Raw genomic sequence first — 52,389 nt, 5'->3', positions numbered from 1 at the left:
CAAGATCGTCGGGGCTGCTCCGCAGCCCTTTCGCGACACAAGGCCGCTCCTACAGCGCCAGGCTTCAGCCACAAAAAAGCCCCGCACAAGGCGGGGCTTCAGGCGCTACAGGCGAGTGGTCAGTTACCCTTGACCGCCTTGCCATCAACCGTGCCGTCCTGCAGCACGATTACATACTCTTTGCCGTCAGTCTCAACCTGACGCAGCTGCACCAGCAGGTAATCCCAATCCTTGGCGAACCAAAGCTCGGTCACGCGCTTGCTCTGGCTAGGATCGCGCACGCGCTCCACCTTGATGGCTTCGACCTGGCCGGTCTTGGTCGCAACTTTTTCGGTGCCCAGCACGCGGAAGTCGTAGGTATCGATCTCGTCGCCATCGACCACCTGGTAGCTCATGCTCTTCTTGCCCGCCGCTACATCATGCTGCAGCGCCAACTGATAAGAGGACTTGTCCAGCACGCCACGGTTCAGCGGCAGGTTCACCGCATCGCCGCGGTCGCTGCCGGTGATCTTCTTGCTGGTCCAGTCGAAGTCCAGGTCAACTTTCTTGGCCTTGCCCAGCCCGCCGCGTTCGAAGTGGTACTTCTGCGGCAGCAGCGTGTCCTTGTCCATGCGCACGCTGCTTTGCTCGGTCAGGCTGGCGATCATCATCGAAGCCTTGAAGTTGAGCTCCCAGCTGCCATTGGCGTTTTCCACCAGGCTGCGCTCGGCGGTGCCGCTCATGGGCAACTGTTTCCAGTCTGCGGTGTAGCTGGCCTTGAAAGGCTTCAGATCGGCTGCCTGGAGCGGCAGGGCGAGCACGGCGAGAGCCATCAGCAGGGCACGACGCATAGTTTCTCCTAGGATCGAATCAAGTGACCACTGGCCGCCAGCGGTTCGCCATCCAGTAACGCACCCTGATCAGCAAGGCGCAAGCGACCTTCAGCAAACCAGCGCACGGCCAGCGGGTAGATCTGGTGTTCCTGCAGGTGCACCCGCTGGGCGAGTGTCTGCGCGGTGTCATCGGTAGCAACCGGAACTACAGCCTGTACGACCAGAGGCCCGCCATCGAGTTCCTCGGTGACGAAGTGCACGCTGCAGCCGTGCTCGCTATCGCCTGCCTCCAGCGCCCGTTGATGGGTGTGCAGGCCCTTGTACTTGGGCAGCAATGACGGGTGGATGTTGAGCAGACGCCCCTGGTAGTGGCGCACGAAGCCGCCACTTAGGATACGCATGAACCCCGCCAGTACCACCAGGTCCGGGCTGAAGCCGTCGATCAGCGCCATCAGCGCTGCATCGAAGGCTTCACGGCCGGCAAAGCCTGCGTGTTCGAGCACCGCGGTGTCGATGCCGGCAGCTTTTGCGCGTTGCAGGCCGTAGGCATCGGCGCGGTTGGAAACCACCGCGCGGATGCGCACCGGGCTGTCACCTGCGCTGGCGCTGTCGATCAGCGCCTGCAGGTTGCTGCCGGAACCCGACAGCAGCACCACCACGTTACAGGTATTGCCAGGCATCAGTGCGCCTTGAGGTTTTGCAGCTCGACCTGGGCGGCGCCTTCGGCGGCAACGCCGATGCTGCCGATGACCCAAGGCTGCTCGCCGGCGGCGCGCAGGACGTTCAGGGCGTTGTCGACCTGGTCCTGGGCAACGCAGATGACCATGCCGACGCCGCAGTTCAGGACGCGGTGCATTTCGTGCTCGTCGACGTTGCCTTTTTGCTGCAGGAAGTCGAACACTGCCGGGCGCTGCCAGCTGGCCACGTCAACCACGGCCTGGGCGCCTTTTGGCAGCACGCGCGGGATGTTGTCGAGCAGGCCACCACCGGTGATGTGGGCCATGGCCTTGACTGCGCCGGTCTGCTTGATCAGTTGCAGCAGTGGCTTGACGTAGATGCGGGTTGGCGCCATCAGCAGGTCGGCCAGCGGCTGGCCGTCGAGTTGGGTGTTCTCGATATCGGTGCCGGACACTTCGAGGATCTTGCGGATCAGCGAGTAGCCGTTGGAATGCGGGCCGGAGGAGGGCAGGGCGATCAGGGCGTCGCCGGCGGCTACTTTGGAGCCGTCGATGATTTCCGACTTTTCCACCACGCCGACGCAGAAGCCGGCCAGGTCGTAGTCTTCGCCTTCGTACATGCCAGGCATTTCGGCGGTTTCACCACCGACCAGCGAGCAGCCGGCCAGTTCGCAACCGGCGCCAATGCCGGTTACAACAGTGGCGGCCACGTCGACGTTGAGCTTGCCGGTGGCGTAGTAGTCGAGGAAGAACAGCGGCTCGGCGCCGCACACCACCAGGTCGTTGACGCACATGGCGACCAGGTCCTGGCCGATGCTGTCGTGCTTGTTCAGGTTCAGCGCCAGGCGCAGCTTGGTGCCAACGCCGTCGGTGCCGGAAACCAGGACCGGTTGCTTGTAGCCGGCCGGGATCTCGCAGAGGGCGCCGAAGCCGCCCAGGCCACCCATGACTTCAGGGCGTGCGGTGCGCTTGGCGACGCCCTTGATGCGTTCGACCAGTGCTTCGCCGGCGTCGATGTCTACACCGGCGTCTTTGTAGCTCAGGGAGGGTTGCTTGCTCATTGATCCAGGCCTTTAAGAGGGAGGGATTCAGAAAAACGACCGTGACGGCCAATGCCGGCTGTGTAAGCGGCGGCTGCCTGTACGTCACTGGTCTGCGAAGGCGCGCGATTTTATCAGGGTTACCCCAAGGCGGCCATCCTCAGGCCGACGGGCAGGGTGCAAATCTGCTGAAAAAAGCGCTTTCACCTTGCGCGACTGGTTGCCGCGCCAGTGCCTGTATAAGGTATAGGCATGGCAACCCGCACAAACACCGGCTGTGGCGCAGCATTCAGCCCGGCGGTGTGGTCACAGCCCACAGTGCAAGTGTGTTGCCCCCGGTTATCTGGACAGGAATTCCCCATGCGTCTGCTCAATCATTTCGCCGCCGGTTGCCTGGCACTGGTCTGCATCAGCGCCCAGGCCGAAACCGTCTCAGGCCTGTATCAGGTGCGCGAGCCGCTTGCCGGCCAAGGCAGCGAAGCCCGTGCCGAAGCCACCAGCAAAGCCTTCGATACCCTGGTGCTGCGCCTGACCGGCGACCCCAAGGCGCCGCAAAGCCAGGCGCTGGCCGGCCTGCGCAAAGACCCGCAGCAAATCGTCAACCAGGTGGGCAGCGAGGCCGGGCCGCCCGAGTCGGTACTGGTCGAGTTCGACCCTGGCAGTACCGAGCGCGCCCTGCGCAAGGCGGGCCTGGCGCTGTGGGGCAGCAACCGCCCGGCAATCATTGGCTGGTGGTTGAACGACGGCATCGAGGGCAGCAACCTGGTCGGTGATGGCCAAAGCGCTGCCGAGCCGCTGCACCGCGCGGCCCAGCACCGTGGCCTGCCGCTGCGTTTGCCACTGGCCGACCTGCAGGAACAACTGGTGGCTGACGCCAAGCACATCGAAGGCAAAGACCCGACCGCGCTGCGCGAAGCCTCCGAGCGCTATGGCGCGGATGCGTTGCTGGCCGTGCACGCCCGTGAGGCCGACGGCAAGTGGCAGGGCAAATGGCAGCTGTGGCTGGGCGATGACCGCGAGCAAGGCACCGCCGAAGGCGCCGACCAGGCTGCTTTGGCCGATGCCGTGCTGCTGGCGGTGAGCAACCGCCTGGCGCCGCGTTATGTCACCCGGCCGGGGGCTAGCAGCGAACTGCTGGTGCAGGTCGAGGGCATGAACCTTGCGCACTATGCCGAACTCAGCCGGGTGCTTGAGCCTTACGGCGCCCGCTTGCAGATGGCCGAAGGCAGTACCCTGACCTACGCCGTCAGCGGTAACCGTGAGCAATTGCGCGCGCAATTGGCACTGGCTCGCCTGCAAGAGGTGCCGGCCGAGCCCGCGGCGCCTGCCCAGGCCGCTCAAGCCGAACCCACTGCAAGCCCCCAGCCTGCTGCCCCCAAGCAGTTCGACGGCATGCGTTTTCGTTGGTAAGGAAGCTTTGCTATGACTGACTTGCGTCGCTGGATCTGGCTTGGCGCAGCACTGCTGATTGCCCTGCTGCTGTACTTGCTGCACAACATTCTGTCGCCGTTCCTGGTGGGTATCCTGCTGGCTTACCTGGCCGACCCGCTGGTCGATCGCCTTGAGCGCATGGGGCTGTCGCGCACCTGGGGCGTGGTGGTGGTGTTCAGCCTGTTCACGTTGATCTTCCTCGCGCTGTTGCTGGTGCTGATCCCGATGCTGGCCAAGCAGCTGGTGCGCCTGTACGAACTGGCGCCGCAGATGCTCGACTGGCTGCAGCACGTTGCGCTGCCGTGGGTGCAAAGCCGCCTGGGCCTGGCCGACGGCTTCTGGAAGTTCGACAAGATCAAGGCCGCCATCGGCGAGCACATGGGCCAGACCACCGACATCGTCGGCGTGGTGCTGTCCCAGGCCACGGCTTCAGGCCTGGCGCTGATCGGCTGGGTGGCCAACCTGGTGTTGATCCCGGTGGTAGGCTTCTACCTGCTGCGCGACTGGGACCTGATGATGGCCAAGCTGCGCAGCCTGCTGCCGCGTCAGCACGAGCCGCAGGTGGTGGCGCTGGCCGGGGAGTGCCACGAAGTGCTGGGCGCCTTCGTGCGTGGCCAGTTGCTGGTGATGCTCGCCCTCGGCGTCATCTATTCATCCGGGCTGATGCTGGTGGGGCTGGAGTTGGGGCTGCTGATCGGCATGCTGGCCGGGCTTGCGGCGATTGTCCCGTACATGGGCTTCATTATTGGTATCGGCGCGGCAATCATTGCCGGGTTGTTCCAGTTCGGTGGCGAGCCTTACCCGATGCTGGCCATCGTCGCGGTCTTCATGGTCGGCCAGGCCCTTGAGGGCATGGTGCTGACGCCGCTGTTGGTGGGTGACCGTATCGGCCTGCATCCGGTTGCGGTGATTTTCGCCATCCTTGCCGGCGGCGAGTTGTTCGGCTTTACCGGGGTGTTGCTGGCCCTGCCGGTGGCGGCAGTGATCATGGTGCTGCTGCGCCATGTGCACAGCCTGTATAAAGAGTCGGACATGTATGCCGGGGAAATCGACCCCGATCTCTGACCTGGCCAAGCAGTTGCGCTGCTTTTGCAGCGCAACTGCTTGATTTTGTTCGTGCTCCGGCGTTGGCCGATTGTGCCGCCCGCGCTGCGGGTATAGACTTTGCACACTCTTCACCATAGGGCCTCTGTGGTCGCTGCGACCACCCGCGAGCATGAAACCGATCCAGTTGCCCCTGGGTGTGCGTCTGCGTGATGACGCCACCTTCATCAACTACTACCCAGGCGCCAATGCAGCTGCATTGGGCTATGTCGAGCGTTTGTGCGAAGCCGACGCGGGTTGGACCGAAAGCCTCATCTACCTGTGGGGCAAGCAGGGTGTGGGCCGCACCCACCTGCTGCAGGCCGCGACCCAACGTTTCCAGCAGCTCGGCGAACCCGCCGTGTATTTGCCGTTGGCCCAGCTGCTCGACCGTGGCGTCGAGCTGCTCGACCACCTCGAACAATACGAACTGGTGTGCATCGACGACCTCCATGTAATCGCTGGCAAGGCGGATTGGGAAGAGGCGATGTTCCACCTGTTCAACCGCCTGCGCGACAGCGGCAGGCGCCTGTTGCTGGCGGCCTCCAGCTCCCCGCGTGAGCTGCCTATCAAGCTTGCCGACCTCAAGTCGCGGCTAACCCTGGCGCTGATTTTCCAGATGCGCGCCATGTCCGATGAAGAAAAGCTCCGTGCCCTGCAATTGCGCGCCTCGCGCCGTGGCCTGCACCTGACCGACGAGGTCGGCCACTTCATCCTGACCCGCGGCACGCGCAGCATGAGCGCACTGTTCGACCTGCTCGAACGTCTCGACCAAGCTTCCCTGCAAGCCCAGCGCAAGCTGACCATCCCCTTCCTCAAGGAAACCCTTGGCTGGTAAGCCCCTGAAAACACGGCGCCAGAGCGGAAAAACGTAAAAGTCACACATTTATCGATAATATTTGCAAATGGTTCCGATAGAGGGCATAGTTTCCTCCTTCTAAAGGACTACAGACACGGTCGTGCCCATGCTGAAGCGCTTCGCACCCCTCGTGCCACTTGCACTTGCCACGGTATTGTTCGGTTGCGCCACCACTGGCCCAACCACCCCTTCGCAGCCGCAGCGCCCGGTTTCCGAGCAATCGGTTCAAGCCAAGCCATCCACCTCTTCCGTATTCACCGAAGAAGAGCTGGCCAGCGAAGAAGACCTCAACACCTTCTCCAGCAGCAAGCCTTACCAGATGCCAGTGCTGGCAGACAGCATTCTTGAGCGTGGTATGTCGCTGATCGGCACCCGCTACCAGTTTGGCGGTACTTCGGCCAAGTCGGGCTTCGATTGCAGCGGTTTCATTGGCTATCTGTTCCGCGAAGAAGCCGGCATGAACCTGCCACGCTCTACCCGCGAAATGATCAACGTCAATGCCCCGAAGGTTGCGCGCAACAAGCTCAAGCCGGGCGACTTGCTGTTCTTCAGCACCAATGGCCGTGGCCGCGTGAGCCACGCCGGCATCTACCTGGGTGACAACCAGTTCATCCACTCCAGCAGCCGCCGCAGCGGTGGCGTACGTATCGACAGCCTTGGCGATCGCTACTGGAGCAAGACGTTCATCGAAGCCAAACGCGCCCTGGCCATGGCCCCGAGCACCACGCTCTCGCGCAATTGATTTGATATCAAAATGATGTAATCTGCCACGGCGGCGCAGCTGAAAAGCTCGCCGCCGTGCGCGTTTACAGAAAACGTCTAATCTAATTTCTCAACTCTTTTAATCTTCGGCTACGGCCGGAGCCTCCCTGACAGGAAGTTCCTCTCATGGCGATGTTGGCGCGTTTCGCATTGCTCTCGGCGGTGGCCCTGCTCGCGGCCTGTTCCAGCCGTGCTCCGGCCCCGGCGCCGGTCTACCCAACCGTTACCTTCAATCAGCAGCCTGCTTCGCCGGCCGCCGAAGATGTGTTGTTCCGCGCCATCGGCCTGGTTGGCACGCCGTACCGCTGGGGTGGCAACACGCCGGACTCAGGTTTTGATTGCAGCGGCCTGATCGGTTATGTGTACCGCGATGCAGCCGGTATCAGCCTGCCGCGGACCACCCGCGACATGATCGTCATGCGTGCCCCCAATGTCGACATCAATGCCCTGCAGTCGGGCGACCTGGTGTTCTTTGCCACCAATGGCGGGGCGCAGGTCAGCCATGCGGGTATCTATGTGGGGGAGGGGCGCTTTGTGCATGCCCCGTCCACCGGTGGCACGGTGCGCCTGGACTACCTGTCCAACAGCTACTGGGCCAAGGCCTACCTGCAGGCCAAGCGGGTATTGGCCCCAGGCCATCTGGCGCAGAATCCCTAGCGGCTTTATCTACCGCACATCCAGCTGCTATCAGCCGACCATGGGCGCTTCTTCAATAGAGAGGCGGCCCCATGGACTCCATCGAACAAACCTTGCAGCACAATCTGGCAGTGCTCGGCACCGGCCGTGAACTTACGCGTATGGCGCAGCGCCTGCTGCACGCCTACCCAGACCCCGGCCAGCTAGCAATCAGCGAGGCTGCGCGCATTCTGCGCAAGCACACCGGCAAGGACCTCGACCCGCAATCGGTCTGGTGGCACCAGTTCAGCGGAGCTAGCAGCAGTGGCCGCAGCTTCACCGGTTGGGCGCACAACCAGGCGCCGACACGCTCCATGCGCTTTCCTGAGCTGATGATCGAACGCTTCGAGCCTGCATTTCAGGAGGCGTCCGATGAGCTGAGCGTCTACAGCGGCTTCTATCGGCAAGGCCCCCACGCCAGCCGCTTTGACGAACTTAATGAAGTGGCGGTGCTGCCGCGCGATGTACAGGCCGACTTCTGGGCGCTGAACTTTGCCCAGGCGTATCGCCAGCAGGTCGACGCCTTTTGGGCCGAGCAAGCGGACCACTTTGCAGTGCTGGCCAAGGTCAACTTGCTAGGCCAGTGCGTGGTTGCCCAGCGCGAAGGGCGTATCAGCCCTGAAGATACGCAGCAGTTGCGCACCTGGTTGGGCTTGAGTGATGCGCAACTTACCCTTGCGCAGTTGCGTGAGCAGGCCGTGGCGGACGGCGCGTTAGCCGAAGCCTACGAGCTGGGAGCGGTCTCAGGTGCCTGCCTTTATGTATTGCAGGGCGCTGGCAGTGGTGTCTTGCTGTACTTGCCGTGGGCCGAGCAGCCCTTGCAGGCTTTTGCTTCCCTGCAGGCAGTGGCGCAGTGGCTACGGGAACAGTTGGCAAACACTGAGCAGGTGGCGCGGTTCAAGCGCGGCCTGGTAGCCGACCCCCATGACGCGGCTTCGCTGCAAGCGGTGGGCGATGCGTTGGCGGCGCTAGGTGCCAGTGACAGCGACGAAGCTGCACTGGTTTTGCTGGAAGGTGCCCGCAAGCCGGTTGGCCCCTCATTCTTTGCTTTCGTTACCGAGCAGGCGCGTAACCAGATGCAGAGCAATGCCGCACGCATGACTGACAACAGTCAGTTGCGCAAGGCCATGTGGCGCGGCTATCTCGGCGCTTTCCTGCAGGTCTTTGGTGGCTTTGTGCCGATGGGCTGGCCAGTGTCGCTGGGGTTGCTCGGCGTGACCCTTGCAAAGCTTGGCCTGGATATCGATGCTGCCGTGCATGCGGGCAGCGCCCAGCAACGCCAGGCGGCAATGCGTGCGGCGATTCTGGATTCAGTGTTCGCCGCACTGAGCATGGTCGATGTGGGCGCAGGCAGTAGCATGGCGCTGCTTTCGTACCAGACGCCTTTTCACGAACTGCAAACCTCGCTGGCCGATTGGGAGGTGCTTGAGGCGCCCTCGGCCGGTCTCGATGGCATCGAGGCCAATGACGTGCTGGATGCAAAGCCGCTAGGGCAGGGCCGCTTGGAAGGGGTGCGCATGGGCACCGACGGCAGTTGCTGGATCGAGCTGGAAGGTGTTCCCTATCGCGTGCGCTATAGCCCGGAGACATCGAGCTGGCTGATCGTGCCTGCCGACAATCCGTTTGCGTTCGGGCCCCTGCGCCCGGTGCGGCTCAATGCTGAGGGGGAGTGGGAGTTGCTGGCACCGCCACGTCTGGCCGGTGGCGCGCCAACCGGCAACCTGGCCAGCGAGCCTTCAGCGTTCTGGGACGAGTACATGCGCCCGGATGCGCTGCGCGAGCGCACCCTCTCGGACAACGCCCGGGCGCGGCAGGAGGCGTTGCTGGGCGACCAGGATATCCCTGAACTCGATGATGAAGACGACCCGCAAGTGGACGACAACGGTTTCGATTATGTCGATGACGGCGGCACGCCGGCCTACACCTATCAGCAGGACGGCCGCTACAAGAATCACCTGATCCTGATGTACACCGAGGAAGATTCGCAGATCAACCGCTTCCTGCGCGAAGGCGTGCGCGATTTCCCCTACGGCGATGAAGTGGACTACGTGACCAAGCTCGCTGATGATCTGGAGCGTCTGCCGAAAAACAGCGATGTGCCGCTATATCGCGGCGGCCATGGCCTGCGCAGCACCAGCGGTACGCACTTCCGTAACGGGCAGTTCAATGTGGGCGATGTGCTGGTCAATACCGACCTGACCTCGTTTACCGAAAACCCGTATGTGGTGCGCCAGTTCGCCGCCGACAACAACCTCAAGACTGCCAGCGGCGTTGAGGGCGTTTTCGATGACACCTCCGTGGTATTCGAGTTGCCAGCAGGCAGCTATCGCAATGGCACGCCGGTCAGCGCGTTTTCAGGCCATGCCAACGAGGCCGAAACGCTGTTCGTGCCGGGCTCGTACTTTCGCATCGATTCGCTGCGCGAGATCCGCGGCGCCGAGTACCACTTCGTCAATGTGCGGTTAAGTGAGGTGGCCGCCCCCGCGTCCGGGCCGGTTTATGACCTGCGCACCGGCCAGCTGTTCGACCGCGCCGCCTACGCAGCGCGCCTGAATGATGCAGGCTTGGTCGAGCGCTTCTTCGGCTGACCCGGTCACGCCTGCTTGAGCAGCAACGCCACCCCGGGAAAGTACTGCCCCAGCTCGTTGTGCAGCTTGCGATAGGCATACGGGAAGTACCACGCCACCGCGCAGGCGGTGTGCTTTTGCAGATCGTCCACCAGGTCCTGCAGTTCCTCGGGGCTTGCGTGCTGGCCGGCCTTCCATGGCGTGACGAACAGGGCGCCGGCCTTGAGCTGGCTGGGGTAGGCGATGCATTTGGCCTGCACGGCGGTTTCCAGCAGCGCCGCGGTCATGTCCAAACGCGCAATGCGCGGCCAGCGCTGGCTGGCATGCAAGTACACGGATGCTTCGGCGCTACTGATCGACAGGTCGCAGCGGGCGTCACGCTCGCCTTCGTCGCGCTGCTTCTTGCTGACGGTCTGCTCCAATGCGGCCAGCTCGCTCTGCCAGGCGGCAGCGGCCAGCAGGCCGACATTGGCTGCTGTGCCATGCCAGTAGGGCGCCTCGTTGTCGCCATGGAACTGGTTGCAACGGTCGATGCAGTCGATCCAGCGCTCCAGTGCCGGGCGCAGGAACTCCAGATGCTGATTATTGATGGTCAGGCCTTGCATGCTGCGCTCTCCTTGTAATTGTATTGAGGTCAGCTGGGTGCTGGCTAAGTGATATCACTGTACTCAGTGTGGCACAAGCTGGCAGATCGGCCATTGATCCAGGCCATTGCGGCCTTCGTTCATTGACGCTCAGGGTGCAACCCTCTAACCTTCGCGCGTGTTTCAGGTGCCCTGCGAGCCAAGCCTTGGCGGGGTGAAACTGGGAAGCCGGTGGGTGCCAGCATGGCGCGATTCCGGCGCTGCCCCCGCAACGGTAGGTGAGTCGACGCCGCGCACGGCCACTGGGTGCTCTCACCCGGGAAGGCGCGCAGGCCGGGGCCTTTGCCCCACTCACAAGCCCGGAGACCGGCCTGTAACTGCCAACGGCATCACGGAGGGTGATGCGCGGTGCACTGTGGCTAATGCCGCAGCTCCTGCGCGTTCTCCGTATGCCCGCCTTTTACCTGCCGCCACCGCGCGGCAGTTTGCGGAGACCCCTGATGAGCGAATCCCCCGAACGCGACGAACGCCACCTGGCGCGCATGCAGCGCAAGAAGGCGCTCATCGACGAGCGCATCGCCAACTCCCCCAACGAATGCGGCCTGCTGCTGGTGCTCAGCGGCAACGGCAAGGGCAAAAGCAGCTCGGCCTTCGGCATGCTTGCACGCGCCTTGGGCCATGGCATGCAGTGCGGCGTGGTGCAGTTCATCAAGGGCCGCAACAGCACCGGCGAAGAGTTGTTCTTCCGCCGTTTCCCGGACGAGGTGCGCTACCACGTGATGGGCGAGGGCTTTACCTGGGAAACCCAGGACCGCCAGCGCGACATCGCTGCAGCCGAGGCCGCCTGGGCGGTATCGCGGCAACTGCTGCAAGACCCCGCGGTGCAGTTCGTGGTGCTCGATGAGCTGAACATTGCCCTCAAGCACGGCTATCTCGACCTCGACCAGGTGCTGACCGACATCCAGGCGCGCCCGCCGATGCAGCACGTGATCGTCACGGGCCGTGGGGCCAAGCCTGAAATGATTGAAATGGCCGACACCGTCACCGAAATGGGCATGCTCAAGCATGCGTTCCAGGCCGGCATTCGTGCGCAGAAAGGCGTCGAACTGTGAGCCAACCCCGGCACTGCCCGGCCGTGCTGATTGCCGCCCCGGCTTCGGGGCAGGGCAAGACCACGGTCACTGCGGCCCTGGCACGCCTGCACCGTAACCAGGGGCGCAAGGTGCGGGTGTTCAAGTGCGGCCCGGACTTTCTCGACCCGATGATTCTCGAGCGGGCCAGCGGCGCGCCGGTGTACCAGCTCGACCTGTGGATGATCGGCGCCGACGAAAGCCGTCGCCTGCTGTGGGAGGCGGCGGCCGACGCTGACCTGATCCTCATCGAAGGGGTGATGGGGCTGTTCGATGGCACCCCGTCCAGTGCCGACCTTGCCCGCCACTTCGGCGTGCCGGTGCTGGCGGTGATCGACGGCACCGCCATGGCCCAGACCTTCGGCGCCCTGGCCCTGGGCCTTGCGCGCTATCAGCCCGATTTGCCATTCGCTGGCGTACTGGCCAATCGGGTCGGCAGCCTGCGCCATGCGCAACTGCTCGAAGGTAGCCTGACCGAAGGCCTGCGCTGGTATGGCGGGCTGTCCCGCGAGCGGGGTATCGAGTTGCCCAGCCGCCACCTAGGCCTGGTGCAGGCCAGCGAGCTGAACGACCTCGACGCCCGCCTGGATGCCGCCGCCGAAGCACTCGGCGCCAGTTGCGATGCGGCCTTGCCGCCGCCGGTCAGCTTTGCCGCGCCGCTGCTGCAGCAACCCGCCGCTACGCTGGCCGGGGTGCGCATTGGCGTGGCCCGCGACGAAGCCTTTGCCTTCCTGTATGGCGCCAATCTTGAGCTGCTGCGCAATCTGGGCGCCCACCTTGAGTTCTTCTCGCCGCTGCACGACCGTGAGCTGCCGGCGGTAGACAGCCTGTACTTGCCCGGCGGCTATCCGGAGCTGCACCACCACGCGCTGGCGGCCAATGCGCCGATGCTCGAGGCGATCCGTGCCCACCACGCCCAGGGCAAGCCGCTGCTGGCCGAATGTGGCGGCATGCTTTACCTGCTCGATGCGCTGACCGATGTGGCGGGCGAGCGCGCCGCGCTGCTGGGGTTGCTGAGCGGCGAGGCAACCATGCAGAAGCGCCTGGCTGCGCTGGCGCTACAGGCGGTCGAGCTGCCTGAAGGCACTTTGCGTGGGCACACGTATCACCATTCGCTGACCAGCACCGAGCTTGAGCCCATCGCTCGCGGCCTGAGCCCCAATGGCGGGCGCGGTAACGAAGCGGTGTACCGCACCGGCCGGCTGACGGCTTCATACGTACACTTCTATTTCCCTTCCAACCCCGATGCGGCGGCGGCATTGTTGCGACCATGAATGAACACGCTTACAGCGACGCAGAACGCGCGGCTATCTACCGGGCCATCGGTGAGCGCCGCGACATGCGCCACTTCATCGGTGGCGAGGTGGCGCCTGAGCTGCTCGGGCGCCTGCTGAGCGCCGCGCACCAGGCGCCCAGCGTCGGCCTCATGCAGCCATGGCGGTTTATCCGCATCAGCCAGCGTGCGTTGCGCGAGCGTATCCAGGCGTTGGTCGAGCAGGAGCGCCTGCGCACCGCTGAGGCACTGGGCGAGCGCTCCGATGCGTTCATGCAGCTCAAGGTCGAGGGTATCGGCGACTGCGCCGAGGTGTTGGTCGCGGCATTGATGGACAACCGCGAGCCGCATATTTTTGGCCGCCGCACCCTGCCGGAGATGGACCTGGCATCGCTTGCCTGCGCTATCCAGAACCTGTGGCTGGCCGCGCGTGCCGAAGGCCTTGGCATGGGCTGGGTGTCGCTGTTCGACCCGCAGGCGCTGGGCGAGCTGCTGGGCATGCCGGCCGGCGCAAAAGCGGTGGCGGTGTTGTGCCTGGGGCCGGTTGCTGCGTTTTACCCGGCGCCGATGCTGGTCATGGAAAACTGGGCCGAGGAGCGTCCGTTGCACGACATGCTGTTTGAGAACCACTGGGGAGAACGCCCATGAGCGTGGCGTTACTGACCGTCGCAGGCGTTGCGTTGGACGCCTTGTTTGGCGAGCCGCAGCGGCGCCACCCGCTGGTGGGCTTCGGCAACCTGGCGAGCAACCTGGAAAAGCGCCTGAACGCCGGTGGCCGGGGCTGGCGCAGCCATGGTGTGAGCGCCTGGTTTATCGCCGTGGTACCGCTGACGCTGCTGGCGCTGATTCTGTCATGGCTGCCCTACATCGGTTGGCTGGTGGACGTACTGGCGTTGTACTGCGCGCTGGGCTTGCGCAGCCTTGGCGAGCATGTGCTGCCGGTGGCCCAGGCCCTGCGCCAGGGGGACCTTGAGCAGGCGCGTACCCGCGTCGGTTATCTGGTCAGCCGTGAAACCCGCGAGCTGGACGAGCCGGCCGTGGCCCGCGCTGCCACCGAATCGGTGCTGGAGAACGGCAGCGATGCGGTGTTCGCCGCGCTGTTCTGGTTTGTCGTGGCCGGTGCGCCGGGTGTGGTGTTGTACCGCCTGAGCAATACCCTGGATGCCATGTGGGGCTATCGTAATGAACGTTTCGAGCGCTTTGGCTGGTGCGCCGCGCGCATCGACGATGTGCTCAACTATGTTCCGGCCCGGCTGGTGGCGCTGACCTATGCGCTGCTCGGCAAGACCCGCCTGGCACTGCGTTGCTGGCGCCAGCAGGGGCGTTTGTGGGACAGCCCCAACGCAGGCCCGGTAATGGCGGCTGGTGCCGGTGCGCTGGCGGTCGAGCTGGGCGGCCCGGCGGTGTACCACGGCGAGCTGCATGAGCGCCCACGCCTTGGGGAAGGGCCGATGGCCGACGCCGATGCCATCGAGCGTGGCTGGAACCTGGTGCAGCGCGGGGTGTGGCTGTGGTTGCTGGTGATTGCCTTGGGGGGGTATTTCTATGCTTGAACATGGTGGCCGCTTGGCGCGCGCCGTACAGCAGTACGGTATTGCTCGCCAGCACTGGCTTGACCTGTCCAGCGGCATCGCGCCCTGGCCGTACCCGGTCCCGACCATTGACAAAGAAGCCTGGGCACGCCTGCCAGAGACCGAAGACGGCCTCGAACAGGCGGCGCGCGCCTATTACAACGCCACAGTGCTGCTGCCGGTGGCAGGTTCCCAGGCGGCGATCCAGGCCTTGCCGCAGTTGCGCAGCACTGGCCGGGTTGGGGTGTTGTCGCCGTGCTACGCTGAACACGGCCACGCCTGGCGCAAGGCGGGGCACACGCTGGTGGAGCTTGCCGACGATGAGGTCGACGGTCAGCTCGACAGCCTCGATGTGCTGCTGCTGGTTAACCCGAACAACCCCACCGGCCGCTTGGTGCCACGCGAGCGCCTGCTGGCCTGGCATGCGCGGCTGGCTGCACGCGGCGGCTGGCTGGTGGTCGATGAAGCGTTCATCGACAACACCGCGATGCTCAGCCTGTGCGCCCTGGCTACGCAACCAGGGCTGATCGTGCTGCGCTCGTTTGGCAAGTTCTTCGGCCTTGCCGGCGTGCGCCTGGGCTTTGTCATGGCCGAACCTTGCGTGCTCGATGCGCTGGCCGAAACCCTTGGGCCGTGGACCATCAGTGGCCCGACCCGTGCCCTGGGCAAAGCGTGCCTGGTCGATGAGCTGGCGCATCTGATGCAGATCCAGCGCTGCGCCAGGTTCAGCCGCCGGCTGGTAGCCGTGTTGAGCAGCAGCGGGCTTGCGCCCAGTGGCGGTTGCGACCTGTTCCAGTACGTCGTGTGCGAGCAGGCCGTGCAGTTGCATGACTTTCTTGCCCAGCGCGGCATCCTGGTGCGCCTGTTCGAGCAGCCTGCGGCCTTGCGCTTCGGCCTGCCTGCCGACGAATTCCAGATGCAGCGCCTGAGCCATGCGCTGCTTGAGTACCAACGGGTATCCGCATGACCACACTCATGGTGCAAGGCACCACGTCCGATGCCGGCAAAAGCACGCTGGTCACCGCCTTGTGCCGCTGGTTGTTGCGCCAGGGCGTCGAGGTGGTGCCGTTCAAGCCGCAGAACATGGCGCTCAACAGCGCGGTGACGGCCGATGGCGGCGAGATTGGCCGCGCCCAGGCGGTGCAGGCCCAGGCCTGCCGGCTGGCACCGCACACCGACATGAACCCGGTGCTGCTCAAACCCAACAGCGACACCGGCGCCCAGGTGATCATCCACGGCCGCGCGGTAGCCAGCATGAACGCCGTCGCCTATCACGACTACAAAGCCATCGCCATGCAGGCGGTGCTGGCGTCCCATGAGCGCCTGCGCAGTGGTTACAGTGTGGTGATGGTCGAAGGAGCCGGCTCCCCAGCGGAGATCAACCTGCGTGCCGGCGACATCGCCAACATGGGTTTTGCCGAGGCGGTGGACTGCCCGGTGATTCTGGTCGCCGACATCAACCGTGGCGGGGTCTTCGCCCACCTGGTCGGTACGCTGGAGCTGCTTTCGCCGAGCGAGCAGGCGCGGGTCAAAGGGTTTGTCATCAATCGCTTTCGCGGCGACATCGCCTTGCTGCAACCGGGCCTGGACTGGCTGCAGCAGCGCACCGGCAAACCGGTGCTGGGCGTATTGCCGTTCGTCACCGACCTGCACCTGGAAGCCGAGGACGGCATCGACCGGCGCCAGGGCCAGAAGGGCGAACGGGTGCTCAAGGTGATCGTCCCGGTGTTGCCACGCATCAGCAACCACACCGATTTCGACCCGCTGCGCCTGCACCCGCAGGTCGACCTGCAATTTATCGGCGCCGGCGAGCCCATCCCGCCCGCCGACCTGATCATCCTGCCGGGCTCGAAAAGCGTGCGCGCCGACCTTGCCCACCTGCGCGCCCGTGGCTGGGATACGGCCATCGACCGGCACCTGCGCTATGGCGGCAAGCTGATCGGCATCTGTGGCGGCCTGCAGATGCTCGGCAGCCAAGTGCACGACCCGTTGGGCCTGGAAGGGCCTGCCGGCTCCAGCGCAGGCCTTGGCTTGCTCGACTACACCACCGTGCTTGAAGCCGACAAGCAACTGCGCAATGTCGCCGGCACCCTGACGCTTGCGCAAGCGCAGGTGAGCGGGTATGAAATTCACGCTGGCGTTACCTGCGGCGCGGCCCTTGAATGCCCCGCCGTGCAGCTGGCTGATGGCCGCTGCGATGGGGCCATCAGCGCCGACGGGCAGATCCTTGCCACTTACTTGCATGGCCTGTTCGAAGGCACCGCATCCTGCGCCGCGCTGCTGCGCTGGGCCGGGCTCGAAGACGTGCAAATGGTCGACTACGAGGCGCTGCGCGAGCGCGATATCGAACGCCTGGCCGACCTTGTCGAGCAGCATCTGGACACCGACCAACTGCGCGCGCTATGTGGTATTGCCCATGCGTAACCTGATTCTTGGCGGCGCCCGTTCAGGCAAGAGCCACCTCGCCGAACAACTGGCGAAGGACAGCGGCCTTGCCGTCACCTATATCGCCACCAGCGAGCCGCTGGATGGCGAAATGAACGAGCGAGTGCGCCTGCACCGTGAACGCCGCCCCGCCGACTGGGCGCTGATCGAAGAACCCCTGGCGCTGGCAGCCGTGTTGCGAGCCCAGGCCAGTGTCGAGCGTTGCCTGCTGGTGGACTGCCTGACGTTATGGCTGACCAACCTGTTGCTGCTCGACGACCCGCAGCGGCTGGTCGAGGAGCGCGATGCGCTGCTCGATTGCCTGCGCACCTTGCCCGGCATGATCATTCTGGTCAGTAACGAAACCGGCCTGGGCGTGGTGCCCATGGGCGAGCTGACCCGCCGTTATGTCGATGCCGCAGGCCTGCTGCACCAGGCCGCCGCCGCGCGTTGCGAGCGGGTGGTGCTGACCGTTGCCGGCCTTCCTCTCATGCTTAAAGGACCTGCTCTATGACCCAGATGTGGTGGCGTGATGCCTGCCAAGCCCCCGACACCGCCGCAATGGACCAGGCCCGCGCCCGCCAGCAGCAGCTGACCAAACCGGCCGGCTCACTCGGCCAGCTCGAAGGCCTGGCGGTTCGTCTGGCCGGCCTGCAAGGCTGCGAGCGGCCAAGGCTTACCCAGGTGGCGATCAGCATTTTTGCAGGCGACCATGGCGTGGTCGAGGAGGGCATCTCAGCCTACCCGCAAGCGGTCACCGGGCAGATGTTGCGCAACTTCGTTGGCGGCGGTGCTGCAATCAGCGTGCTGGCCCGCGAGCTTGGCGCCAGCCTTGAAGTGGTCGACCTTGGCACCATTGACCCCGCGCTGGAGCTGCCAGGTGTGCACCATCTGCGCCTGGGCGCGGGCACTGCCAACTTTGCCCGCCAGCCGGCCATGACCGATGCGCAACTGGCGGCGGCCCTGCAAGCGGGCCGCGACAGCGCACTGCGCGCGGTGCATGCCGGGGCGCAGCTGTTCATCGGCGGCGAAATGGGCATCGGCAACACCACGGCTGCCGCTGCCGTCGCCAGCGTCTTGCTGGGCTGCCCGGCGCAGGAACTGACCGGGCCCGGCACCGGCCTGGACCCTGCCGGTGTGCGGCACAAGGCTGAGGTGATCGAGCGCGCCCTGGTGCTGCACGCCTTGCGCGCCGATGCGCCGTTGCAGGCGCTGGGGTGTGTTGGCGGGTTTGAAATCGCCGCGCTGGCCGGCGCGTACCTGGCCTGCGCCCAGCATGGCGTGGCGGTGCTGGTAGATGGCTTTATCTGCAGCGTTGCGGCGCTGGTCGCGGCGCACTTGAACCCGCAGTGCCGCGCCTGGTTGCTGTTCGCCCACCAGGGCGCCGAGCCTGGGCACAAGGCCCTGCTGGCGGCCCTGCAGGCCGAGCCGCTGCTGGCGTTGGGCTTGCGCCTGGGCGAGGGCAGTGGCGCCGCCTTGGCCGTGCCGTTGCTGCGCCTGGCCTGTGCCCTGCACGGGCAGATGGCGACTTTTGCTGAAGCTGCCGTGGCGGACCGCCCGGCATGATCCTCGACCTGCTGCGCCATGGTGAGACCGAGCTGGGTGGCGGCCTGCGCGGCAGCCTCGACGATGCCCTGACCGAGACCGGCTGGGCGCAGATGCGCGACGCGGTGGCCAGCGCTGGTCCGTGGGACGTGCTGGTCAGCTCGCCGCTACAGCGGTGCGCATTGTTCGCTGACGAACTGGGTGCGCAGCTGGGTTTGCCGGTGCACCGCGAGGCTGGGGTGCGTGAGCTGCATTTCGGCGATTGGGAAGGGCGCAGCGCTGCGCAGATCATGCAGACCCAGGCCGACGCGCTTGGCCAGTTCTGGAACGACCCCTATGGCTATACCCCGCCTGGCGGCGAGCCGGTGCTCGAGTTTGCCCAGCGGGTGCTTGGCAGTATCGAAACCCTGGCCCGCGAGTATGCCGGCCAGCGCGTGCTGCTGGTGACCCATGGCGGGGTGATGCGTTTGCTGCTGGCGCGCGCCCGTGGCCTGCCACGCGAGCAGCTGTTGCAGGTGGAGGTCGGGCACGGCGCGCTGATGCGTGTGCACGTGCGGGGCGGCCAGTTGCACGAGGGCGTCTAGATGCTGGCGTTGTGGATCGCCTTGCAGTTTCTCAGCAGCTTGCCGGTGACCCTGCCGGGCATGCCGGCGCCACGCGAAATGGGCCGCTCGTTGCTGTTCTACCCCGTGGTCGGTGCCTTGTTCGGCCTGCTGCTGTGGCTGGCCAGCGCTCTGCTGCAAGGCGTTGCGGCGCCGTTGCATGCGGCACTGCTGCTGGCCTTGTGGGTGTTGCTCAGTGGCGCGTTGCATCTGGATGGCCTGGCTGACAGCAGCGATGCCTGGCTGGGGGGCTTTGGCGACCGTGAGCGCACCTTGGAAATCATGAAAGACCCGCGCAGCGGGCCGATTGCGGTGGTCACGCTGGTGCTGGTGTTGCTGCTGAAATTCTGCGCGCTGTGGGTGCTGGTGGAGCGTGGTGCGGGCGCGGTGCTGCTGCTGGCCCCGGTGATTGGGCGGGCAGCGATGCTCGGGCTGTTTTTGTGCACGCCGTATGTGCGCAAGGGCGGCTTGGGCGCGGCGCTGGCCGAACACCTGCCGCGCCAGGCGGCTGCGTGGGTGCTGGCGGGCAGTGCGCTGGCCTGTGTGGTGCTGGCGGGTGCCACGGCTGTGTGGATTCTGCTGTTGGCGTTGGCGGTGTTCGTCAGCTTGCGGCGGTTGATGTGCAAGCGCCTGGGCGGCACCACCGGCGATACCGCCGGGGCATTGCTGGAACTGCTGGAGCTGGCGGTGGTAGTGGGGTTGGCAGTGCTTCCAGCAGCGTAACCTGTAAAACGGAAACCTCCCACGCGCAATGCGGAAATGGCTCAGAGTGATCCGTTTTATCGTGAGGGGCCTTCCATTACTGGGGTTGCTCCGATGCGCCACTGGATATCGTTTTGCCTGCTTGCCCTGATGTGCCAAGCCTCCCACGCCGCCGACCTGATCGACTTCTGGGACGCCCCGCGCCACGGCGGCAACAGCTTCAACCGCTTGCCGCCCGATCAGGCCTACTTCGATGCACTGCAAGGCTACGGCGCTAATTGGGTACGCCTGTCCTACGACAAGTGGAAGCCCGCCAGGCGCGACTTCCTGCTGGGCGATGCCGACGATTACACAGGTCTCGCCGAGGCCGACTTGCAGCAGCTCATGGCGGTACTCGACCGTGCCCATATTGCCGGGCTCAAGGTAGTCGTCGCACCGCTCTCGCTGCCCGGCATGCGCTGGGCGCAGAACAACCAGGGCCAGTTCGACGACAGGCTCTGGCAAGACAAGCGCTACTGGCAGCAGGCCGCACGCTTCTGGCGTGACCTGGCCACTGCGCTCAAGGACCACCCGGCGGTTGCCGCCTACAACTTGATCAACGAGCCGGCCCCTGAGTTCAAGGGCGGGTTGGCCGAGCACGCGAGCGCTGCGCAGATGCAGGCCTGGTATGCCCAGCAGCAGGGCAGTGCCCGCGACCTGCCGGCGTTGTATCGGCAAGTCATCGCAGCTATCCGCGAAGTCGATGGCACCACCCCGGTAATGGTCGATGCTGGCTGGTACGCCGCTGCCGATGCCTTCAGCTACTGGCCGGCGGCGCTGGAGGATGAGCGGGTGCTGTACAGCGTGCACATGTACGAGCCCTACGCGGCCACCAGCGCACCGAACCTTACCCGCGACAAACCCATCCCCTATCCTGGCCCGGCCCCCTTCGGCGGGCAAAGCGTGCAGTGGAATGGCCAGCGCGTGGCCGAGTACCTGCAACAGCCACTGGGCTGGGCGCAGCGGGTGCAACTACCGCGCAAGCGGCTGGTGGTGGGTGAGTTCGGTTGCATGCGCCGCCTGGCAGGGTGTCAGCAATATCTTGAGGATGTACTGAGCGTGCTCGACCGCGAGCAGCTGCATTGGGCGTTCTACAGCTTTCGCGAAGACAGCTGGGATGGCATGGACTATGAATTGGGTACAGGCAAGGTGCCGGGTGTGTACTGGCAGGCGATTGAGGACGGCACACCGGACCCGGTCGCACGCCAGGCGACCCGTGCATTCAAGCCGATTCTCAAGCGTTTGCAGCCCGGAACGTAAATAGAGAGTACCTGTCCTCCGGAAAACTCTTGCAACAGGTCGCTGCCGGTGTCCATCATTTCATCGCCGCCTTAAGCTGCGGCCTGATTTGCACGAGCGGGACGATACCTGCAAACACCTTGCGAGCTGCCGGAGACAACAATAATGAATTCGTTATGGCGTACCAGCGGTTGGGTATTACTGGGCGCCGCGCTGATCCTTGCGCTATCGCTGGGAGTGCGCCACGGTTTCGGCCTGTTCCTGGCGCCGATGAGCGCCGATTTTGGTTGGGGCCGCGGCGTCTTTGCCTTCGCCATTGCCCTGCAAAACCTGATCTGGGGCCTGGCCCAGCCGTTCGCCGGGGCGTTGGCTGACCGCTTGGGGGCGGCAAAAGTGGTCATCATCGGCGGCATTCTCTATACCGCAGGCCTGGTGCTGATGAGCATGGCCGACTCGCCTTGGTCGCTCTCGCTGAGCGCCGGCTTGTTGATTGGTATCGGCCTTTCCGGCACTTCGTTCTCGGTAATCCTTGGCGTAGTCGGCCGCGCCGTGCCGCCCGAGAAGCGCAGCATGGCCATGGGCATCGCCAGCGCTGCAGGCTCGTTCGGCCAGTTCGCTATGCTGCCCGGCAGCCAGGGCTTGATCCAGTGGCTTGGCTGGTCGGCGGCGTTGCTGGTGCTGGGTATGCTGGTGGCGCTGATTGTGCCCTTTGTGGGGCTGTTGCGGGACAAGCCGATGGTGGTCAAAGGCCCTGACCAGACACTCGGCCAGGCGCTGCGCGAGGCCTGTACCCATTCAGGTTTCTGGCTGCTGGCACTGGGCTTTTTCGTCTGCGGCTTCCAGGTGGTGTTCATCGGGGTGCATCTACCGGCGTATCTGGTCGATCAGCATTTGCCGGCGACCACCGGCACCACGGTGCTGGCGCTGGTCGGGTTGTTCAACATTGTCGGTACCTATACCGCCGGCTGGCTGGGCGGGCGCATGTCCAAGCCGCGCCTGCTTACCGGGCTGTATCTGCTGCGCGGGGTGGTGATCATCCTCTTCCTGTGGGCACCGGTCACGCAGTACAGCGCGTATCTGTTTGGTATCGCCATGGGCCTGCTGTGGCTATCGACGGTGCCGCTGACCAACGGCACCGTGGCTACGCTGTTCGGCGTGCGCAACCTGTCGATGCTGGGCGGGATCGTGTTCCTGTTCCATCAACTGGGCGCTTTCCTGGGTGGCTGGCTGGGCGGCGTGGTGTATGACCAAACCGGTAACTACGACCTTGTCTGGCAGTTGTCGATCCTGCTTAGCGTGATGGCCGCCGCGCTGAATTGGCCGGTGCGTGAACGCCCGGTGGCACGCTTGCAGGCGCAAGCGGCATGAGCCTGGCCTGGCGTGCTGCGCTGGTTATCGCCGCCACAGGGGTGCTGGCGCTGGTGTGGTGGGGCTGGCAAAAGGGCGGCCTGGCGTTGATGCTGTTGGGCATGAGCATCTGTTAGGCGCTACCCTGCAGGTTCATGGAAACCTTTGCAGGAGAACCCGACAATGCATGCTCGCTGGCTGATGATCCCGGTACTGGCTTTGGCTGCCAGTACTTCTAGCTGGGCTGCAGACTGCCCGGCCCTGTTGCAGGGCAGTTTGCCGGAGCTGCGTGGCAAGCAAACCATAGACCTCTGCCAGCGTTACGCCGGCAAGCCGCTGGTGATAATCAATACCGCCAGCTATTGCGGTTTTGCCCCGCAGTTCGAAGGGCTTGAGGCCACTTACAAGCACTATCACGAGCAGGGGCTGGAAATGCTCGGCGTGCCGTCCAACGACTTCAAGCAGGAAGACGACAACGCCGAGAAAACAGCCAAGGTGTGTTACGCCAACTATGGCGTCACCTTCACCATGGCCAAGGCGCAAGCGGTGCGCGGCAAGGATGCGGTGCCGCTGTTCGCCGAACTTGCCCGGCAGAGCAGCGCGCCAAAGTGGAACTTCTACAAGTACGTGGTAGACCGCAAGGGCAAGGTGATCGGCAATTTCTCAAGCCTGACCAAGCCCGATGACCCGGCGTTTACCGCTGCCATCGAAAAGGCCATTGCCTCGCAGCCTTGAGTTCAATGCGGATGCACGGTCACTGCCACCAGGCGCACAACCACCGGCCTGACCATCAGCACGCAGAGAAAGGCCACCGGCATCGCCAGCTGGTAGGCCTTTAACACGTTGCTCAGGTACTGGCTGTCGATGCCTGCGTTGGCGGCGGTGATCACGAAGCACATCAGCATGGCCATGATTGCCGACATATAAAAAGCGAACACGTAAGGCGTGGCGCTTGGGCGCAGCTTGCGGCGGGTGCGTGGGGAAGAGAGTTCAGTCATGAAAGCTCCAAGACAGGTGTGAATGTGCGGGCAGGTTAACAACGGCCGCAGGTAACCCTGTAGACCTCCGGTGCTGAGTTCTTTATAAAGGGAAACTTACGAATGCCGAGGCCAGACATGGACCTGCTCAATACCATTCGCAGCTTCATCAAAGTGGTAGAAGCCGGCAGTATCGCCGGTGGCGCCCGTGCCCTCGGCCTGACCCCGGCCGCTGTCAGTCAGAACCTGGCGCGGCTCGAGGCGCACCTGCAAGTACGCTTGCTCACGCGGACCACACGCAGCATGGCCCTCACGGCAGCCGGGCGGCTCTATTACGAGAAGGTCAGCCATATCGAGCGCGACCTGGCGTTGGCCGAGCAAGCGGTCAGCGCCCCCGACAGCGAGCCGCAGGGCCGGTTTTGCATAGCCAGTACGTCGGCGTTTGGCCGTCATGTGCTGGCGCCGCTGATCCCGGCCTTTGCGGCTCGCTACCCTGGGCTTTCGATAGAGTTGGTGATGACTGACCGCAAGGTGAACCACACTCGCGAAGACGTCGATGTCAGCCTGCGCATTACGCCACAGCTTGAAGACAACCTGCTGGCGCGGCATATCGCGCGCATCCCGTTTATCTGCTGTGCATCCCCTGGGTACCTGGCCGGCGCCGGTTGGCCGGCAACGCCTGAAGCACTGCGCGAGCACCGCTGCCTGGTGTTTCGTTACCCGGTGGACGGGCGGTTTCTGCACTGGGGGTTTGTACGTGATGGCCATCGTTTCGAGGCGCAGTTTGGCCCGGCGCTGATCAGTGACGATGTCGATGCGCTGACCCAGATGGCCTTGAACGATGGCGGCATTACCCGGCTGGCTGACTTTATCGTGCGCCCACACCTGGACGCAGGGCGGCTGGTGCCATTGTTCGAGTACAGCAACGCAGGCGTTGCTTACGCGCAGACCGAACCAATGGATGTGTTCCTGTGCGTGGCAGACCGCTTTGCCATGACCGCCAAAGCGCGGGCATTCATGGAGTTTTTGCAGCAGTCGCTAGAGAGAAGGTGGGCGGTGCAGGCTTGAGCCGGAGAGGGGCCGCAGGGCGGCCCCGAGCGTACGCTGCGGCTTAGAAGCGATAGGTCAGCGAAGCACCTACGCCATGGGCGCTGTTTTCGTACTTGGCCTGGTAGCTGCCACGCAGAGCGTTCTGAACCGGGCCGTCCGGCTGGTTGTTGACCTTGGTGTCCTCTTCCCACAGGTAGGAGTAGGCCACGTCAATGGTCAGGTCATCCGAAGGGCTCCAACCGGCACCGAGGCTGAAGATCTTGCGATCGCCAGTAGGGATGCGTGGGGAGCGGTTGGTGTTGTTGGTCGGCGACTGGTCCACTGTGAAGCCGGTGCGCAAGGTCCACTCTTTGTTGACCTTGTACGAAGCACCGATAGCGTGTGCCCAGGTGTCGTGCCAGTTCTGCTCTTCGCTGATGGTTGCGAACTGGCCTGCAGCGCCTGCCGGCACCTCGTTGTTGACGACGATGGCTTCCAGGCGGCTCCAGCGGGTCCAGGTGCTGCCGGCGTACACCGTCCACTGGTCATCCAGTTCATGGGTGACGGAGAAGTCGACCGATTCCGGCGTCTTGATCTTCAAGGTCGCGTCGAACTTGGAGTCATTGAGGCCCAGCAGCGGGTAATTGACCTTGGTCTTGCCTTCAAGCTTGTAGTCCACCATCGAGTGGTAGGTCAGGCCCAGGCGAGTGCGGTCGGTGGCTTGCACGAGGATGCCGATGTTGTAACCAACGGCGGTATCGTCACCTTTGATCTTGACCTCGCCATCGGCCGGGGCCAGCGGCGATAGGCTTGCCAGGTTTGAGCCCAGCTCACCTTCGATACGGTTGATGGTCGGGCCGAAGCCGATCGACACTTTGTCGTTGAACGCGTAGCTGACGGTTGGCTGGAAGGTCACCACTTCAACGTGGCTCTTTTTGCCCCAGTAGCGAGCGGCGTCGTCGCTACCATAGTCGGTCACCAGGCCAAATGGCACGTAGACCCCGAAGCCGATGCTCCAGTGGTCATCCAGCGGTTTGACGTAGTAACCCATCGGTACGCCGACGACCGGCACCATGTCACCGTCGGTTTCCCCCCCTTTGCTGCTGCCAGGCCCGGAAATATCGGTCTTGGCAATGACCGCGGCGGCGCCGACGGTGATCTGCTCGCGCTTGAGGCGCGACATCCCGGCAGGGTTGCCATAAACGGTGCTGGCATCTTCGGCAGAAGAAGAACGACCCGCGAAACCTGTCCCCATGCTGCTGATGCTCTGTTCGTTGAGCGCAAAGCCCGACGCGAACAGTTGACTTGAAGCGATGGCCACGGCGATGCCGAGGGAGGTTTTGAGCATTACTTTTTTCATTATTAGAAACTCCTTGGGTTCTCCGGGGCGAAAAGCTACCAACAAATCTCGCTCCACGCTATAGGCTAAAACGCAGGAGATAGAGCGGTTTTGTAGGACAATCCGACCATAATTCCATTTTTCAGAGTTTTATATGAGAGGTTTTCTCATATGGTAACGGTGGCTGCCGGCTCGACGCAGTGGTGCCAGGCCTGGGTGAAGTCACGCAAGCGTCCCTGTGGGTGGAATGTTTGGCGCCAGATTCGTGCCAGCCCTTGCAGGTCGTCGGCGGCAGGCAATGGGGTGGCCTGCTCCTCGATCAGCATCCAGGCAATGGCCGTGGCGTAGCGCAGGTTGACTGTGAGTTCCAGGTGGGGGCCGCCCAAGAAGGCGTGTTGGCTGGCAAGGCCGCGTACCAGGCTGGCCAGGTCCGGGTCTCGGGCCAGGAAGTCGTCCCAGAGCACGCGGTGGCGTTGGCTGGTGATGCGGTACAGCCCGTGACCGCGCCGGTCGTGCAGGGCCGCGCCCAATGCCGACTGGCTTGCCGCAACGCCCAGTAACAAAGCTTCGGCGCTCTGGCAGTAACGATTCAGGTAAACCAGCGTTGGCCGGATCACGTATTGACTCAACTCGTTCGCAGCAATGCCCATGATGCCCTCATCTGCAAAGGGCCGACGGGCGCTGGAGCTTGGCAGCTGGTGGGGGATCAGGCCCGTCGGAAGCGGTCTGCACCGCTCGAGTTGAAGTGTAGTGTGATAAGCGTGCTGTAAAGGGCTGTTTTTAAATCGATTGCAGCCTGAGAGTGCTGGGCATATGCCCGTAGGCAATTAAGCTCATCGTACTCAGGCTGCAAAAAATGGCGGTTATTCATGCTGTGAATCTGCCGCCATTCATTCATGCGGTCAGCGACTGGCGGGTGCGCTCGATCACAGCTTGCAGCGGTTCTGCCCGGTTGTATTGGTCCGGGTAAAGGCGCTCGGTGTGACAGGCGACGCCATATTCGTCGACCAGGGTAAAACTGAAGCTGCCCTTGCGGGGGGCAACGATAAGGCACGTCAGTGGAGCGAAGGCCTGAGAGAGTTTGCCGAATGCGGCGTGGATCTGTTGTTGTTGGCACATGTTTAGAATGTTCCTGCGAAAGACACGGTGTCTGATCCGTGCACAATAGAAACGTTCCAGTGACGTCTTTATTACGGAGACGAATAACCTGACTGGAACAGGGCAGCCAGAGGTGCGCAATTAAATGTAGGCGCTGGGCTGACTGGTAGGTACTACAGAAGGCAGGCAACACTCCGGGCCAAGGTTCTAGGCGCCGGGGAAGATCCTGATCAATCTGAGACGTGATTCGCGCTCGGGCAATGGTTTGCAGAGTGAATCAGCGAATGGGCCGTCCGAGGGGGCAGCGCAGGCAAAAGGTGCGAGCGAGGCTGCAAGGACTTGATGGCCAGAATTGACTTTCAGCTGGTGTACTAACGGGGCGAACAGTACAGCAGAAAATTGACGTTGGCAAGCGTTTTGCTGGTGCCTCGCCAAGCCGGCCATTATGTCGTCTTTGCGGGCTGCTGGGAAGAGGGGTAAACCCAGGGTAGCTGCCATGAATGTGCGGTTTTCGTGCATCGCCGTGCCGCCTGCTGGTGCACTTGTACACACGCGGGCAGGCACCTGTAACCAGACTGCAACAGGCTGTGGATGCTTTGCCGATGACTTGGCCGCACGCTTAAGTCAATGAAAAAAAACACTAATTTGTACTGGTGAAAAAATCGTCAGTTTGACTGTAGGCCCCATTTCACAAGGGTTTGCGGGTTGTATGCCGGGGTTGTCCACCGAGTTATCCACAGGTTCTGTGGATTGTCCCGAGGGCTTGCTCTAGGACGGGCGTGCCAGCGCTTTGCCGTAATGTCCTACAATCAATCGTCCAAAGCGCAGCTGCATTTTTGCCTGCTGATCGTCAAGAAAAAAACCTCGAAAAAAAGCGCGCATTGCTACGCTCCGGGTTGGGCCACAGCGCAAAAAGGGAGTAGAGTGGCGCGCCTCTTGAGTCCACCCTCGCTGTCGGTCATGAAGCTCCTCGGTAAATCTCACCCCCCCTCTGCTGCATCCCCGTCGTTGCCCGCTGAAAAGCGCTTTTCCTTGAAAGTGGCCCTGTGGCTGCTCGACAGCCCGCGCCTGGGTGACAAACCCCGCGTCAAACACCTGGCCGGGCGCATGCTCAAGCAGCCGGCGCGCCAAGGCGTGGTCGTTGCGCAAAGCCGGCTTGGGCAGATGCTCTGCCGGGATTGCGGCAGTGCCCGCGACCGGCGCATCGGCCATGACCTGTTGCGCCAGGCCGCCCGCGCAGGCGACAGCCGCGCACAGCAGGAGTACGCACGCCTGTGCCAGGCGCCGGAAACCGAGCAGGCATAAGCGCGGCCTGGGCTAGCCCTGATAAGCTGCGCAGCATTCGTCATTGAGCGTTGGGGTAACCATGGCTGTTGATCTGACCAGCATTCTGCTGGGCTTGGTGGCAGGGGCTTTGCCTTGCCTGGCGTGGGTCATGCAGGTGCAGCGCCGCCAGGGCGCTCGGGCCGCCGAGCAAACCTTGCTTGAAGAGCGCCTGAACAGCGCGTTGCTGGCCCAGGCAGGCTTGCAGGCGCAGCTCGACGCCAACCGCGACGAGGTCAGCGACCTCACTGAAGCCAACACCCTCAAACAGACCCAACTGGCCGCCCAGGGCCGCGAGCTTGAGCTGTTGCAGATCGACCGCGACAACGCCCGTGACGCCGCCCACGCCTGGCACATGGAGCGCGTCAACCGCGAAGCCGAACTGCGCCGCCTCGAGGCCCAGGCCGCGCGCCTGGAAGCCGAGCTGCGCGAGCAGCAGGACAGCCACCAGCAGCGCCTGGAAGACTTGCAGCAGGCTCGCGATACCTTGCGTGCGCAATTTGCCGAGCTGGCCGGGAAGATATTCGACGAACGCGAGCAGCGCTTCGCCCAGACCAGCCAGCAGCACCTTGGCCAGTTGCTCGACCCGTTGAAGGAGCGCATCCAGGCGTTCGAAAAGCGTGTCGAAGAGAGCTACCAGCAAGAAGCCCGCGAACGGTTCTCGCTCGGCAAGGAGCTTGAACGCCTGCAACAGCTCAACCTGCGCCTGTCAGACGAAGCCACCAACCTTACCCAGGCGCTGAAGGGCCAGAAAACCCAAGGCAACTGGGGCGAGCTGATTCTGGAGCGGGTGCTGGAGCACGCAGGCCTTGAGAAGGGCCGCGAGTACCAGACCCAGGTCAGCCTGAAAAGCGCCGATGGCGAGCGCTTCCAGCCCGACGTACTGATCATGCTGCCGGGTGACAAGCAGATAGTGGTCGACGCCAAGGTCAGCCTGACCGCTTATCAGCAGTGGGTGTCCGGTAACGACGAAAGCGCCCTCAAGCAGCATGTGCAGTCGCTGCGCAGCCATGTCAAAGGCCTGTCGAGCAAGGACTACAACCGCCTCGACGGGCTGCACAGCCTGGATTTCGTGCTTTTGTTCGTGCCCATCGAGGCGGCGTTTGCCGCAGCCTTGCAGGCGGAGCCGAACCTGTTCCAGGAAGCGTTCGACCGGCAGATCGTGATTGTCAGCCCGACCACACTGCTGGCCACCTTGCGGGTGATCGACAGCCTGTGGAAGCAGGAGCGCCAGAGCCAGAACGCCCGCGAAATTGCCGAGCGTGCCGGGTGGCTGTACGACAAGTTCGTGTTGTTCATCCAGGACCTGGACGAGCTGGGCAACCGCCTGCAACAGGTCGACAAAGCCTATGCCGCGGCGCGCAACAAACTCTGCGAGGGGCGCGGCAACCTGGTCAGCCGCAGCGAGCAACTGAAGCTGCTCGGCGCCCGGGCCAGCAAAAGCTTGCCGGCCGATCTGATCGAGCGCGCGCTGGGCGAGGAGCCGGTTACTGAACCAGGCTCAGATGCCGATTGAGCAGGGCGCGCAAGGCGGCAGGCTTGACCGGTTTGGCCAGGTAGTCCAGGCCTGCGGCATGCACCAGGGCGATGGTTTCGTTGCGCCCGTCGGCACTGATCACCACCCCCGGCACCGGTTCGCCCAGGCGCGCCCGTAGCCAGCCCATCAGCCCGGTGCCGGTCTCGCCGTCGTCCAGGTGGTAGTCCACCAGCGCCAGGTGCGGGCGCAAGCCCTTGGCCAGCAGCGCCTCGCATTCGGCCTGGTTGCGCGCCGTGGACACCTGGCAGCCCCAGCGGCTGAGCAGGCTGTGCATGCCGATCAAAATGCTGTCTTCGTTATCCACGCACAGCACTTGCAACCCCGCCAGGGGTTGGCCGGGTTGCTCAACCGGGGCCTGCAGCACCGGCGCGGGGCTACGGGCGATGGGCACGCCGACGCGGAATACGCTGCCCTTGCCTGGCCATGAGCGCACTTCAAGCGGGTGGCCGAGCACTCGGCACAGGCCATCGGCAATCGCCAGGCCCAGCCCCAGGCCTTTTTCGGCGCGGGTCTGGTGGCTGTCCAGGCGTTTGAATTCCTGGAAGATCACTTGAAGTTTGTCGTCGGCGATACCGGGGCCACGGTCCCAGACTTCCAGCCACAGCTGCCCACCCTGGCGCCGCGCACCTAGCAGAATCGGGCCTTTGCCGTAGCGCAGGGCGTTGGTCAGGAAGTTCTGCAGCACCCGGCGCAGCAGCTTCATGTCGCTGTCGATGCGCAGGCGGCTGCCACGCAAGCGGAACGCCAGGCCTTTTTCGGCGGCCAGCGCCTTGAATTCAGCGCCCAGGGTGTCGAACAGATCGTTCAGGGCAAACGCTTTGACGTCCGGGGTGATCTTGCCGTTTTCCAGGCGCGAGATGTCCAGCAGGTCGCTGATCAGCTCTTCGGCCGAGCGCAGCGAGCTGTCCATGTGCTGCACCAGTTGCCCGGCTTCCTCGCTCAAGCCTTCGGCTTGCTGCGACAGGGCGGCGGAGAACAGCCGCGCGGCGTTCAGCGGTTGCATCAGGTCGTGGCTGACCGCAGCCAGGAAGCGGGTCTTGGACTGGCTGACCGCCTCGGCGCGGCTCTTGGCCTCCGACAACGCCTGGTTGAGTTGCGAGAGCTCATGGGTACGTTCGGCAACCCGTTGCTCCAGGCTCTCGTTGGCATCGCGCAAGGCCTGCTCGGCCTCGCGGAATGGGGTGATGTCGGTGAAGCTCATGACAAAACCACCGCCGGGCATGGGGTTGCCGATCAGCTCGATGACCCGGCCGTTGGGGAACAGCCGCTCGGAGGAGTGCGCCCGGCCCTGGCGCATCCAGTGCAGGCGCCGCGCCACGTGCACCTGCGCCTCGCCTGGGCCGCACAGGCCGCGGTCGGCGTTGTAGCGGATGATATCGGCGATGGGCCGGCCGACGCTGATCAGCCCCTCGGGGTAGTTGAACAGCTCAAGGTAGCGGCGGTTCCAGGCCACCAGGTGCAGGTTCTGGTCGACCACACTGATGCCCTGGTTGATGTTCTCGATGGCGCCTTGTAGCAGTGCGCGGTTGAACTGCAGCACTTCGCTGGCTTCGTCGGCGATACGCACCACATCTTCGAGCTGCATCTCGCGCCCTTCGATGGCCGCCTTGACCACCGCACGGGTGGACGAGGTGCCCAGCACACCGGCCAGCAGCCGCTCGGTGTGCTCGATCCAGTCGCCATCGGCGTTCTGGTTGGGGTTGAAGCCTTTGCCCTGGCGGTAGGCGAAGCGGATAAAGCTCTGCCGGGCGCGCTCCTCGCCGACAAAGCGTGCGGCCAGGTTGAGCAGGTCGTCGATCTGCACCGCCAGCAGCGGCTTGCTGCTGGGCCGGGCGCTGGTTTGCTGGCCAATGAACGCACCCGCCTGCCAGTGCTCCGATACCCGTGTGCGCGACAGGATGGACACCCAGGCGAACAGGGTGAAGTTACCTGCCAGCGACAACACCACGCCCTGGGTGAGCGGGGTAATCGGCAAATTCAGCGGGTTGCCGTGCAGCCAGGCAAGGCCGGGGAACAGCTCAAGGGGCCAGCCCAGGCTGTGGGCGGTGATCGGCAGCACCAGGGTGTAGAACCACAGGAAAATACCCATCGCCAGGCCTGCGAACACGCCACGGCGGTTGGCCTGCTTCCAGTACAGCGCGCCCAGCATGGCCGGGGTCAGCTGGGTCACGGCGGCGAAGGCGATCTGGCCGATGGTGGCAAGGCTTGCGGTGGAACCGAGCAGACGGTAGCTGACGTAGGCCAGCAGCAGGATTACCACGATGGTCACGCGGCGCACCGACAGCATCCAGTGGCGGAATGCCTCGAACGGGCGCTCGGCGTTGTTGCGCCGCAGCAGCCAGGGCAGCAGCATGTCGTTGGAAACCATGGTCGACAGCGCCACCGCCTCGACGATCACCATGCCGGTGGCCGCCGACGCGCCGCCAATGAACGCCAGCAGGGCAAGGCTTGGGTGCGCCTCGGCCAGTGGCAGGCTGATCACGAACGAGTCGGACATCACCGTGCCGGGCAGCAGCATCTGCCCGGCCAGGGCAATCGGCACTACGAACAGCGCAGCCAGCGCCAGGTACATCGGGAATACCCAGCGCGCCAGGCGCATGTCCTGGGGTTCGATGTTCTCAACCACAGTGACGTGGAACTGGCGCGGCAGGCAGATGATCGCCATCATCGCCACGGCGGTCTGTACCACCATCGACGGCCAGTTGATGGTCTCTTTCCAGTAGCTGTCCAACTGCACCGACTGGCGCGCCTGGGTGAACAGGTCGTCAAAACCGTCGTACAGGTTGAACACCACGAACACGCCTACCGCCAGAAACGCCAGCAGCTTGACGATCGACTCGAAGGCGATGGCCAGCACCATGCCCCGGTGGTGCTCGGTCACATCCAGGCTGCGGGTACCGAACACGATGGCGAACAGCGCCAGCACCAGCGACACCACCAGCGCCGTGTCCTGCACGCGGCTGCCGGTGGCGTCGGCATTGGCGCCGATCAGCAGGTTCACCCCGAGCACGATGCCCTTGAGCTGCAAGGCGATATACGGCAACACGCCGACCAGGCAGATCAGCGCCACCACCACCGCCAACGATTGCGACTTGCCGTAGCGGGCGGCAATGAAGTCGGCAATCGAGGTGATGTTCTGCTGTTTGCTGATCAGCACCATCTTCTGCACCACCCAGGGCGCGAAAACCAGCAGCAGCACCGGCCCCAGGTAGATCGGCAGGAACGCCCACAGCTGTTCGGCGGCCTGGCCGACCGCGCCGAAGAAGGTCCAACTGGTGCAGTACACCGCAAGCGACAGGCTGTACACCCACGCGCGCACGCGCGGGGGCAGCGGGGTGCTGCGGCGGTCGCCATAAAACGCGATGGCAAACATGACGGCCATATAGCCGAGGGCGACGGCGGCGATCAGCCCGCTGGACAACGACATGCAAACTCCGGAGCAAGAAATGGAACGCGGTCCCGATCAATCAGTCTGGCACGCGCCAGAGGCTTCGTCAGCGCCGACGTTGGTCGCAGTGGCAGGACGTCGCAGGCTATGGCCTCAGTGGCTGCGGCGGGTGCCCAGGCGATAGAAGACCGCCGCCAGTATTACCGAGCCGATCAGCAGATAGAACACCCCGGCAGGCGCCATCCAGCCAAGCGCTGCGCCGACCAACGCAGGGCCCAGGCCGGCGCCGAGGTTCGACAGGTTCTGCGCGCCGTAATACACGCCGCGCAGCGGCTGCGGGGCGATCAGGTCAATGAACATGAACTCGGCCGGGATCACGATGATTTCGCCCAGGGTGAAGACCACCATGGCCAGGCACCAGGCCGGGACTGACGACGCCATGGAGAACCCCAGCAAACCGGCGATGAACAGCGCCATGCCGGTCATCAGCCAGGGCAGCAGGTGCTGGCGGCTGATGCGCCGGCCGATTACGTACTGCAGGGCGATCACCGTCAGGGCGTTGCTGGTGACCAGGTAGCCGGCCAGGCGCGCGACCTGCACCGGGTCTTGCAGGGTGACCACCAGGTACTGCGACAGGTACGCGGTGAACTGGCCAAACACCACGGCGCTGAGCATGCCGCCCAGGGTGAAGCAGACCAGCCGCGTGTCCCGCAGCAGGCTTAACCCCACTTGGGCGAAACCGGCTGTGCTTTTGTCCTGTGCGGGGCTTGCCAGGCCGCGTTCACCAAAGCGCTGATAAAACACTGCAAGGCCAAGGCCGATCGCCGCGCTGAACAGAAATGGTAGATGGTCATCGAGCTCGATCAACAACACCCCAAGCATTGGCCCCGCAGCCCAGGCAATGTTGTTGAAGGTGTATTTGATGGCGAAGGCTTCGGCTCGCCGCGCCTCGGGCAGCAGGGCGCAGAAGCCGGCCTTGGCGGCGATGTCCACCACCGTCTGGGCCAGATAGGCCACCACCAGGCAACAGAAGAACGGCAACGCCCAGGTGCTGGCGACAATGCCCAGGAACGACAAGCCGAACACTGCGCTGCAGACCACGATCAGCGTGTGGTTGCGCAGCCGGTCGACCAGGTGCCCGCCATACAGCGACAGCGCCGAGGCAACAAACATCGCGCCACCGACCAGCAAGCCGACCCGTCCGACCGACAGGCCCATATGCGTTGCCAGGTAAACCACCAGATAGGGCAGGGTGATAGCGCGGGCCATGGTCAGCGTGAAGGTGGTGAACAGCAGCAGGCGTACCGCGCTGGGGTAGCCTTTGAGTGCGGCGAGCATGACGCATCCTTGTGAGCAGAGAGCCGGCTGTAGCATAAGCCCAGAGGCAGTATTCCCGTATATCTTCAAAACCGATAACAGTTAGAGAAAATACCCGTTATATAGATATTCCTTGAAGGCATAAGATTGATTCCACCTTACACAAGGCCCGGAGACAACCCATGCCCTGCACCCCAACGCGCCCTGCCTGCTGGCGCCCCTTCAGCGCACTGGCCCACCCCCGCGAGGTGATCCGCCAATTCACCCCCAACTGGTTCGCCGCGACCATGGGCACAGGCGTATTGGCCTTGGCGTTTCATCAGTTGCACATTGCGCTGCTCGATGGCCTGGCTGAAGGCCTGTGGTGGCTGACGATTGGCTTGTTCAGCCTGTTCTGCGTCCTGTATGGCGCCCGCTGGGTGCTGTTCTTCGACGAGGCGCGGCGCATTTTCGCCCACTCCACGGTGTCGATGTTCTTCGGCACCATCCCCATGGGCCTGGCCACCATTCTCAACGGCGCGCTGGTATTCGGCCTGGCGCGTTGGGGTGAGGCCGTTGTGCCTTGGGTGGAGGCGCTGTGGTGGCTGGATGTGGGGCTGGCGCTACTGTGCGGGGTGGCCATCCCCTACCTGATGTTCACCCGCCAGGAGCACAGCATCGACCAGATGACCGCAGTCTGGCTGTTGCCGGTGGTGGCCGCCGAAGTCGCCGCCGCCAGCGGGGGGCTGCTGGCGCCGCACCTGGGCGATGCGCAGGGGCAGTTTCAGGTGGTGATCACCAGCTACGTGTTGTGGGCGGTGTCGCTGCCGGTGGCGTTCAGCATCCTGACCATCCTCATGCTGCGCATGGCCCTGCACAAATTGCCGCCGGCCAACATGGCCGCCTCCAGCTGGCTGGCGCTGGGCCCGATCGGCACCGGTGCACTGGGCATGCTGCTACTGGGCGGTGACGCCCCGGCGGTGTTCGCCGCCAATGGCCTTGGCAGCCTGGGCGAGGTGGCGCGTGGCCTTGGGCTGGTGGCGGGGCTGGTGCTGTGGGGCGCCGGGTTGTGGTGGTTGCTCACTGCCGTGTTGATCACCCTGCGCTACATGCGCCAGGGCATGCCGTTCAACCTCGGCTGGTGGGGGTTCACCTTTCCGCTTGGGGTGTACTGCCTGGCCACCTTGAAACTGGCGGCCTGGCTCGGGTTGGGCTTTTTCAGCGTGTTTGGCCAGCTGTTGGTGGTGGCGCTGACGATGCTGTGGCTACTGGTCGCCTGGCGTACCCTGCGCGGGGCGTGGCGCGGGGAGTTGTTTGTCTCCCCGTGCATTGCCCAGCGTTAGGTAGCCGAGCATCAGCTATGCATGCAGGCCAGGGCGCAGTTGGAAATCTGCGCATCCTGCACCGCGACACCGGTCAGGTCGGCCAGGGTGATCTGTTGGTCATCCTCGCGGCCCTTGGCCTGCCCGGCCAGCAGGGCGCCCAGCTCAGCCAACTGGCCCAAGCTGATCAACCCGGCCTTGAGCGCGTGGGAGATTTCGCCGTACTGGCTGCATTGCACCAGCGAGTCGACGATGATGCGGTCGGCCCGTGCCACCAGCGCAGGGTCGAGTTCCTGCTTGCCGGCAGTGTCAGCGCCGACTGCGGTGATATGAGTGCCGGGCTGCACCCAGTGGCTTTGCAGCAACGGCTCGCGGGACGGGGTGGTGGTAACGATCAGGTTGGCCATGCCGGCCACCTCGGCGGCGTCGCGTGTGGTCCTGGCCTGGAACCCCAGCCCATGGGCAAAGGCTTCGAACGCAGCCAGCCCAGGCTCGTTGCGCCCCCAGGCAATCACCTTGCGGCAGTCGGTGACGGCGCGCAGTTGCTCTAGCTGCATGCGCGCCTGGGTGCCGGTGCCGATGATGCCAATAGCGTTGACCTGGCGGGGTGCCAACAGGCGTGCGGCGATGCGCCCAGCGAGTGCTGTGCGGATGCACGTCAGCCAGCCTTCATCCTGCAGCAGCGCCAGTGGCTGGCCGGTGGTGGCCGACAGCACCATCATCAGGCCGTCGTTGCTCGCCAGGCCCTTGGCCGGGTTGTTGTAGAAGCCGGTCGACACCTTTACCGTGAAGGTGTCACTGCCTTCTACAAAGGCCGACTTTACGCAGCAGTCGCCGTTGGCCTGGTTAAAGGCAAACGCCTGCACCGGCGGCACTTGCACCTGGCCCGCCGAGAACGCGACGAAACCTTCCTGCAGGCGCTGCACGGCAAGTTCCAGGTCCAGGCTGGCGACGATTTGCGCTTTGCTCAATACCTTCATTGCACTGCCCCAAGAAACTTCTCGAAGGTGATGTTGCGCCCACAAATGATCACCGCCACGCGCTTGCCGCGGTATTGCTCGGCGAGTTTCTTCATGCCGGCGACGGCCACCGCTGCGGCGCCTTCGATGATCCAGCGGTCACCGCTGGCGACATCGCGCATGGCGGTTTTGATTTCATCCTCGCTGACCAGCACCGTGCGGGTAATCAGGCTCTGGCACAGGGGGAAGGTAATGCTGTCTGGCTCTACGCCACCGGCGGTGCCATCGGACAGCGTTTCGTCTTCAAGCATTTCGATGATGTGCCCCACTTCAAGCGAGCGCTGCAGCGTCGGCGCGTTCTGCGGCCAGCAGCCAATGATGTCGGTTTTCGGGCTGAGCGCCCGCAGCGCAGCGCCAATCCCGGAAATCAGCCCGCCACCGCCAACCGCCACGAACACCGCGTCCAGTTCGGGCTGCTGCTGGAACAGTTCGATGCCGATGGTGCCTTGGCCTGCGATCACCTGTGGGTCGTTGTAGGGCGAGACGAATGGCTTGCCCTGCAACTCGGCCTGGCGCCCGCCTTCCAGCTCCACCCCGAGTGGGTCCAGGTCGAGGCTGACCACCTCGGCCCCCAAGGCGCGGATGGCATCGATTTTGTACTTGGAGGCCGTGGTGGCGGTGTACACCGTGACTGGCACGCCCAGCAGCTTGCCGGCAAGCGTGAGCCCCTGGCCGTGGTTGCCGGACGACGCCGTGACCACGCCGGCCGCGCGCTGTGCTTCAGGCAGCAGGCGCAGCTTGTTGCTGGCGCCGCGGAACTTGAACGAGCCGGTGTGTTGCAGGTGTTCGCATTTCAGGTAGACCTGGCACTGAGTCAGGGCAGACAGATGCGCGCTGTGGCTGAGTGGGGTGACGCTGACCTGCGGGCGCAGCGCTTCGTGCGCTTCGCTGATGGCTTCATACAGGGAGAGCAGGGTGTTGGCATCGGCGGACATCGTGTTCCTCTCGGCAATCGGGGCGAGCGGGCACGGGAAGGTGCTCGCCATTGTGGAATATTTGTCTACGGTAGACTCATATTCTTTTTGTGGCAAGCCTGCTGACAGTTAACGACGGTGAGTTTTTTTGTGGTGAGCGGGCTTGCCCCGCGTTGGGCTGCGAAGCGGCCCTGAGGTCTGTGCTGTTCAAAGTGCACGCGCTGCTGCTCGGTGTTTGCACAACAGCATTCAACGCTTTGATGGATGTGGGTTTAGGGCTGCTTCGCAGCCCAACGCGGGGCAAGCCCGCTCACCACAAGGAGAATTGTCTGGTGCCGAATTGGCGCCTTCACTCAAAAACCTTGAAAGCCATGGGTAAAACCCAAGCCATCCCGTCAGCCGCGAAGTTCCTTCAGGTACTTGTAAACAGTCGCCCGCCCCATGTTCAGCACATTGGCCACATAGTCCGCCGCGCTGCGGCCTTCGAACGCGCCTTCGGCATACAACGCCTGAACCAGGCTGCGCTTGTCTTTTGCAGCCAGGGTACGCAGCGACAAGCCATGCTCGCGCAGCCAGGTTTGCAGGAACGTGTTGATCCGCTCCTGCCAGTCATCCTTGAACAGCGCCTCTGGCTGCGCAATCAGCCGGCTGACCTGGAAGAACGCACTCAACGCTTCGTGGGCCTGCTGCAAGACCGAGAAATTCAGGTTGATGCACAGCAAGTACTCAGGCTCGCCTTGCTCGTCATAGAGCACGCTGGTCACCGAGCGCAGCTTCTGCCCATCCCAGTTGGTCTTCTCGTACGGGCCGATGCTCGGCGAGCGGCGAAACTCGTCCATGTCCTGTTCCAACGCCGAGTCATCGCCCAGCTTGCGCTTGGAAAAGTTGTTGGCGATATGAACGATGCTCTGGCTCTTGACCTCATGCACGACGACCTCGGCATGGGGGAACAGCAGCAGGGCGATGCTCTCGGCGATGGTCTGGTAGTTCTTGGTTTTCATGGTCTGCCACGGGGTGGGGGCGAGGGCCTGCGTGGAAAAAAAGTCTACAGGCGGGTTCGGCCTATGGTGGACGTTGGGGCGGGGGGATTCAAGTTGGGGGGAGGGCGGGTTGAGAACGGCCATTTTCGACTGACCGCTTACGACCCAAAGCTGCCCTTCGTTCGGAGCAGCAATCAGCCAATAGCGGTCACGTCTGACTGCCAAGAGATGCCTCTAGCTGGTCGAGGAAGACACGCACACGATGTGGCACCTGTTGCCGAGTTGGAAGCACAGCCGTAATAAAAAGTTGTTCGGGAGTTGCATCCTTCAGCTCCACCAGCCGCAAGCTGTTACTCTCAAGATCGTCACGAACATCCCAGTACGTGAGCATTGCTAGCCCCAACCCTTGTTTGCTCGCGGTGCGCACCGCTTCGACGCTATTCGCAGTAAACGTGCCTTCACCTTTAAAGCCAACTGTTTCCCCTCGTTGGACGAAAGGCCAATGCGGCATACCGTGAAGTGCTATGCAACGATGCTGGCGTAGATCAGCAAAAGTAGTGGGCGCGCCGTGCTGCTCTAAATAAGCGGGGCTTGCGCACAGCACGCGGGGATTGGGGGCCAGCGAACGAGCAACCAAGCCAGAATCGCGAAGGGTCGCAATTCTTATAGCCACGTCGATTCCAAGGCTGACGATGTCTAGGATGCTGTCCGAGAGGTGGAGGTCTATTTGCAGAGCAGGATGCTCAGCCAATAAACGCGGAATGAGCGGCATGATGACGGCCTGGCCGAACACTGTCGGAGCCGTCACCTTCAACACACCGCTGGCCGTTCCTGCGTTTGTCCCTAACGTAGCTTTAGCCGCCTCGCTCGCGTCAAGAAGCGTCTTAGCGAATGGCAGGAAAATCTCCCCTTCAGGCGTAAGCGAAACCGAGCGAGTGGTCCGATGTACCAACCGAACCTCCAGCTCGCGTTCAAGAGCAACTAGCCGCCGCGATATGGCCATGGGAGACAGTCCTAGCCGCCGAGCTGCGCCCGAAAGATTGCCGCTTTCAGCAATGGCTGCAAACACCTCAACGTCCGAAATCTGCATCTTTATATCTCTTTGTGATAAAGCGCTTTATCCATTACGCCCAATTTTCATTGTCTCGGCTGTTGCATAACCTCTGTGGAAAGCCTTACTCGGCAGAAAACACAAACGAGACTGACGATGCTCAATTCACGAATTCTAACTCCATATGATATTTCCGGCTGCTCCTTGACGAATCGCATGGCGGTCGCGCCCATGACACGCGTCAGCGCCACCGAGACGGGGCTCGTGACTCAGGAAATGGCCCAGTATTACGAGCGCTTCGCCCAAGGAGGCTTTGGCCTAGTGATCACAGAGGGTATCTACACCGATCAGAAGCACTCGCAGGGCTACCCCTTCCAGCCCGGTATTACCGATGACCAGCAGGCCAAGGCTTGGCGAACGGTTACGGACAGCATTCACGCTCACCAGGGGGTAGTTTTTGCCCAGATCATGCACGCAGGTGCTCTCAGCCAAGGAAACCGTTTTGTCGACGTTTCGGCGGGCCCCTCAGCGCTGCGCCCGAAGGGAGAGCAGATGAAGTTTTACTATGGCGAGGGTCAATACTCCGTACCCCGAGCCATGACCGAAGAAGATATTGCCGATGCCATCGAAGGCTTCGCACAGGCTGCAACCTTGGCAATCAAATCCGCCAATTTCGACGGCATTGAAATCCACGGCGCGAATGGATATCTGCTTGATCAATTCCTCACGGACTACACAAATCAACGTAACGACCGCTGGGGTGGCCCCGTACAGGCTCGACTATCCCTCACCCTTGAAGTCGTCAAAGCGGTAAGGAAGGCTGTAGGTGCTATGCCTATGGGTGTTCGAATCTCGCAGAGCAAGGTAAATGACTACGAGCACAAATGGGCCGATGGAGAGCAGGCTGCTGAAGTCATCTTCGGCTCACTCAGTGATGCTGGAGTCGACTTCATTCACGTCACGGAATTCGAAGCCTGGAAACCAGCATTTCCAACCAGCCATGACAGCCTCGTATCGCACGCTCGTCGTCACGCACCGAAGGTGGCGTTGATTGCAAATGGTGGCTTGCACACGCCTGAGCACGCGTCATCCGTAATGGGGGAAGGTGCTGACATCATCGCAATCGGAAAGGCTGCGCTCGCGAACCCAGATCTGCCTCGGCGGCTAGCCAGCAAGGAAGCTCTAGTGGAGTTTGACGCCTCGATCTTAGGGCCTATAGCGAACATCAAGAGTAGCGAGCTTGCTTCGGCCTAAAAGCCTTTCCGGAAGCGGATGGCCGTGTCCGCTTCTGGCCGATTGCTGTCCTCCGCTAAGGACTGCTATGGGGCGGTCGCTGCCGATTGTGACGGTCCGCTACCGACCCAAAGCTGTCGATCAGTAGTGCCCTGATCGCCCCCGTATGGCTCAAACAGCCGGGAAACCCGGAGTCGAGCGCCACAGGCGCACGCTCCCGGGCCATCGATTCCCAGTAATGCCGATCACCCATGGATTTGCGGGCGTTGCTACGGGGTTGAAACCGATAGTTCCAGTCGAGCACGAAGCGTGCGACCGTCAGAAGTTGTACTTGATACCCGTCATGATGTTTCTTGGCGCACCGTACATACCGTGGTCGCCGGCATAGCTGAGGTATTCACGGTCAAACACGTTGTTCAGATTGACTGACGCACTCAAGTGCTGGTTGAAGTCGTACCGAGCCATAAGGTGGGTGACGGCGTAGCTACCTTGAGTGAAGGTGTGCAGGTCGGTGCCGGTTTTGCTCTGCCAGTTGACTCCGCCGCCAACGGTGAGCTTGTCCAGAACCCCCGGCAGGCGATAGCTGGTGAAGGTCTTGAGACTGTGGCGAGGCAGGTTGGTAACGATACGCTGGTCGTCAGCGTCGGTGCTGACCGCATAGGCATAGCCGGCAGATGCCTGCCAGCCTTCGGCCAACTCTCCGTCCAGGGTGAATTCAGCGCCTTTGGTAGTGGTTCCCTGTTCCGACTTGTACGTATTACCGCCCGGGGTATCGATCCAGATCGCCAGGTTGTCCTGCTCGATCTTGAACAGCGCGACGCTGGAATTCAGCCTGCCGTCGAAGTGGCTGCCCTTGACACCGACTTCATAGCCGGTGCCCTCCATCGGATCGAGTGGTTTGTTGTCGATGTCGCGAACCCAGGACGACTGGGGGTTGAAGATTTTCGTGTAACTGGCATACAGCGACCACGTATCGTTGAGGTCATACACCACGCCAGCATAGGGGATGTAGACGCCGGTTTCCGACTCCTTGGTCTTGGTTTGCTCGGCGTTGTAGGGTTTATCCTCGATGTCACGGTGCCAGTCGATCAACCGGCTGCCCAGCAGGATACTGAGATCATCGGTGGCGTGCAGGCGCGTGGCGAGATAGGCCGCGTATTGGTTTTCGTCGGTAGACGATTTGCCCGTGACGTTGAACTCAGGTTTCACGGAGTCGCCGTTCCAGTTCAGCAGGTTGTCGATCGCGCCGGCCGCAGAGCCGGAATAGTCGTATTTCCAGCCGCCGTAGCTTGGCACGTTCTCGTAGTAGTGGGACAAGGTCACGCCGGCAATCAACTCGTGCTCGCGCCCCAACAGGCCGAATGGGCCGGTCAGGTAGGCATCGATGTTGTTCTGGCGCGGGGTACCGGAAAAGCGCACTGGCAACTGTGTGGTACCGCTTCCGTCCGGGTTGAGGCTGCCGTTGACGTAGTTGAAGACCTCGTCAAACTTGTTTTCGGAGTGGGTCAGTTCGATCTTGCCGCTCCAGCCGTTGGCGAACTGCCGCTCGATCGAGGTAAAAAAGCTGGTTTGAACATGGTCATTGTAAGACCAGGTCTGGGCCGAATTGAGCGAGCGTTTGAGGTCGCTGCGAGAGCCGTCGCTGAAGCGGGTCGGCAAGCCGGAGCGCATGGGGGAGTCGACGTCCGTTTGCTGATAGCTGAAACCCAGGGTCAGCAACGTGTCTTCAGTCAGGTCAAACTCGGTAATGCCGTAGATCAGTTGCGAGTCCTGCTTGTAGCGGTCGATCCAGGACTGCTCGGTGTTGAAGTCGGCAACCAGGCGGCCGCGAACATTGCCGCTTTCGGTCAGCGGCCCAGATACATCAAAGCCGGTACCGTAGCGGTCCCAACTACCGGCTTGCGCAGAGATGCTGGCCTGCGCTTCGGCCGTCGGGCGCTTGCGGATCAGGTTGATCGTCGCTGAAGGGCTGCCCAGGCCGCTGATCAGGCCGGTCGCACCGCGCACCACCTCCACTCGGTCATACATGGCCATGCTCTGGGTGTAATTGTCCATGCGCTTGACGGTGGGCACACCGTCGATTTCGAAGTTCTGGATCTCGAAGCCCCGGGAGAAGTAACCGTCGGATTCGGCCCCCAGCCCATCGCGCAACACGATGACACCCGGTGTGGCATCGAGGGTATCGCTCAGATTGGTCAGGCGCTGGTCATCCAGGCGCTGGCGGGTCATGACGGTCAGCGACTGCGGGGTCTCCTTGGGGGTCAGGTTCAGGCGGGTCGAACTGCTGGAGGAGTAGGTGGTATAGAGCCCGGTACCCTCTGTGGTCGACCCGGGCGCTTTGCCCGAAATGGATATGCTCTGGAGCTCCAGGCTGGTAGAGGCTGGCGCTTGCTGGAGGATATAGCGTCCATCGGGTTGACGAACCGCAACCAGTTGGCTGCCCGCGAGCAGCGCTTCCAGGGCGCCATCGACCGTGTAGTCACCCTTGAGGCCAGGGCTGATTTGCCCGGCAATCAGGTCATTGGGAAACGACAGCAGCAAATGGGCTTGCTGACCCAGTTGGGTGAGCGCAGTGCCCAGTGCCGCCGGGGGAATTTCGTAATGTTGCACGCTGCTGTCGGTGGCGGCCCACACTGGCGATGATGTGGCGACAAGAACCGCTGTAGCACAACCAATTGTGGTGGCGAGCAAAGTTGGGTAGTACGAAACACTGCGGTGATGCATGTGAAGTTTCCCGATGATTTTTGATGTATGGCCTATAAGTCTCGCCAGAAATCAAAACGGCTCATCGAAGACGAAAATAGCTCACACGGTTGCCGGCAAGGCGCGGAAGTTGACCCACAGGCGAGTGAAACGCTGCACATCCAGTTTCAACGTCTGGGCAATGGCATCGATGATTCGATCGCTGTCTGCCAGCGGGTAGGTGCCCCATACAGGCAGGTTGGCCAATGCGCGCTCGCACCCCAGATGCCCATGACGATACCGACCCAGTTCATCCAGAAAAGCCTGCAGCGGTTGGCCGTTGGCCACGATCATGCCTTCTGTCCAGGCTGCTGCGTTGGCTTGCAGTGCAGCCTGATCCACCAGCCCGAGCGGCCCGAACCGAGCCAATTGTCCGGCCTGCAGGGACGTCCACGTGCTCGCTTTTGCCGGGATTACCTGAAGTGAGCCACGATAGACCGCCAACTGAGTCGAGCCATTGTCCAATTGGCGTACCGTGAAGCGCGCCGAGGCCGCCTGCGCACGAACCTGAGGGGTGTCGATGGCAAGTGCCTGGTTCAAAGCCGTGTCGACCAGGACCTCGCCGCTGAGCAATCGAAGGTCCCAGCGATGATCGGTATGACGGACATTTATCGCGCTGCGGGTATTGAGATCAAACGACAGGTTGGCGTTCAGCGCGACGCGTCGCTGCTCGCCAACGCCCGTGGCGTAATCGGCGCTCAAGCGCGAAACCACTTCGCTGTCTCGGGCCAGCCAGGCACCCGCGCTTGTGGTCAGCAGCAAGGCAAGGCCCTTGACGGCCCGTCGCCTGCTCAACCCATTCTCAGAAGAATGCAACAGGGCCTGTCGGGCAAGGTCTGGATCGCCTCGGGTACGCACTGAGTCTAGCTGCGCCGCCAGCGCCAAGGCTTTTTCCCAGGCCAACTCATGCAACGGGTGTTCACCACGCCATGCCATGAAAGCGGCCTGTGCGGGTGAATCGAAATTGGCTTCCTGCATATCGAGCCACCACGCCATCGCCTCCTCACACATTTTCGGTGATAGCGCGGGTTCTCGGGTGAAAGCGTTGTCAGTGCTCGTCATTCCAGCGCGTCCGTCACCAGCATGCACTGCGCACCTGCCTTGATGATGTGGCGTTTGACGGTAGCGATTGAAATACCCAGCCGCTCGGCAATTTCCCCATGGCTGAGGCCATCCAGCTGCGACCACAGGAAGGCCTTTTTGACGGCGACATCCAATTTACAGAGCGCTTCGTCGAGCCGAACCAGTGTCTCGAAAATAATCATTTGGGTCGCCAGGTCTGGCAGCACGTTTTCGTCTTGCGCCTGGATCGCATCCAGATAGGCTTTTTCCAGGCGTGCGCGGCGGTAGTGGTTGGACAGGACGCTACGTGCCACCTTGGCCAGAAACGGTCGGGGCTGTCGGACTTCAACCGCCTCTTTGCTGAGCAACAGGCGCATGAAGGTGTCCTGCATCAAATCAGCGGCGCGGTGTGAACAGCTCAGTTGCCGACACAGCCACCCACGCAGCCAGCGGTGTTGCTGTTCGTAAAGAGCCGTGAGCTGAGCACTGTCGACGGATGCCATGAGTTGCCACTGAATCGATGCAAATGAGACTTAGTATCATATGCAACTCTTGGGCTGCCGACAAGGATGCAAAATGTTTGCTTCAGTTCGATAACGGTTCGTCGCAGTTTGCCGCTTTGAGCCTTAAACCCCGCTCGGCACATCCAGCCCGACCTTCACCCGGTCCAGCGCCACGATTGTCTTGAACCAGGTAACGTTGGCGTTTTCGGCAAACAATCGCCGTGCCAAAGCCTGGTATTCATTCATGCTGGCAACGGTTAACACCAGCACGAAATCCACTTCGCCGGTGACGTAGTAGCACTGCTGAACTTCGGGCACCGCAAAGTGTGCCTTCATCGCCTCCAGCGCGTCGATGCTGGTGCGCTCTGCCATGACTTCCACAATGATCGTGATCGGCCGCCCGACAGCCGTGGGGTCGACGATGGCTACGTTGCCGGTGATCACGCCGCCTTCTTCCATTCGCTTGATGCGGCGCTGAACGGCGGCCGTGGAAAGATTGACCTGCTCGGCCATAAGGCGCAGTGGCAGGGTGTTGTCGCGCTGGACGAGGTCGAGGATGGCGCGGTCGAATTTGTCCAAGGATTCAGGTGCAGCGTCCTTCTTTGCCATAGCAAACCCGTGAGAAATTTTCTCGAAAACTATCAGAAAACTGCGCGCCTTTATCTAGGGCAGAGAAATATTATCTTGCCAGCAGCCTGCATACGCAGCCTGGGTCTGGAATTCACACAGGATATTATCGGCATGCTCGCACTGTTCCATCTTTCCCCTGTCCTGTTGGTTACAGCCATGCTCGTCGTGCTGCGTAGGCCGCCGGTCCACGCCGCTATGGCAGGCACTGTGTTGGTCATGGTGCTGTGGTTTGCCGGTGCTGCCGATGCGTGGCGCCTGGGCAGTATGCTGGCCGCCGCGCAAGACACCGCCGTGCTGTTTGCAAGTACGGCGTTCGTGATCGTTCCAGGGCTGGTTTTCGTGATTTTCATCGAGCGTATGGGCGTCAACCTTGCGCTTAGCCAGTGGGTGCGCTCACTGGGGCTTGGACGCGGCGATCAAGTAGTGTTCATCGTCCTTGGGCTGGCGCCGTTGCTCGAAGCGATGACCGGTTTCGGCGTGTCATTGATCGCTACGGTGCCGCTGCTGCTCAGCCTCTTCGAACGCCGGGTGGCGCTACGCATAGCGCTGACCGGTATGGCGATCATGCCGTGGGGAACGCTGGGCCTGGCATCGGTGATTGGTGCTTCGTTGGTTCACCTGGACGCCTCTGCGCTGGCATCAACCTCGGCACTGACCAGCGCACCGGTATTTTTGGCACTGAGTGCAACCGCGCTCTTTCTTGCAGGCGTTCGTAACATGCGCGAATGGCTGGCGTTGGGCGCGTTCTGGCTGCTGTTTGCGGGCGTGCTCTACGGTGCCAGCCGTTGGCTGGGGCCGGAAGTGGCCGGCGTTGCTGCGGGCCTGGTGACGGCAGCAGCGGTACTCGCGGCGGGGCTGTGGCGCCTGCACCGCAACGACAGCGGGAGCGGGGCGGTGCAATGGCCTCGTCAGGCATGGCCGTACCTGGTGCTGATTGTCTGCATTGTCGGGTTGAAGGTGCTGTGGACGACTACCTCCTGGCCAGATCACTGGGTTGTACAGGGTGCCCAGGTCACCTGGAAACCACTCGCCTCACCCGGCCTGGCACTGGTTCTGGTGCTGATCTGGCTAAGGTTTTACACGCGCAACACACAACGCGACACAGCCCACGAGGCCAACTTGCCTGCTGCGCTGCTGGCGCGGGCGAAACGGCCATTGCTGACCATTTTCTTCTTTCTCGCCATGTCGCAGATGATGGTGAAGGCAGGTTTTCTTGCGGGTTTGATGCAACTGCTGGCGGGCCTGTCGCCCACCGCGGCGACGTCGCTGGTTGCCGTGTTTGGCGCGCTGTCAGGCTATATGACCGGGTCGAATGTCGGCGGCAACGCGATCTTCATGCCGGCCATCGCGATGCTGCCCGAATCCTCTCGGCTATTGCTGGCGGCCGTTCAGAACAGCGCGGCAGGGCATGCAGCACTGGGCTCGCTGTCGGTGGTGATGCTGATCCTTGGGCTTGCTAAAACCCACGCCAAGGAGGAAGGCGAACTGGTCAGGTTCGGCTTCATGCTGGTCTGTCTCAATACCGCGCTAGTGGCGCTGGGCGCAGCGTGGTTGAGTGGCTGGTTCGGGTAGCAGGGGCTCGGCATCAACGCCGATCGCCCGAAGCGCCTGGGCGAACGAGCGATCGATAACCGCTTCGCCTGTTGTCGCACCCGCTTGATCGATAGCCCCAATGCGGTAGCGCAGCGTCTGCCCAGCCGCAAGCTCACGGATGATCCGCTTCGCTTTATCGCCGGAGGCCAATGTGTAGGGGGCCATCATTTGCGAAGCGGCGCCCTGCGAGTCAGCCCCACCCTTCGAGAACACCACCGGCGACAGGCTCACCGGGTTCTCCTGCGGGGTGATGGTCCAGGCCTCGTGCTGGTCGACCATCAGTTGCACGGTACCTACCGGCAGCCTGGCCCTGCCGGCGGACATCACCCCAACCAGCAGCTCATTCCCTTCCTTGCGAATCACCGGGAAGTAGTACACCGGCCTGGGGAGCATCCAGCTTGTACTTTCTATATCGACAGGGCTGACCATCAGGGTCGTCTGGTGGGTGGACGCGTCCGTCGAACAAGTCGCTTGCCAGGTTTGTTTGCTACCCGCGCACCCGCCCAGCGAGAGAGCGACAGCGAGCACTGCTGTGGTCCATTTCATTGCGGCTTCTCGGTATCCAGGGCGGCGAGTTTAGCAAGGGGCCTTGGTGGAGGCATCTTCGTCAAATCACAGCGCTCCTGACCGACTGATTGTCGGGATAGAACTGGCCACCGCCCTGCATCTGTTCCCAAAGTCACGCTCCCACTCTACAATCGCAACTGATTCCTATCCGCAGCTCATTCCTGGGAAAGCACAGTGCCCCCTGACGCCACCTCGCACCCCCTCAATAGCCTTTATCGTGACCACCATGGCTGGTTGCAGGGCTGGCTGCGCGTGCGCCTGGGTGACCGCGAGCGAGCGGCGGATATTGCCCAGGACACCTTCCTGCGCTTGCTGGTCACGCGCCGCATGCCGGAGCAGGGCGATGGGCGTCGGTTCCTGGCGCAGATCGCCCGTAACCTGGTCATCGACCAATGGCGCCGCCAGCGTATCAAGCAAGCCTACCTCGACAGCCTGGCCGCGCTGCCTGAGCCAGAAACCCCGTCGCTGGAAGCCCGGGCCATCGTTATCGAAACCTTGATGCAGATCGATGCCATGCTCGACAGCATGCCGGTCAAGGTACGTGAGGCGTTTTTGCTGTCGCAGTTCGAAGGGCTGACCTATCCGCAGATTGCCGAGCGGCTGCAGGTCAGCGTCAGCTCGGTGCAAAAGTACATGCTGCGTGCCATCACCGCCTGCTATCAGGTGTTGTACGCCGAATGAAAAGCGAAGTGCCCATTGCCGCAACCATCATCGAGCAGGCCAGCCACTGGTTGATGCTGCACTGGGGAGGCGAGCTGAACAGCGAGCAACTGCGGCGCTTCGTCGAATGGCGCGCTGCCGACCCAGAGCATGAGCGCGCATGGCTGCGCCTTGAGCAATTGCAAAGTACCCTGAGCGGTGTGCCAACCGGTACCGCCCTGGCGGTGCTGCGCGAGCAGCCCGATGCGCGCCGCCGGCAGGCGCTGAAACTGCTCGGTACATTGTTGTTGGTGGGCGGCAGCGGCTACCTCGTGCAATCGCAACTGCCCTGGCGCGAGGCGATGGCAGACCTGCGCAGCGGCACCGGCGAACGCCTTCAGCACACCCTGGCCGATGGCAGCCGGCTAAGCCTGAACAGCGGCACCGCGGTCGATATCCTGTTCAGCGCAAGCGAACGGCGCATTCGCCTGCTAGCAGGGGAGTTGCTGCTGGACAGCGGGCAAGACGCCGCACAACGCCCGTTGATCGTGGACACCGCAGCCGGCGAAATCCAGGCGTTGGGCACGCGCTTTTCGGTGTATCAGCATGGCGAGCGGTGCCAGGTCGAGCTATTCGAAGGCGAACTCGAGTTGCGCCCGAGGCATGCTCGGGCCATGCGCCTGCATGCCGGGCAAGGTTGCGGGTTTGATGCAAACCAGGTCGGTGCCGTCGTGCAGGCCAACCCCAACGCCATCGCCTGGCAGGATGGCCGCCTGATCGCCGAACGCACGCCGCTGGGCGAGTTCGTCGAGCAACTCGCTCGCCATCGCCCCGGCCTGTTGCGCTGCGACCCGGCCGTGGCAGGCCTGCCGCTGACGGGCGTTTTCCCCTTGGCAGACACCGACCGCGTGCTGTTGGCGCTGGAGCAGTCGCTGCCGGTGAAAGTGCACCGCCTGACCCGCTTATGGGCCACCGTCAGCGCGGCCTGACAGGCGTAGCCATCGGTATTACAAAAAAAATTCAGCCACCCTTGTCGGTTTTGCCGACTCGCTCGGGATACCTCTTGAATCCAACCAAGAAGCATTCTCAAGAGGAACATTCAGAGTGCCGTATCTGCCCACGACATCCATTTCTCAACTGAGCCATGCGGTTCGTCACGCCCTGTTTGCCGGTTTGCTCTGCAGCGGCCCGCTGTTGCTCGCACTGCCTGCGGCGCAGGCCAGCGCCAGTGAGCAATCGCGCAGCTACGCCATCCCCGCCGGCAACCTGGACCAGGCGCTGAACCGCTTTGCGAGTGAGGCCGGCATCCTGCTGTCGGTCGATGCCCAGCTCACTGCCGGCAAGCGCAGCGCCGGGCTCAATGGCAGCCATTCCGTTACCGATGGCTTGGCCGTGCTGCTGGCCGGTACCGGCCTTCAGGCTCTGGATAACGGCGGCAACTATTCGCTTGAGCCCGTCGCCGATAGCGCTGGCGCCGTGGAGCTCAGTGCAACCAACGTCATCAGCAACCAGCTGGGCACGGTCACCGAGGGCACCGGCTCCTACACGCCCGGCACCATCGCCACGGCCACCCGGCTGGTACTCACGCCCAGGCAAACCCCGCAGTCGATCAGCGTGGTTACCCGCCAGCACATGGATGACTTTGCCCTCAACAGCGTCGACGCGGTGATGCGCCACACGCCGGGCATTACCGTGTCGGCCTATGACACCGACCGCACCAACTACTATTCCCGCGGTTTCTCGATCAACAACTTCCAGTACGACGGCATTCCCTCGGCCGTGCGCAACGTCGCCTATTCGGCGGGCAACACCCTTAGCGACATGGCCATCTACGACCGTATCGAAGTGCTCAAGGGCGCATCCGGCCTGCTGAGCGGCGCAGGCTCGCTGGGGGGCACCATCAACCTGGTGCGCAAGAAGCCCACTGCCGACTTCCAGGGCCATGCCACCTTGGGCGCGGGCTCCTGGGACAACTACCGCAGCGAACTGGATGTGAGCGGCCCGCTGACCGAAACCGGCAACGTCCGCGGCAGGGCAGTGGTGGCCTACCAGGACAAGCACTCGTTCATCGACCGCTATTCGAGCGAGAACTCGGTGTTCTACGGCATTCTCGAATTCGACCTGTCCCCCGACACGATGCTGACCGTGGGCGCCGATTACCAGAACAACGACCCCAAGGGTTCCACCTGGTCGGGCAGCTTCCCGCTGCTCAACTCCAGGGGCGAGCGCAACGATGCCAAGCGCTCGTTCAGCAACGCCACCGACTGGAGCAGTTGGCAGCAGTACACCCGCACGGTGTTCGCCACGCTTGAGCACCAGATGGGCGATGGTTGGGTCACCAAGCTGCAACTGGACCACAAGTACAACGGCTACGATGCGCAGATGGGCGCCATCCAGTTCGACCAGCCGCTGCCCGACGGCAGCGCCGAGATCAACGCGCAACGCTATAAAGGCGACACCACCAGCGATTCGGCCGACCTGTACGTGAGTGGCCCATTCAGCATGCTCGGCCGCGAGCACGACCTGGTGCTTGGCGGCTCGATCAGCAAGGCCCACTGGGATGGCAAGGGCTACTGGGACGAAACCTTCTCGGTCCCCAACCGTGTGGACTACAACAACTGGCACGGCAACCTGCCCAGGCCCGACTGGGGCCCGGTGTCGCAGCGCACCGACGACGTCATCCGCCAGACCGGCGTGTACCTCACCACCCGCCTGAACGTCACCGACGACCTCAACGTGCTGCTGGGCGGCCGCGTGGTCAATTACAGCCTGACCGGCCTGACCCCGAGCTATACCGAATCCGGGCGTTTCATCCCTTATGCGGGCGCCATTTACGATTTGAACGAGAACTTCTCGGTATACGCCAGCTACACCGACGTGTTCATGCCCCAGGAAAACTACAACCGCGACCGCGACAACAAGCTGATCGAGCCGGATGAAGGCGAGAACTACGAAGTCGGCATCAAGAGCGAATTCTTCGACGGCCGCCTGAACGCGAGCCTGGCGTACTTCGAGGTCAAGGAAAGCAACCGCTCGGTGCCGGACGATGCCTTCAACAACCAGACGCCGACCCCGCCCAACTACGCGTTCAAGGGCAGCAAGGCGACCACCAAGGGCTACGAGCTGGAAATGTCCGGCGAGTTGGCCCCCGGTTGGCAGGTACAAGGCGGCTACACCCACAAAGTGGTGCGCGACAGCAACGGTATCAAGCTGTCCACCTTCGAGCCTGAAGACCAGATGAGCGTCTATACCACCTACAAGCTCAGTGGAAACCTGGACAAACTCACCGTCGGTGGTGGCGCACGCTGGCAGAACAAAGCCTGGCAACAGATCTGGAACAACCCCAAGGGCGTTAACGAGGACGTCACCCAGGAGTCCTACTGGGTGGTGGACCTGATGAGCCGCTATCAGATCACCAAGAACCTGTCGGCCACGCTCAACGTCAACAACATCTTCGACAAGTACTACTACACCAATGTCGGGTTCTATAACTCGGCCATCTACGGTGAACCGCGTAACTTCATGGTCACCACGCGCTGGGACTTCTGAGGCGGCGCTTGAGATTTCATGGTTTTGTACAAGCCTGTGCTGGCCTCATCGCAGGCTGGCGCCAGCTCCCACAGGTATCTGGGCCAGACCTCGATGGTGTGGCAGTGAGCCGCCCTTGTGGGAGATTCTATGGTTTTGTACAACCCTGTTTTCGCCAGGCATATCTCCTTGTGGCGAGCGGGCTTGCCCCGCGTTGGGCTGCGCAGCAGCCCCTTGGGTTTTCAGGGCTGCTGCGC

General features: G+C 63.0%; 46 protein-coding genes, 1 pseudogene and 1 riboswitch. Of the genes and pseudogenes, 28 read left to right on the top strand and 19 right to left on the bottom strand.

The window, feature by feature from the left end:
• Positions 1-119 precede the first annotated feature (119 nt).
• The 3 genes from HU720_RS10210 to purM are packed head-to-tail and all read right to left on the bottom strand — an operon-like array spanning position 120 to position 2,550.
• Positions 120-830, bottom strand: a complete 711-nt coding sequence (locus tag HU720_RS10210; RefSeq protein WP_186519739.1) for a DUF3108 domain-containing protein — start codon at positions 828-830, stop codon at positions 120-122.
• An 8-nt stretch (positions 831-838) separates the two neighbouring features.
• Entirely contained in the window at positions 839-1,492 is a 654-nt protein-coding gene (purN, locus tag HU720_RS10205; RefSeq protein WP_186519737.1) for a phosphoribosylglycinamide formyltransferase, read from the bottom strand.
• Complete coding sequence (gene purM / locus HU720_RS10200; protein WP_186519735.1) at positions 1,492-2,550, bottom strand: phosphoribosylformylglycinamidine cyclo-ligase; 1,059 nt, start codon at positions 2,548-2,550, stop codon at positions 1,492-1,494. Before purM ends, purN begins: the two co-directional genes overlap by 1 nt.
• Positions 2,551-2,889: 339 nt before the next feature.
• Here purM and HU720_RS10195 point away from each other — a divergent pair, with 339 nt between their 5' ends.
• The 6 genes from HU720_RS10195 to HU720_RS10170 all read left to right on the top strand — a co-directional run bounded on the left by HU720_RS10195 (position 2,890) and on the right by HU720_RS10170 (position 9,927).
• On the top strand, positions 2,890-3,939 hold the full coding sequence (locus HU720_RS10195) for a DUF2066 domain-containing protein (protein WP_186519733.1): 1,050 nt from the start codon (positions 2,890-2,892) through the stop codon (positions 3,937-3,939).
• A 12-nt stretch (positions 3,940-3,951) separates the two neighbouring features.
• Positions 3,952-5,025 (top strand): AI-2E family transporter, encoded by a 1,074-nt coding sequence (locus HU720_RS10190; protein ID WP_186519731.1) that lies wholly within the window; start codon positions 3,952-3,954, stop codon positions 5,023-5,025.
• Positions 5,026-5,176: 151 nt separating this feature from the next.
• Positions 5,177-5,881: a DnaA regulatory inactivator Hda gene (gene hda / locus HU720_RS10185; protein ID WP_186519729.1), complete on the top strand. Its 705-nt coding sequence runs from the start codon at positions 5,177-5,179 to the stop codon at positions 5,879-5,881.
• Positions 5,882-6,008: 127 nt separating this feature from the next.
• On the top strand, positions 6,009-6,644 hold the full coding sequence (locus HU720_RS10180) for a C40 family peptidase (protein WP_186519727.1): 636 nt from the start codon (positions 6,009-6,011) through the stop codon (positions 6,642-6,644).
• 146 nt (positions 6,645-6,790) lie between these two features.
• Complete coding sequence (locus HU720_RS10175; protein ID WP_186519725.1) at positions 6,791-7,321, top strand: C40 family peptidase; 531 nt, start codon at positions 6,791-6,793, stop codon at positions 7,319-7,321.
• Between the two features lie 71 nt (positions 7,322-7,392).
• On the top strand, positions 7,393-9,927 hold the full coding sequence (locus HU720_RS10170) for a DUF6543 domain-containing protein (protein ID WP_186519723.1): 2,535 nt from the start codon (positions 7,393-7,395) through the stop codon (positions 9,925-9,927).
• A gap of 5 nt (positions 9,928-9,932) precedes the next feature.
• Here the strand turns inward: HU720_RS10170 and HU720_RS10165 are convergent, their stop codons facing one another.
• Positions 9,933-10,511 carry a hypothetical protein gene (locus tag HU720_RS10165; protein ID WP_186519721.1) on the bottom strand — a complete coding sequence of 193 codons (579 nt, stop codon included), beginning with the start codon at positions 10,509-10,511 and terminating at the stop codon, positions 9,933-9,935.
• Positions 10,512-10,658: 147 nt separating this feature from the next.
• Positions 10,659-10,880: riboswitch (cobalamin riboswitch) on the top strand.
• Positions 10,881-10,990: 110 nt separating this feature from the next.
• On the opposite strand from HU720_RS10165, the gene cobO reads away from it, so the two are divergent.
• The 13 genes from cobO to HU720_RS10100 all read left to right on the top strand — a co-directional run bounded on the left by cobO (position 10,991) and on the right by HU720_RS10100 (position 23,097).
• Positions 10,991-11,602 (top strand): cob(I)yrinic acid a,c-diamide adenosyltransferase, encoded by a 612-nt coding sequence (gene cobO / locus HU720_RS10160; RefSeq protein WP_186519719.1) that lies wholly within the window; start codon positions 10,991-10,993, stop codon positions 11,600-11,602.
• Entirely contained in the window at positions 11,599-12,894 is a 1,296-nt protein-coding gene (locus HU720_RS10155) for a cobyrinate a,c-diamide synthase (protein ID WP_186519716.1), read from the top strand. Before cobO ends, HU720_RS10155 begins: the two co-directional genes overlap by 4 nt.
• Positions 12,891-13,541, top strand: coding sequence for a 5,6-dimethylbenzimidazole synthase (gene bluB / locus HU720_RS10150; RefSeq protein WP_186519714.1), 651 nt, complete (start codon positions 12,891-12,893; stop codon positions 13,539-13,541). The genes HU720_RS10155 and bluB overlap by 4 nt, the downstream gene beginning before the upstream one ends.
• On the top strand, positions 13,538-14,446 hold the full coding sequence (gene cbiB / locus HU720_RS10145; RefSeq protein WP_186519705.1) for an adenosylcobinamide-phosphate synthase CbiB: 909 nt from the start codon (positions 13,538-13,540) through the stop codon (positions 14,444-14,446). The genes bluB and cbiB overlap by 4 nt, the downstream gene beginning before the upstream one ends.
• The gene (gene cobD, locus HU720_RS10140; RefSeq protein ID WP_186519703.1) at positions 14,439-15,431 is read left to right on the top strand and encodes a threonine-phosphate decarboxylase CobD; all 993 of its coding nucleotides are present in this window, start codon (positions 14,439-14,441) and stop codon (positions 15,429-15,431) included. The genes cbiB and cobD overlap by 8 nt, the downstream gene beginning before the upstream one ends.
• Positions 15,428-16,888: a cobyric acid synthase gene (locus HU720_RS10135; protein WP_186519701.1), complete on the top strand. Its 1,461-nt coding sequence runs from the start codon at positions 15,428-15,430 to the stop codon at positions 16,886-16,888. The genes cobD and HU720_RS10135 overlap by 4 nt, the downstream gene beginning before the upstream one ends.
• Complete coding sequence (gene cobU / locus HU720_RS10130; protein ID WP_186519699.1) at positions 16,881-17,402, top strand: bifunctional adenosylcobinamide kinase/adenosylcobinamide-phosphate guanylyltransferase; 522 nt, start codon at positions 16,881-16,883, stop codon at positions 17,400-17,402. The genes HU720_RS10135 and cobU overlap by 8 nt, the downstream gene beginning before the upstream one ends.
• A complete protein-coding gene (gene cobT, locus HU720_RS10125; protein WP_186519697.1) occupies positions 17,399-18,454 on the top strand; it encodes a nicotinate-nucleotide--dimethylbenzimidazole phosphoribosyltransferase in 1,056 nt (351 codons plus the stop codon). Before cobU ends, cobT begins: the two co-directional genes overlap by 4 nt.
• Positions 18,451-19,017: an alpha-ribazole phosphatase family protein gene (gene cobC, locus HU720_RS10120; RefSeq protein ID WP_186519695.1), complete on the top strand. Its 567-nt coding sequence runs from the start codon at positions 18,451-18,453 to the stop codon at positions 19,015-19,017. Before cobT ends, cobC begins: the two co-directional genes overlap by 4 nt.
• Positions 19,018-19,758, top strand: coding sequence for an adenosylcobinamide-GDP ribazoletransferase (locus tag HU720_RS10115; protein WP_186519693.1), 741 nt, complete (start codon positions 19,018-19,020; stop codon positions 19,756-19,758).
• A gap of 129 nt (positions 19,759-19,887) precedes the next feature.
• Positions 19,888-21,036, top strand: a complete 1,149-nt coding sequence (locus tag HU720_RS10110) for a cellulase family glycosylhydrolase (protein ID WP_238337673.1) — start codon at positions 19,888-19,890, stop codon at positions 21,034-21,036.
• A gap of 144 nt (positions 21,037-21,180) precedes the next feature.
• Positions 21,181-22,383: an MFS transporter gene (locus HU720_RS10105; protein WP_186519689.1), complete on the top strand. Its 1,203-nt coding sequence runs from the start codon at positions 21,181-21,183 to the stop codon at positions 22,381-22,383.
• 162 nt (positions 22,384-22,545) lie between these two features.
• The gene (locus HU720_RS10100; protein ID WP_186519670.1) at positions 22,546-23,097 is read left to right on the top strand and encodes a glutathione peroxidase; all 552 of its coding nucleotides are present in this window, start codon (positions 22,546-22,548) and stop codon (positions 23,095-23,097) included.
• Positions 23,098-23,099: 2 nt separating this feature from the next.
• Here the strand turns inward: HU720_RS10100 and HU720_RS10095 are convergent, their stop codons facing one another.
• The gene (locus HU720_RS10095; protein ID WP_186519667.1) at positions 23,100-23,360 is read right to left on the bottom strand and encodes a DUF2798 domain-containing protein; all 261 of its coding nucleotides are present in this window, start codon (positions 23,358-23,360) and stop codon (positions 23,100-23,102) included.
• A gap of 117 nt (positions 23,361-23,477) precedes the next feature.
• Between HU720_RS10095 and HU720_RS10090 the strand changes: the two genes are divergently transcribed.
• On the top strand, positions 23,478-24,407 hold the full coding sequence (locus HU720_RS10090; RefSeq protein ID WP_186519665.1) for a LysR family transcriptional regulator: 930 nt from the start codon (positions 23,478-23,480) through the stop codon (positions 24,405-24,407).
• 43 nt (positions 24,408-24,450) lie between these two features.
• Here HU720_RS10090 and HU720_RS10085 read toward each other — a convergent pair whose 3' ends face one another.
• The 3 genes from HU720_RS10085 to HU720_RS10075 form a co-directional block, all read right to left on the bottom strand.
• On the bottom strand, positions 24,451-25,728 hold the full coding sequence (locus tag HU720_RS10085) for an outer membrane protein transport protein (RefSeq protein WP_186519663.1): 1,278 nt from the start codon (positions 25,726-25,728) through the stop codon (positions 24,451-24,453).
• A gap of 146 nt (positions 25,729-25,874) precedes the next feature.
• On the bottom strand, positions 25,875-26,357 hold the full coding sequence (locus HU720_RS10080; protein WP_186519661.1) for a hypothetical protein: 483 nt from the start codon (positions 26,355-26,357) through the stop codon (positions 25,875-25,877).
• A gap of 244 nt (positions 26,358-26,601) precedes the next feature.
• Positions 26,602-26,826: a hypothetical protein gene (locus HU720_RS10075; protein ID WP_186519659.1), complete on the bottom strand. Its 225-nt coding sequence runs from the start codon at positions 26,824-26,826 to the stop codon at positions 26,602-26,604.
• A 939-nt stretch (positions 26,827-27,765) separates the two neighbouring features.
• Between HU720_RS10075 and HU720_RS10070 the strand changes: the two are divergent.
• Positions 27,766-28,086: pseudogene (locus tag HU720_RS10070) on the top strand (sel1 repeat family protein); the annotation flags it as partial.
• Between the two features lie 199 nt (positions 28,087-28,285).
• Positions 28,286-29,644: a DNA recombination protein RmuC gene (gene rmuC, locus HU720_RS10065; protein ID WP_186519743.1), complete on the top strand. Its 1,359-nt coding sequence runs from the start codon at positions 28,286-28,288 to the stop codon at positions 29,642-29,644.
• Here the strand turns inward: rmuC and HU720_RS10060 are convergent.
• Both HU720_RS10060 and HU720_RS10055 read right to left on the bottom strand, forming a co-directional pair.
• Positions 29,616-33,092, bottom strand: coding sequence for a PAS domain-containing hybrid sensor histidine kinase/response regulator (locus HU720_RS10060; protein WP_186519657.1), 3,477 nt, complete (start codon positions 33,090-33,092; stop codon positions 29,616-29,618). The genes rmuC and HU720_RS10060 overlap by 29 nt on opposite strands.
• Positions 33,093-33,206: 114 nt before the next feature.
• Positions 33,207-34,391, bottom strand: coding sequence for an MFS transporter (locus HU720_RS10055; RefSeq protein ID WP_186519654.1), 1,185 nt, complete (start codon positions 34,389-34,391; stop codon positions 33,207-33,209).
• Positions 34,392-34,552: 161 nt separating this feature from the next.
• On the opposite strand from HU720_RS10055, the gene HU720_RS10050 reads away from it, so the two are divergent.
• Positions 34,553-35,692, top strand: coding sequence for a TDT family transporter (locus HU720_RS10050; RefSeq protein WP_186519652.1), 1,140 nt, complete (start codon positions 34,553-34,555; stop codon positions 35,690-35,692).
• 11 nt (positions 35,693-35,703) lie between these two features.
• Here the strand turns inward: HU720_RS10050 and HU720_RS10045 are convergent, their stop codons facing one another.
• The 4 genes from HU720_RS10045 to HU720_RS10030 form a co-directional block, all read right to left on the bottom strand.
• On the bottom strand, positions 35,704-36,651 hold the full coding sequence (locus HU720_RS10045) for an ornithine cyclodeaminase family protein (RefSeq protein ID WP_186519651.1): 948 nt from the start codon (positions 36,649-36,651) through the stop codon (positions 35,704-35,706).
• Positions 36,648-37,625, bottom strand: coding sequence for a threonine/serine dehydratase (locus HU720_RS10040; RefSeq protein WP_186519648.1), 978 nt, complete (start codon positions 37,623-37,625; stop codon positions 36,648-36,650). Before HU720_RS10040 ends, HU720_RS10045 begins: the two co-directional genes overlap by 4 nt.
• A gap of 374 nt (positions 37,626-37,999) precedes the next feature.
• The gene (locus tag HU720_RS10035; RefSeq protein ID WP_186519646.1) at positions 38,000-38,605 is read right to left on the bottom strand and encodes a PAS domain-containing protein; all 606 of its coding nucleotides are present in this window, start codon (positions 38,603-38,605) and stop codon (positions 38,000-38,002) included.
• 187 nt (positions 38,606-38,792) lie between these two features.
• Positions 38,793-39,674, bottom strand: a complete 882-nt coding sequence (locus tag HU720_RS10030) for a LysR family transcriptional regulator (RefSeq protein ID WP_186519644.1) — start codon at positions 39,672-39,674, stop codon at positions 38,793-38,795.
• 117 nt (positions 39,675-39,791) lie between these two features.
• Between HU720_RS10030 and HU720_RS10025 the strand changes: the two genes are divergently transcribed.
• Positions 39,792-40,889: an NADH:flavin oxidoreductase gene (locus HU720_RS10025; RefSeq protein ID WP_186519642.1), complete on the top strand. Its 1,098-nt coding sequence runs from the start codon at positions 39,792-39,794 to the stop codon at positions 40,887-40,889.
• Between the two features lie 297 nt (positions 40,890-41,186).
• On the opposite strand, the gene HU720_RS10020 is transcribed toward HU720_RS10025, so the two are convergent.
• The 4 genes from HU720_RS10020 to HU720_RS10005 all read right to left on the bottom strand — a co-directional run bounded on the left by HU720_RS10020 (position 41,187) and on the right by HU720_RS10005 (position 45,784).
• Positions 41,187-43,592, bottom strand: a complete 2,406-nt coding sequence (locus HU720_RS10020) for a TonB-dependent receptor (RefSeq protein WP_186519640.1) — start codon at positions 43,590-43,592, stop codon at positions 41,187-41,189.
• Between the two features lie 81 nt (positions 43,593-43,673).
• Entirely contained in the window at positions 43,674-44,672 is a 999-nt protein-coding gene (locus tag HU720_RS10015) for a FecR domain-containing protein (RefSeq protein ID WP_186519638.1), read from the bottom strand.
• Entirely contained in the window at positions 44,669-45,175 is a 507-nt protein-coding gene (locus HU720_RS10010) for a sigma-70 family RNA polymerase sigma factor (RefSeq protein ID WP_186519636.1), read from the bottom strand. The genes HU720_RS10015 and HU720_RS10010 overlap by 4 nt, the downstream gene beginning before the upstream one ends.
• Before the next feature lie 123 nt (positions 45,176-45,298).
• Positions 45,299-45,784: an Lrp/AsnC family transcriptional regulator gene (locus HU720_RS10005; RefSeq protein ID WP_186519634.1), complete on the bottom strand. Its 486-nt coding sequence runs from the start codon at positions 45,782-45,784 to the stop codon at positions 45,299-45,301.
• A 132-nt stretch (positions 45,785-45,916) separates the two neighbouring features.
• On the opposite strand from HU720_RS10005, the gene HU720_RS10000 reads away from it, so the two are divergent.
• Positions 45,917-47,377: an L-lactate permease gene (locus HU720_RS10000; protein WP_186519741.1), complete on the top strand. Its 1,461-nt coding sequence runs from the start codon at positions 45,917-45,919 to the stop codon at positions 47,375-47,377.
• On the opposite strand, the gene HU720_RS09995 is transcribed toward HU720_RS10000, so the two are convergent.
• Complete coding sequence (locus HU720_RS09995; RefSeq protein WP_186519632.1) at positions 47,333-47,944, bottom strand: hypothetical protein; 612 nt, start codon at positions 47,942-47,944, stop codon at positions 47,333-47,335. The two genes, HU720_RS10000 and HU720_RS09995, sit on opposite strands and share 45 nt — an antisense overlap.
• 195 nt (positions 47,945-48,139) lie before the next feature.
• Here HU720_RS09995 and HU720_RS09990 point away from each other — a divergent pair, with 195 nt between their 5' ends.
• The 3 genes from HU720_RS09990 to HU720_RS09980 all read left to right on the top strand — a co-directional run bounded on the left by HU720_RS09990 (position 48,140) and on the right by HU720_RS09980 (position 52,153).
• Entirely contained in the window at positions 48,140-48,646 is a 507-nt protein-coding gene (locus HU720_RS09990) for a sigma-70 family RNA polymerase sigma factor (protein ID WP_186519630.1), read from the top strand.
• The gene (locus HU720_RS09985) at positions 48,643-49,593 is read left to right on the top strand and encodes a FecR domain-containing protein (protein ID WP_186519628.1); all 951 of its coding nucleotides are present in this window, start codon (positions 48,643-48,645) and stop codon (positions 49,591-49,593) included. Before HU720_RS09990 ends, HU720_RS09985 begins: the two co-directional genes overlap by 4 nt.
• A 172-nt stretch (positions 49,594-49,765) precedes the next feature.
• A complete protein-coding gene (locus HU720_RS09980; RefSeq protein ID WP_238337671.1) occupies positions 49,766-52,153 on the top strand; it encodes a TonB-dependent siderophore receptor in 2,388 nt (795 codons plus the stop codon).
• Positions 52,154-52,389 lie beyond the last annotated feature (236 nt).

Source organism: Pseudomonas sp. SWRI51 (assembly GCF_014268825.1).
GTDB lineage: Bacteria > Pseudomonadota > Gammaproteobacteria > Pseudomonadales > Pseudomonadaceae > Aquipseudomonas > Aquipseudomonas farsensis.
Note: the sequence above shows the minus strand (reverse complement) of the source record. Positions and strands in the feature narration are given on the sequence as shown.

Excerpts from the sequence above, each read along its gene's own strand:
- HU720_RS10210 (WP_186519739.1), bottom strand. The coding sequence starts at position 830 with ATGCGTCGTGCCCTGCTGATGGCTCTCGCCGTGCTCGCCCTGCCGCTC.
- purN (WP_186519737.1), bottom strand. The coding sequence starts at position 1,492 with ATGCCTGGCAATACCTGTAACGTGGTGGTGCTGCTGTCGGGTTCCGGC.
- purM (WP_186519735.1), bottom strand. The coding sequence starts at position 2,550 with ATGAGCAAGCAACCCTCCCTGAGCTACAAAGACGCCGGTGTAGACATC.
- HU720_RS10195 (WP_186519733.1), top strand. The coding sequence starts at position 2,890 with ATGCGTCTGCTCAATCATTTCGCCGCCGGTTGCCTGGCACTGGTCTGC.
- HU720_RS10190 (WP_186519731.1), top strand. The coding sequence starts at position 3,952 with ATGACTGACTTGCGTCGCTGGATCTGGCTTGGCGCAGCACTGCTGATT.
- hda (WP_186519729.1), top strand. The coding sequence starts at position 5,177 with ATGAAACCGATCCAGTTGCCCCTGGGTGTGCGTCTGCGTGATGACGCC.
- HU720_RS10180 (WP_186519727.1), top strand. The coding sequence starts at position 6,009 with ATGCTGAAGCGCTTCGCACCCCTCGTGCCACTTGCACTTGCCACGGTA.
- HU720_RS10175 (WP_186519725.1), top strand. The coding sequence starts at position 6,791 with ATGGCGATGTTGGCGCGTTTCGCATTGCTCTCGGCGGTGGCCCTGCTC.
- HU720_RS10170 (WP_186519723.1), top strand. The coding sequence starts at position 7,393 with ATGGACTCCATCGAACAAACCTTGCAGCACAATCTGGCAGTGCTCGGC.
- HU720_RS10165 (WP_186519721.1), bottom strand. The coding sequence starts at position 10,511 with ATGCAAGGCCTGACCATCAATAATCAGCATCTGGAGTTCCTGCGCCCG.
- cobO (WP_186519719.1), top strand. The coding sequence starts at position 10,991 with ATGAGCGAATCCCCCGAACGCGACGAACGCCACCTGGCGCGCATGCAG.
- bluB (WP_186519714.1), top strand. The coding sequence starts at position 12,891 with ATGAATGAACACGCTTACAGCGACGCAGAACGCGCGGCTATCTACCGG.
- cbiB (WP_186519705.1), top strand. The coding sequence starts at position 13,538 with ATGAGCGTGGCGTTACTGACCGTCGCAGGCGTTGCGTTGGACGCCTTG.
- cobD (WP_186519703.1), top strand. The coding sequence starts at position 14,439 with ATGCTTGAACATGGTGGCCGCTTGGCGCGCGCCGTACAGCAGTACGGT.
- HU720_RS10135 (WP_186519701.1), top strand. The coding sequence starts at position 15,428 with ATGACCACACTCATGGTGCAAGGCACCACGTCCGATGCCGGCAAAAGC.
- cobU (WP_186519699.1), top strand. The coding sequence starts at position 16,881 with ATGCGTAACCTGATTCTTGGCGGCGCCCGTTCAGGCAAGAGCCACCTC.
- cobT (WP_186519697.1), top strand. The coding sequence starts at position 17,399 with ATGACCCAGATGTGGTGGCGTGATGCCTGCCAAGCCCCCGACACCGCC.
- cobC (WP_186519695.1), top strand. The coding sequence starts at position 18,451 with ATGATCCTCGACCTGCTGCGCCATGGTGAGACCGAGCTGGGTGGCGGC.
- HU720_RS10115 (WP_186519693.1), top strand. The coding sequence starts at position 19,018 with ATGCTGGCGTTGTGGATCGCCTTGCAGTTTCTCAGCAGCTTGCCGGTG.
- HU720_RS10110 (WP_238337673.1), top strand. The coding sequence starts at position 19,888 with ATGTGCCAAGCCTCCCACGCCGCCGACCTGATCGACTTCTGGGACGCC.
- HU720_RS10105 (WP_186519689.1), top strand. The coding sequence starts at position 21,181 with ATGAATTCGTTATGGCGTACCAGCGGTTGGGTATTACTGGGCGCCGCG.
- HU720_RS10100 (WP_186519670.1), top strand. The coding sequence starts at position 22,546 with ATGCATGCTCGCTGGCTGATGATCCCGGTACTGGCTTTGGCTGCCAGT.
- HU720_RS10095 (WP_186519667.1), bottom strand. The coding sequence starts at position 23,360 with ATGACTGAACTCTCTTCCCCACGCACCCGCCGCAAGCTGCGCCCAAGC.
- HU720_RS10090 (WP_186519665.1), top strand. The coding sequence starts at position 23,478 with ATGGACCTGCTCAATACCATTCGCAGCTTCATCAAAGTGGTAGAAGCC.
- HU720_RS10085 (WP_186519663.1), bottom strand. The coding sequence starts at position 25,728 with ATGAAAAAAGTAATGCTCAAAACCTCCCTCGGCATCGCCGTGGCCATC.
- HU720_RS10080 (WP_186519661.1), bottom strand. The coding sequence starts at position 26,357 with ATGGGCATTGCTGCGAACGAGTTGAGTCAATACGTGATCCGGCCAACG.
- HU720_RS10075 (WP_186519659.1), bottom strand. The coding sequence starts at position 26,826 with ATGTGCCAACAACAACAGATCCACGCCGCATTCGGCAAACTCTCTCAG.
- HU720_RS10060 (WP_186519657.1), bottom strand. The coding sequence starts at position 33,092 with ATGTCGTTGTCCAGCGGGCTGATCGCCGCCGTCGCCCTCGGCTATATG.
- HU720_RS10055 (WP_186519654.1), bottom strand. The coding sequence starts at position 34,391 with ATGCTCGCCGCACTCAAAGGCTACCCCAGCGCGGTACGCCTGCTGCTG.
- HU720_RS10050 (WP_186519652.1), top strand. The coding sequence starts at position 34,553 with ATGCCCTGCACCCCAACGCGCCCTGCCTGCTGGCGCCCCTTCAGCGCA.
- HU720_RS10045 (WP_186519651.1), bottom strand. The coding sequence starts at position 36,651 with ATGAAGGTATTGAGCAAAGCGCAAATCGTCGCCAGCCTGGACCTGGAA.
- HU720_RS10040 (WP_186519648.1), bottom strand. The coding sequence starts at position 37,625 with ATGTCCGCCGATGCCAACACCCTGCTCTCCCTGTATGAAGCCATCAGC.
- HU720_RS10035 (WP_186519646.1), bottom strand. The coding sequence starts at position 38,605 with ATGAAAACCAAGAACTACCAGACCATCGCCGAGAGCATCGCCCTGCTG.
- HU720_RS10030 (WP_186519644.1), bottom strand. The coding sequence starts at position 39,674 with ATGCAGATTTCGGACGTTGAGGTGTTTGCAGCCATTGCTGAAAGCGGC.
- HU720_RS10025 (WP_186519642.1), top strand. The coding sequence starts at position 39,792 with ATGCTCAATTCACGAATTCTAACTCCATATGATATTTCCGGCTGCTCC.
- HU720_RS10020 (WP_186519640.1), bottom strand. The coding sequence starts at position 43,592 with ATGCATCACCGCAGTGTTTCGTACTACCCAACTTTGCTCGCCACCACA.
- HU720_RS10015 (WP_186519638.1), bottom strand. The coding sequence starts at position 44,672 with ATGACGAGCACTGACAACGCTTTCACCCGAGAACCCGCGCTATCACCG.
- HU720_RS10010 (WP_186519636.1), bottom strand. The coding sequence starts at position 45,175 with ATGGCATCCGTCGACAGTGCTCAGCTCACGGCTCTTTACGAACAGCAA.
- HU720_RS10005 (WP_186519634.1), bottom strand. The coding sequence starts at position 45,784 with ATGGCAAAGAAGGACGCTGCACCTGAATCCTTGGACAAATTCGACCGC.
- HU720_RS10000 (WP_186519741.1), top strand. The coding sequence starts at position 45,917 with ATGCTCGCACTGTTCCATCTTTCCCCTGTCCTGTTGGTTACAGCCATG.
- HU720_RS09995 (WP_186519632.1), bottom strand. The coding sequence starts at position 47,944 with ATGAAATGGACCACAGCAGTGCTCGCTGTCGCTCTCTCGCTGGGCGGG.
- HU720_RS09985 (WP_186519628.1), top strand. The coding sequence starts at position 48,643 with ATGAAAAGCGAAGTGCCCATTGCCGCAACCATCATCGAGCAGGCCAGC.